This window comes from Mycobacterium sp. NGS66 (assembly GCF_059812225.1).
The window spans coordinates 1-57165 of the sequence record NZ_JCALCG010000016.1 but is presented as its reverse complement, the minus strand read 5'-3'; the positions used below and the strand labels follow the sequence as shown (position 1 = coordinate 57165).

Genomic DNA, 57165 nt, shown 5'->3' with positions numbered 1-57165 from the left:
GCGCGACATCGGGTGCGAGGCCAATTAGTCACATCGGTCACTTCAGCACCGGCGCGGGTGGGACCGATCGATTGTCGAAAGCGATAGCACATGCGGTAAAGGTCCACCCGCGTATGCGCAATGCGGGCCGTCCCCACCGGAGCGTCGTGGATTAGGCTGGTCGAACGTGCCTGAACTTGCCCAGCATGCCGAACTGCTGACCAAAGCCGCGGTCGCGCTGAATCAGCACTCGGTTGTGCTGCGCGAACTGGGATCGCTGTTCGACGCCGCAGGCCATGAGCTGTATCTGGTCGGTGGTTCGGTGCGCGACGCCTTGTTGGGCAGATTGAACTCGCCGGACCTGGACTTCACCACCGACGCCCGTCCCGAGCAGGTGCAGCGGGCGGTGCGCGGGTGGGCCGACGCGGTGTGGGACACCGGGATCGAATACGGCACCGTCGGCGTCGGCAAGGGCGACTACCGACTGGAGATCACCACCTTCCGCGCCGATCGGTACGACCAGGTGTCGCGCAACCCGGAAGTCTGCTTCGGCGACCGTCTCGAGGACGACCTGGTGCGCCGGGATTTCACGGTGAATGCAATGGCCGTCCGGGTCACGGGCAGCGGGCCGGGCGATTTCCTGGATCCGCTGGACGGTTTGGCGGCGTTGCGCGCCCGGGAATTGGACACCCCGGCCGCGCCGTCACGGTCCTTCGGCGACGACCCACTGCGGATGCTGCGCGCCGCGCGCTTCGTGTCCCAACTCGGTTTCACGGTGGCGCCGCGGGTGCGGACCGCGATCGAGGAGATGGCCCCCCAACTGGCCCGCATCAGCGCCGAGCGAGTGGCCGCCGAGCTGGACAAGACGCTGCTGGGCGACGACCCGGTGGCCGGCATCGACCTGTTGGTGCAGACCGGGATGGGGGAGGTGGTCTTGCCCGAGGTCGGCGGCATGCGGATGGCGATCGACGAACACCACCAGCACAAGGATGTCTACCAGCATTCGCTGACGGTGTTGCGCCAGGCGATCGCGCTGGAGGACGCGGGCCCGGACCGGGTGCTGCGCTGGGCCGCACTGCTGCACGACATCGGCAAGCCGGCCACCCGGCGGCTCGAGCCGGACGGCGGGGTCAGCTTTCACCACCACGAGGTGGTCGGCGCCAAGATGGTCCGCAAGCGGATGCGGGCGCTGAAGTACTCCAAGCAGATGGTCGACGACGTCTCCCAACTGGTGTATCTGCACTTGCGGTTCCACGGCTATGGCGACGGCAAATGGACCGATTCGGCGGTGCGCCGCTACGTCACCGACGCGGGGCCCCTGCTGTCGCGGCTGCACAAGCTGGTGCGCGCCGACTGCACCACCCGAAATAAACGCCGCGCGGCTCGTCTGCAGGCCAACTATGACCGGTTGGAGGCCCGGATCGCCGAACTGGCCGCCCAGGAGGACCTCAACCGCGTCCGCCCCGACCTGGACGGTAATCAGATCATGGAGCTGCTCGGCATTCCGGCGGGCCCGCAGGTGGGCGAAGCGTGGCGCTATCTCAAAGAGCTGCGGCTGGAGCGCGGTCCGCTTTCCCACGAGGAGGCAACGGCCGAACTGCTCGCGTGGTGGAAAGCCAAGGGGAACCGTTAGCCCGCACGAACCATCCAACAATGCATGGAGTACTGCATGGGCGCCGACGACGGCACGGCGTCAATCTGGAATCGCCCGTTCGATCTCGACCTTGACGGCGACGGCCGCCTGGACGCAATCGGCCTCGACGTCGACGGTGACGGCCAGCGCGATGACGCGCTGGCGGATTTCGACGGAGACGGCGTGGCTGATCACGCCGTCGTGGACCTCGACAACGACGGAACCCCGGAAAGCTACTTCACCGACGACGGGTCGGGGACATGGTCGGTGGCAGTCGACCGGGGCGGCCAACTCCGCTGGTTCGGACTCGACGGCGCCGAACATACCGGCGGGCCGTGGGTCGACTTCGACGGCCAGGGCCGCCCCGACGACCGGCTGATCGACGCGGACGGCGACGGGGTGGCCGACCGGGTGTTGTGCGCCGGCGAAGACGGCGTGACGGGATATGTCGACACCGATGGCGATGGCCACTGGAACGTGCGGCTGACCGACAGCAACGGCGACGGCCTCGCCGACGGCGCCAGCGCCCTGTAGCCGGGACCACTGTTTCGAGCCGAACAGAGGAGGTAGCGGCAGGCAGCCAGATCTCGACGAATTGTCGCAACAACGGCGTTCTGCAGTGGTTTGCCGTTCGTGGGTTTATCGTTCCGGCTAAAGACTTGCTGACCACTGCTTTGGAGGCGGCCGTGGAGGGCGGGACGCCGTTCGGACGTTACCGATTGTTGGAGCTGTTGGGGCGGGGCGGCATGGGCGAAGTGTGGCGCGCGTTCGACACCGTCACCGAACGAGTAGTGGCCTTGAAGGTCTTGCCCACCGAGTTCGCCGACGACGCCGTATTCCAGGAACGCTTTCGCCGCGAAGCAAAATCCGCTGCGGGGCTCGACGAGCCGCACGTGGTGCCGATCTACGACTTCGGTGAGATCGACGGACGGCTTTTCGTGACGATGCGCTTGATCAAGGGCCGCGACCTGCAGAGCATCATCAGCGAGGGGCCAATGGAGCCTGCGCGCGCGGTGCGAATCATCGACCAAGTCGCCTCGGCGCTGCACGCTGCCCACCAAGTCAACTTGGTGCACCGGGACGTCAAGCCGTCCAACATCTTGGTCTGCGACGACGACTTCACGTACCTGATCGACTTCGGGATCGCCCGCGCCGCCGGGCAGAGCAGCCTGACGGGCACCGCCCATGTCGTCGGCACCTGGGCTTACCTGGCGCCCGAACGAATAACCGCCGACCAGACCGACGCGCGGGCCGACATCTACGCCCTGGCCTGCGTCCTGTACGAATGCCTGACCGGCAGCCAACCGTTCCCGGGAAACAGCCTGGAACAACAACTGGGTGGGCATCTCAGCGCGCCGCCCCCGCGCCCGTCCGAACGGCGGCGCGATGTGTCCGCGCAACTCGATGCCGTCATCGCCAAGGGCATGGCCAAGAGTCCCGACGACCGCTACCGCACCACCCGCGAGCTGGCCCGGGCCGCTGCCGCGGCCGTCACAGGACCGGTGGTGGTACCCAATCCCCCGGCGCCAACCGCGGCAGGACCGTTCGCGCACACTCAGTCCACTTGGCAACCGCAGCACCGCTATGGCAATCCTTCCGGCGGTCCGGCCCAGTACCAGCCGATGCAGTACAGCCAACCGTCGCCGGCTGCACCGACGCACGCTCCCGCACCGGCCGACCCGAACCAGTACCGGCCGATGTTCTATGGCACACCACCGCCGGCCCCCAAGCCGTCCCGCAAAGGCCCGCTCATTGCGCTGGCCAGCATCGGGACCGCGTTGGTGGTCGTGGGAGCCGTGGTAGCGCTGGTGCTGGCCAATTCCGGCGACGACACTCCTCCACGCCCCGGTCCGGCACCGGCTGCCACGCCCAACACCGGTCCTTTCACCGGGACTTTTTCCGTGGAACTGGGCCGCGCGGCGTTGTCGAGCGGAACCGCTGCGCAGGACGCCGACGCGGGAGCATTCACGGAATCGTGGCGACTGCGCTCGGCCTGCAACGACGCCAGCTGCGTCGCTACGGCTTCCAGCGGTGGCCGGTATCCCACGAAGGACTTGGTCTTCGACAAGGTCGGCGCCGGCTGGGTTGCCGTCAGCACGTCGCGAAGAAAGTGCGGTAACCGCGACAACGACGAGGCATGGAACACCATTTCGGTCCAGCCGCAGAGCGAAGGAGCGATGACCGGTGAGTTCACCCAAGCCACGGTCAACGGGTGTTACCTCAAACGGAGCGTGACCTTCAACAGAACGGGAGACACCGACGTCACCGCCCTGCCCGACCCCAGCAGCCTGCCGCGACGGGTGGTGTCGCCGGCGGGCGCACTGCGCGGTCGGTACGAAAGCGCGACCATCTATGCCAATGGCGACAAGTGGGTCGACCAGTTGGCAGTGCGGACCGACTGCCTTCGCACCGGCGATAGGTGCGTGAGCCCCTTCCTGGACACCAAGAACGACACCGACCAGGTGTTCGTCTTTGCGAACGGCACCTGGACGCGAAATACGGAGTTCGACTCGACGTGCTCATTGGGCGGGACCGCGCACGTGACGAGCACCGCCTCGCTGCAGATTCCGCAACCGGTCCAGGATCCGATCCCCTTGCTTGCCGGGCACGGTTACGCCGATCTGGCGCCCGGGTCGAAATGCCGCAGTCAGGCTTACGACGAGAGCTTTACTCGCACCGGCGACTAGCTCGTGGCGGGTCGCCACCGTTTGGCTCGTGGCGATCGCAAGCGCGGCGTAGCCGGGCGCTGGGGGACCCCGGCGAGTTTCCGTTTGACAGGCGCGGCATCCTGGTGTCCACTGAACAGCCTGTTGGGCGGCGTGCGCCTGCGCGGGCGGTGAAGTGACAGCCTGCGACTGCCGGTCTACGTTTACGCAGAACCCGGCCCCGGGAGCTCAGGAAATCAAGGAGAGACACATGGCAGACGGCGCCACGACCAAGGCGTTCACCGAATTGCTGCGGACCACGCAGCAGCACATCGAGTCCGCGCTGCAGACCGCAACGGCTATCGCAAACGAGTACCTGCACGGCCACGAGGACGTCGTGAACGTCTCGTCATGGAGCGGCCAAGCCAGTACCGCCTCGCTCGCGACGGCGGCCCAGATCCACCACGATCTCACGCAGACCATCACCGGTGGTCAACGCCTGACCGCTGGCCTGGGAAAGACGGCAGTGCTCTTCGAGGCGCACGAAGACGACGCCGCCCACGGCATGCAGAGCCTGTTCGGCGCGGCGGCGACCTAGAAACGAACCTTCTGCCGAATCAATTCGAGAACGGGAGCACGACATGAGTGAGATCACCTACAACTACGCGGCCATCGGAGCTTTCTCCTCCGATACCGCTCAGCGCGCAGCGCAGCTGATGGAAATCCATCAGGACATCCTGCAGCGGACCCAGGCGCTGGCCGACTACTTCCTGGGCAAGGGCGCGACGGCCTACTTCGACGCGCAACGGCAGATGTTGGACGGGCTGGAAAGCCTGGCCCAGCACATAACCCAGCATCATCGGGTGGTCGACGGGACGATGGAAAGCGCCCGGATCACCGACGCCAACGTGCAAAGCTTCTTCATCTAAAACACAAGCTGAGCGGGGGCGCACGCGATGCGTGCGCCCCCGTGGTTGGGTCCGGACAACGTGTTAACCACCACCGTCGACGGCCTGTGGGCTCTTCAGGTGCTCACGGGCATCGAAGTTTTGGCTCCCGAGCTGGGCTTGCGGCCACATCTTCCCAGCGTCGAACCCAAACAGCTGGCGCTGCAACACCCGGTGACGAGCGAGCTGCAAGCCGTCGGCGTCGTCGACGCGTCGGGAACTGTCGACAGCATCGTGTTGGAATGGCTCACGGTGCTGTCCCGGCGCGATATCGCGCTGCTCATGCAGTTCGGCACGCCGGGCACCGACGAGCCGGCGCGGGTGCTGCTCGCCCGATTCGCGCAGTGGTGGGTGGCGATGGAACGGTCTGCGGACCTCGTCCGGATCAGTGGGGCGGGGACGGCCAGCTCCGAAGGCGCGGCCAGTGGGGCGCTGATCGCACAGATCGAGCGACTGTGCGGCACGAAGGCACCCGCGGCCCTGCGACCGGTCACGCTGGACGCGGATGCCATGCGGGCCTCCGCGACCAGCGGGGAGGCGCTGCGGCGATTTCTGGGCACCCGGCGACTCGACGCCGATCAGATGCAGACGCTGGTGGTTGCCGCCGACCCCGAGCGATCGGCACAGACGTCGATTGTCGCGATCCAGTCCGGCGTGGAAACGGGCCGGCCCACCCGGTCCTACGTCGAACCGAGTGTGGTGACCATAATCGATATCCCGCTGGGCAGATTGGTCGCCGAGAACACGTACTCGGGGGGCCGGAAATGGATGATCATCGCCCCGGGCACCAGGAGCAATGTCGCTGCTGCGCTCAACCGGTTGGTCCGGCGCCTGCCCGCCGATCAACAGTGGTATTCGTACCGCAAAGTCGTGTAGTCGAGAGGTATCGCACATCGTGACCAGTTCGTGGACAACATCGTCCGAATCTGCCGAAAAGGGCGGACAGATCGCGAGAGAGCCGTCGTCCGCGCGTTACCAACGGCTGGATTCGGTATCCGGAACATTGCGCATCTCCGATATGGTCGCGCCGCGCAAAATTCCGCCGGGCGGGGGATGGCGTAAAGCGGTATACCGCCTGTCGTTCAAAACCCTCAACTTCGGCGAATCGCCCGCCGAAAGGCATTATCGAGAATTGCAGGACAGGATACGGCGCCACATCCGAAAGCAGTACGTGATCGGGGTGGTCTCCGGCAAGGGCGGCGTCGGGAAGACCACCATGACCGCGTGCATCGGTGCGGCGTTCCGCGAATGCCGGCCCGAGAACGTGGTGGCCGTGGACGCGGCGCCCGGTTTCGGCACGCTGGCCGGTCGCATCGACGAATCCCCGCCGGGCGACTATGCAGCCGTGCTGAACGACACCGACGTCCAGGGTTATGCGGACATCCGAGAGCACCTGGGCCAGAACAACATCGGGCTCGACGTCTTGGCCGGCAACCGTGCCTCGGACCAGCCGCGACCGTTGGTGCCGTCGATGTTCACCGGGGTACTGTCGCGGCTGCGGCGCACACATACGGTCATCGTGGTGGACACCTCCGACGATCTCGAGCACCCGGTGATGAAGGCCGTGCTGGACGCCTGCGACACCCTGGTCTTCGTGTCCGGCCTGACCGCCGATACCTCACTACCGGTCACCCGCGCGATCGATCTGCTGCGGTCATTGGGCTACCACGAATTGGTGTCCCGCAGCATGGTCATTTTGAACGATAGCCGAAATAAATACGACCCGGATGCGCGGACCTACCTCACTGAGCGCTTCGGTCAGTCGGGCGCGACGGTCGAATTCATGCCGTACGATCCCTATCTCGCAAAAGGTGGGATAATCGATACCCAGCACGAGCTGAAGAAAAAGACTCGGCTACGGCTCTTCGAAATCACAGCGGCGTTGGCCGACAAATACATTCCCGATGCGGACCGGCCGCGCTAATGACCCAATCGCTGGGTAAAGTCTCGTTTCCACCGCGCTGCGCCGTTGCCGTCGTGTGTGGTGAACACCTGCTTTCGCAGGTGTATCCGGCGTCCGTGCCGATCGAGGTTTTCCTGGACGACGTCGTCGAGCTGCTCAACGACGAACTCAAGCGGCGCGGTTTCGGCGGACTGGAGCCCGGCGTCGGATACGAGCTCCACCGGGCCAACGGTGTGCGGCTGGACGTCACCAAGACCCTCGACGAGCTCGGCGTTGAGGATGGCGCCACCCTTGCCCTGGTTCCCGCGGAGGCAGGTGAATCTTTCGAGCCGCAGTACGAATCGTTATCCACCGGCCTGGCCCGGATCGGCAAGAAGCTGTTCGAACCGGTTACCGTCCAAACCGCCTCGCATACAGCGCTGTTCATCCTGACGATGGTGGCGGCGACGGTGCTGGGGCTGGCCGTGCGTCAGCGTTTCGCCGGCGACTCCCTGATGCCGAGCGTGGTGACCGGCGGCCTCGGCCTGTTGGCCGCGTTTGGCGCCGCCGCGGTCTGGCGGTGGTGGCCAGGCCGCACCGACATGATCGACGGGCTCGGTTGGCTGGCCGCGCCGCTGCTGGCGGCAGGGCTCGGCGGCGGGCCGCCGGGAAAGCTGGGATCGGCACACGTGTTCATCGCGACACTGGCAGGCGCCGTGTTGACCTGCGGAATCGCCGCCGGGACGCGGCGTCATACCAAGGTGGCGGCTGCGGTCGTGACGCTGTGCGGGCTTTCCGGCGCCGTCGCGGCGGCGCGGATGTGGCGGCCAATTCCGGCGCAGTGGCTCGGGATGTGCGCCTTGGTGGCGTTGTTGTTGCTGCTGACCATGGCACCGACCATCGCGCTGTGGGTCGCGCGGATCCGGCCACCGTATTTCGGGTCGATCACCGGACGCGATCTGTTCCGTCGCAGCGCCGGACTGCCGCCGGATGTGGTGACGCCCGTGCACGACGACACCGAGAACTCCGACGAGGACGTGAATCCGGATACGACGCCGGGCGGCGCGCTGATTGCGGCGGCGGCGGTACGCGCCAACAGCGTGCTGACCGGTATCTGCGTGGGCGCCGGGCTTGCGCTGCCCGTGGCGGTATGGGCCACCTTGATGCCGGGCCACGACCGCGGTGTGCCGGCCGCGGCGCTAGCTGTGTTGTTCGTGGTGATCTTCATCAGCCGGGGCAGGGCATTCGCGGACAAGTGGCAGGCCGTCGCGCTGGTCTGCGGGGCCGCGGCGGCAGTGTGCGTCGGCGTGCTCAAATACGTTGTACACCAATCAGATTCAGCTTACTCGGTGGTGTGGGGCGCATTGGTCCTGGCTGGGTTCGGCGCGGCCGGCCTGCTGGCGGCGCTGCTGGTGCCGATCACCAGGTTCACTCCGTTGGTGCGCATGACCGCCGAATGGCTGGAGATCGCGGCGATCATTGCGGCGCTGCCCCTGGCCGCCTGGATCGGCGGGTTGTTCACCTGGGTCCGGATGCGATGACTCCAGCGGGTCGAGAGGGCAGGGGACCCTGGCAGCGGCTCATGTCGCTTGCGCTTACCGGCCTACTGGTGGCGCCGGTGACGAGCCTTCCTGCGGCGCAAGCGATTCCGCCGCCCAGCGTCGACCCCAGCCGGGTACCAGCGCACGGCAACCCGGGCCCGGATCAGCCGATGCGGCAGAGCTTCGCTTGCGCGCGAACGATAACGGTCGCAGACCCCAACGTGGCGGTCACCGCACCGGGTTTCACCATGCTGAACATCAGCAAGGCTTGGCAGTACTCGACCGGCAACGGAGTACCGGTCGCCGTCATCGACACCGGCATCAATCCCAGTCGCCGGCTGCCGGTGGTTCCCGGCGGGGACTACATCATGGGCGGCGACGGACTGACCGACTGCGATGCGCACGGCACCATCGTCGCATCGGTGATCGGCGCTGCGCCGCAAGGCATTCCGATGCCAGCACGGATGCCCAGCGCGCCGGCATTCCCGGCACCCGCCGGACCACCGGCGGTCGACGCCGCAGCACCGCCTCCCGGTGGTCCACCGCCGCCGCCGGCACCGCGCCCACCGCCGGCTCCGGTGACCGTCACCCAGACCGTCTCCGCGCCGCCGCCTCCGCCGCCGGCACCGGAGGATGTGCCGTCGAACGGCCAGGGGGATCCCGGAACTGAACACTCCGACGATCCCGAGGTGCCGCCCCCACCGTCGGGCGCGCCGGACGGTGTCGTGGGCGTCGCACCGCACGCGGTGATCATCTCGATCCGCCAGTCGTCGCGAGCCTTCGAACCGGTCAACCCCGGCCCGGGCGACATGGAGGGGCGCAAGAAGGCGGGCACCATCGCGACCCTTGCCAGCGCGATCGTGCACGCCGCCGACATCGGCGCCAAGGTGATCAATGTCAGCGTCACCGCCTGCCTATCGGCGGCCGATCCGCTGGATCAGGGCGCTATTGGCGCCGCCGTCTGGTACGCGGCCACCGTGAAGGACGCCGTGATCGTCGCCGCGGCGGGCAACGACAGCGAAGACGGTTGTACCCAGAACCCCTCGTTCGACCCGCTCGACGCCTCCGATCCGCGTGATTGGCATCAAGTCAAGACCGTGTCGTCACCATCGTGGTTCGCCGACTACGTGTTGTCGGTGGGTGCTGTGGACAACACCGGCGCACCGATCAGCAAAAGCCTTGCCGGACCCTGGGTGGCCGCCGCGGCACCGGGCGTCGGGATCATGGGGTTGTCACCGGAGACGGGCGGCCCGGTCAATGCCTACCCGCCGATTCGTCCGGGCGAGAAGAACATGCCGATCTGGGGCACTAGCTTCTCGGCGGCCTACGTCAGTGGTGTCGTCGCATTGGTGCGGGCGAAATTCCCGGGGCTGTCCGCTCATCAGATCGTCAACCGGATCTTGCAGACCGCGCACAATCCACCACGTGGAGTAGACAATCAAGTCGGCTACGGCGTGGTCGACCCGGTGGCTGCGCTGACGTTCGATGTGCCTGCTGGAGAACGGCTTCCACCGGCTGCGGCCAGCCGGGTGATCAGGCCGGCGCCGCCGGCCGCCGCGCCGGACCACCGCGCCCGCACGGCGGCCCTGATCTTCGCCGGGGTGGTGGCGGCCCTGATCGCCGTCGTCGCACTGATCTCACGGGCACGGCGCGAGCGATGACGGCTGCCACCAGGCTGACCATCATCGTCGGCGTGTTCTGCTCTGGCCTAAGCGGCTGGGCGCTGGGTGAATTTATCGGTGCTGCAATAGGTTTGGCCGTCGGGCTGGGCCTTGGCGTGATCAGGTGGCGGGGCCGTCAGGCTTGGTCCTGGCTGGGCTTGTGGGCGCGGCGCCGGCGGCCGATCGAATGGTCGGAGCCATTGACCGTCGTCAACGACCGCGCCGGGGGCGGAATTCGATACCAGGACGGCGTGGCGGTTGTCGCGGTGCAGCTGCTCGGGAAGGCGCATCTACCAACGCTGTTCACCGGATCGACCTCGACGCACACCGAAAATGCCCTGGACCTAACCGATCTGCGCCAGATGCTAAGCCAGAGTCTTGGCCTGACTGTCGATTCGCTGAGCGTGATCAGCGGTGGGGCGCGGCGGCGCAGCGTCGGCGACTATCCCCGGGTTTACGACACCCTGATCGGCACGCCGCCATATGCCGGCCAGCGGGAAACCTGGCTGGTCGCGCGAATCCCAGTGCTGGACAACGCCGATGCACTGCGCTGGCGTGCTTCGATCGGCACCGCGACGCTGGCGGCCGGTCAGCGAATTGCCGCCGCCATGCGCCAGCGTGGCATTCGCGCAAAGGTGGCGACGGCCACCGACATCGTCGAGATGGAGCGACGGTTCGGCCGATTCGCGCTCGACGCCCCCGACGGGCGCTGGCGGTCGGTTCGCGGCGACCACGGATGGCTGACGACCTACTGGTACCAACCCGACGACATCACCGCCGAGAAGTTGGCGCAAGCCTGGTCTATGCGGGCCGACGGGATCATGCAGAACATCACCCTGTTCGGTGACGGCAGCCTCACCGCCACGGTGACGGTACGCACCGCGCAACCACCGACGGCTCCGCCGAGCACCATGCTGAACACGTTGCCCGGTGAGCAGTTGCTGGCGGTGGCGGCCAACCTGTGCGGCCCGCTGCCGCGGCTGCGCGGCGTGCGACGCGCCACGTTGGAGGGCTCGCTCGTCGTGCCCATCGGGCCGTCGGGGGTGCTGCTCGGCAAGGTCGGAGGCGGCAACCGGATGGCGCTGCCGTTGGACGATGCGGGGGAGTTCAGCCGGGTCCACATCGCCGCCGAAGATTCGCTGGCCAAACGGATCGTGATCCGGCTGGCCGGGACGGGCGAGCGGATCACGGTTCACACCCGAAACCTGCAGCGGTGGAACAGTGTTCGTATGCCTGACGTCGCCGTCGTGGACCAGCCGAAGCCGGTACCGGGCACGACCGTCAGTGTGGTGGATGGCACGCTGACACCTGCGCCGCGCCCGAACACCTTGATCTCCGTCGGGGAACCCGGCGGGCCCTACCGCGGAACCGCCGACGTGCTGATCACCCAGACGGGTGCGGCCACCGTGGAAGTGTCGGCGGCTGGGCAGGTGCACACGGTGGAGATCGAGTTGTTCCGTGCCGAGAACCGCTACGTATCCGCTGAGCCGACGGTGTTGCGGAGTCTCGAGTTGGCTGCGGCGGAGCCGCAATGACGAGCAGCACCGGTACGGCCGCCGCGCGCAAAAGGTTCGACCAGGCGATGGCCTTGCTGACCGCTGACGGGCATGCCGATATCGCCGCCGCCAGAGCGCGGTTCGCGGAGGCCACCGAGATCGACGCATCCATGGCCGACGCCTGGCTGGGCCGCATCGCCGCCGGCGACGAAACATTGTCGACGGTGCAGCAACTATACGAGTACGGCAGTCGGTTGCATCGGGAGACCAACCGGCTCGGCGTGCGCCTGTCGGCGCCGATCAAAGCCGGCCCCTACCTGTCGATTTCAGTGACCGAGGCATCGCATGCCGGGCTGGCGCTGGCCAGTGCCCTGATCGATGATGGCCAATACGCGAAAGCCGAAGCGTTGCTGGCGGATTCGGCGCTGTTGGACACCTGGGAGAATCACCAGTGGCACCAGTACATCAAGGCCTACTTGATGTTCGCGACTCAGCGGTGGCCGGACGTCATCTCGGTGGCGGCCGATATCTTGCCGCCACAGGCAATCATCATGTCGGCGGTTACCGCGGCTACCTGCGCGCTAGCGGCCCACGCCGCGGCCCATCTCGGCCAAGCGCGCGTCGCACTCGACTGGACCAACCGGGTCGAACTGCGCAACGGACACCTGGGCCAGGGCGGACGCCCTCACGAAAGCGTGGTCACCGCAATAGATCCCAGTGACTTCCCGCTGATCGCGGCGGACCTGGCTTACGTGCGGGGGATGGCGCATCGCCAGCTCGACGAGGAACACGAGGCGCAGATCTGGTTGTCCAAGGCGACGATCAACGGTGCGCTGATCGGCTCCGCCAAACGGGCGCTGGCCGACCCCTCGCTGCAACTGGCCATCACCGACGAAAATGCGATCAACACCCGCACCGACAAATGGGACGTGAACACCGAACGGTCCGAACAGCAGCGCCGCGACGAGGAACACGAGGAGCGGCGTGCCCACCTCCTGGCGGAGGGCCGCGCGTTGCTCGACAACCAGGTCGGGCTGGGCGAAGTCAAGCGCGCGGTCGCCGAGCTGGAGGACCAGATCGAGGTTCGGGCACTTCGGCTGGCGGCCGGGTTACCGGTGGCCAATCAAACGAACCACATGCTGCTGGTGGGACCGCCGGGCACCGGCAAGACCACCACCGCCGAGGCGCTGGGCAAGATCTATGCCGGCCTGGGCATCGTGCGTCATCCCGAGATCGTCGAAGTCAAGCGGGCCGACTTCTGCGGGGAGCACATCGGCGCCTCGGGCCCCAAGACCAACGAGCTGATCAACCGCTCGCTGGGCCGCATCCTGTTCATGGACGAGTTCTACTCGCTGGTGGAGCGCCACCAGGACGGCCGGCCCGACATGATCGGCATGGAAGCCGTCAACCAGCTGTTGGTCGCGCTCGAGGTGCATCGATTCGACTTCTGCTTCATCGGCGCGGGATACGAACAGCAAGTCGACGAATTCCTCACGGTGAACCCGGGTTTGGCGGGCCGGTTCAACCGCAAGTTGCGGTTCGAGTCGTACACACCCGACGAGCTGGTGGAGATCGCGGTCCGCTACGGGACACCCCGGGCCACCGTTCTTCAGCCGGCGGCTTGCGAGGCACTCAGCGCCGCATGCGCAACGTTGCGTCGCTACCACGCGGCCGACGGCACCCACGGCATCGACGTCATGCACAACGGACGCTTCGCCCGCAACGTGGTGGAACGTGCCGAGCGGTTGCGCGATTCACGTGTTGCCGCCCAGCATCGCAGCGACAAGGGGTCGGTGACTGTCGAGGACCTGCAAACGCTGCGCACTGAAGACGTGATCGCCGCAGTTCGCGAAGCCTGCGCGGAAAAGCACGTGCCAGTGGATTTTTAGCGCAGCTTTCTTCCCGCGAAGGTCCGCAAAATGCCGAGAAAACCGCCATTTCGCGTACATATGCGGACGCTCGCGGCAAAGTCGCGGGTTAGATCACTCTTCCCGCGACCCGACTTTTACCCGGCTTTTATCACTGCGGCGGGTTCGGCGGCTCGGCGGCGCTGCGACCTGCTGAATCGCTTGGCGGCTGGTGCAGGTTTGTGCACTAGGTGTGGCCGTAGGCGATCGCGACACCCAATGTGGCGATCGACAGTACCAAAATCACATTGGCCACGTGAGTACCGTGAGCCGGCCATAAGGCGATCTCATTTGCGCTATCACCGGCGATATCGCAACGAAACCCACCTCGTGGTAGATCAAGCGACCGAGGGCACCCACCGCAGGCGCGACCGTAAACGAACTAGCAGAACGGATCGTCGGCCGACCAACCCAGCTGGGCGGGGTAGTTGAGATGGTGAAATCTACTGATACACAAAAAGTTTCACGACAATGAAAGCAGCAATTTAGGACCGAGGCAGAAGAGATTCGTGCGCACCGAACACTGCAACACCGTCCGATCCACGCTGAACCGCAAACAGCGACGATCGGGCGTGAACATCTTGTAGCGCCCCGCAGAAGCCCTCCGCAGCGATAAAAGCCAGGTCAAACCCGACTATTCCGCGTACATCTGCGCACGCTGGCGGCCGAGTCGCGGGTTAGACGTTGCCGGTTGCCCCGCTGGGGCTGTCCGGGGCCCAGTCCTGGATAAAAGTAGTGCTTCTATTGTCGATCACAGTGCTGGCAGACGCCCGCACCACGATCGGCTGACCGGGGCGGATGCCGAGGCTGTCCTGGGCGACCTTGATCGTCAGGGTGGAACCGGTGATGTTAGCGGCGCCCGCGAGGGGTGTGGGCTGTGCGTGGTCGCCGCAGTTGGTGCCTGGCTTATAGATGGTGATGCCGCCGGTGCCGTAATCAATTCCCCAATCGTACGAGTCCAGCACGCTGTCCTTACAGGTCGGCACCTTGTTGGGGTCGAGCCGGATGCCGATCCATGTGTCGAGGAGATTCATCGGGGTCGATGGAGTGTATTCGGTGGTGATCACCAGGTTGGTGCCGTCGGAGTGGACCGACAGGCTAACGATGTCGCTGGGGCCGTAGACCTTGCCGTCGACTGGGTGCGGGACCGCGTCGCCCGCCGGGTCGGTCACGCTGAACCCAGGTGTGGGTTGCGCAGTGGATTTGGCGGCTGCGGCGCTGCCGGGGGATGCGCCGCTCGCCGTCGCGCCACTGGGTGCTGAGGGAGTCTTGCCAGCTTTGACGGCGACAGCGACTACCAGGATCACGGCGACGGCCAGGATTGCCGCTGCTGCACCGATCATTCCGCGGCGACGTGGACGCCGATCAGCCTGCAACCCTGGTACGACCGGCTCGCCGGACGGGTAGGGCAGCGCTCCCATCGCGCCGGCGTGCAGTGTGGCCTGCTGACTGATCCGGTGGCCCGCATCCCGGGGAACCCTCGGCCAAGGTGGCGGGGCCGCCGGTCGTAATCCGTCGCCGACGACTTGTCGGGCGGCTACCGCGAGTGCAGCGGCGGTTTGATAACGGCCGTTCGGGTCCTTCGCCATGCCGCGGGCGATCACCGCGTCGAATCCTGTTGGCACGCCGGGCTGTTGGGCGCTCGGCCGGGGCGGATCTTGGGTCAGGTGCGCACGCATCTGTTGTGGCAGGCTGCTACCGGGAAATGGCGGTTTGCCCGTCAAACACTCGTGCAACACACAAGCCAGTGCATACGTATCGGCGCGGGCGTCGGCACTTCCGGTTTCGTAACGCTCTGGAGCCATATACGCGAACGTCCCGATCGTCGTGCCCGTGCCCGTCAAGCCGGTCTCTTCGACAGCGCGCGCGATTCCGAAATCGATGAGATACGCGAAGTCCTTCTCCGCGACAAGGATGTTGGAGGGTTTGACGTCGCGGTGGACCAGGCCGGCTTGGTGGGCGGCATGTAGCGCTCCGGCGATCTGCTCGATTATCGCGACCGCGCGGACGGGATGCAGTGGACCCCGGGCAAGGAGGTGGTTGAGGTCTTCGCCCCGGATGAGTCGCATCGAAACATACAGGCGGCCCTCGATCTCCCCGAAGTCGTAGATCGGCACCACGTGCGGATCGTCCAGGCCCGCCGCTGCCTGGGCCTCGCGTTGGAACCGCGTCTGGAACAGTTTGTCGTCGGCCAAATGGGTCGGCAGGACCTTCATCGCGACCACCCGGTTAGTGACCGTGTCGTACGCCCGCCAGACCTCGCCCATCCCGCCCCTGCCGAGTAGCTCGACCAAGCGGTATCTTCCGAACGGCGTGCCCTCCACCATGCCCCCCACAGCAAACCGGCCCAAAAGCTGCCAGCACCATACCCTGTGCCAGTACCGCTAGCAGCAGCTTCGCGGTGCTCAAACGTCGGCCCCGCGAGGGTCCGCAAAATGCCATCAAACCGGGCCATTTCGCGTACATATGCGGACGCTCGCGGCCGAGGAGCTACCCCGTGGGGTCGAAGCGGAAAACGGCAAGTCGGCCGGCCAGCGCCTCGAATTCGTCGGCGGTTCCGTCGCGGACCAACCCCGAGCGCTTCGCGAACGCCACACCCACGGGCACCTCAGCCGGAAAGACGCGCAACACCGGCCGGGCTTCCTCGGCGGTCAGCTCCACGATCCTGACCTGCCGGGCCCGGCGTCCTCTGGCCAGGGTGCCGACGTCCGCGGCCCGCGCGTTGGCCGCCCAGTCGGCACCCGGATAGCCGGCCACCACGTACAGGCCGCCCTGGAATTCGAACGGCGTCATCGGCGTGCTGCGCGGCTGACCCGACTTGCGGCCGGGCACTGTCAGCACCATGGCCGGGCCGGTGGGGATGCCGAGCTTCTGCACGGCCATCATCACCTTGTTCATCGGCTTGAGGTATCGCGGCGGACGTGGTTCGGACATCGAAACTGCCTCCTTACTTGCTGAACAGGTCACGACGCTGCGACACGAACTCCGCGAACGTCAGGGCCGGGCGGCCCAGGATCTTTTCCACGTCGTGGGTGACGAGGGCGGGCTTGTCGATTGTCTCGGCGAGCATGGCGAGATACGCATCGGCGAACGCGGCGGTGAAACCGATATCGATAAAGCGTTGCCGCACCTCGTCGGCAGGCACTTCGAGATATTGCAGCGGCCGGTCCAGCACCGCGCCGATCACCGCCACCAACTCGGCGTTGGTGAGCGATTGCGGACCGGTCAGCGGGATGCGTTGGCCGACGAGCTCGTCGGTGAGCAGCGCCCGCGCCGCCACCGCCGCGATGTCGCTCTCCACGATCGGCGCGCTGGAAGCCGCGGCATACGGCCCGGCCACCACGTCGCCGGCGCGCAGCTGCGCCGACCACATGCCGACGAAATTGGTCGCGAACACGCTGGGCCGCAGACTGACCCAGTCCACGCCGGAGTCGACGGCGAGGCGTTCGATTTCCCGGTTGCGGTCGCCACGCACGCGCGACGGCTGGCGCGCGAAGTCGTCGTCGGCGTTGATCGCCGACAGCGCAACCAATTTGGAGACGCCGACGTCCCGGGCCCGGGTGATCACCGCCGACATCGCCTCGGTATCCGGGCCCAGCGCACGGGAATTGAGAAACACCGCCGACGCTCCGGGCAGCGCTTCGAGCGCTGAGCCGAATACCTCGACGCCGGTGGGAAAGTCGGCAGTTTTCGGGGTTCGGGTGATCGCTCGCACGCGGGCGCCCGCGGCGGCCAATTCGGCGACCAGGGGGCGGCCCACGTTGCCGGTTGCTCCAGTTACGACGACGGTCATCGATAGCTCCTTCAGGTGGTGAGCCGCGCTGTTCGCAGGCTCCTCACACAACGACGGCCCACGACGGCGGAAAGTTACAGTCGGAATCGGTAACTTTTTCGCGCGCCAGATCGTCGGTGATGTATGAACCAACCGCAGTCAGCGACCGAGCAGCTTACGGACGCCTGGCGGCGGCACCGTCCTTACCTGGTCAACCTTGGCTATCAGATCATCGGAGACGTCGGCGACGCCGAAGACATTGCGCAAGAAGCATTTCTGCGGCTGTCCCGGGCCGACGCGGACCAGATCGACGATGTCCGTGGCTGGCTGACCGTGGTCACCAGCAGGCTGTGCCTGGATTACCTGCGTTCGGCGCGGGCCCGCTACGAACGCCCCGGCGACGCCCCGCAGGGGCGCGAATTCCTGAACGACGACTCGCGACCCGCCGACCCGGCCGACCGGGTGACCCTCGACGACCAGGTCAGCACGGCCTTGTTGGAGGTCCTGCGCAGGCTCACGCCGGGTGAGCGGGTGGCGTTCGTATTGCACGACGTGTTCGGGCTCCCGTTCGACCAGATCGCGGAAACCGTCGGCCGTCCCGTCGGAACCTGCCGGCAGTTGGCCCGTCGGGCCCGCGGCAAATTCACTGCGGCGCAACCGAAAACGAGCGACGTGGCCTCCGCCGAGCACCAGGCGGTCACCGAGAAATTCATCACCGCGTGTGCCAACGGTGACATCGCCGCGCTCGCCGCCGTCCTGGATCCGACGGTCTGGGGAGTGGGAACGGTCCTCGCGCACCCAGCTCCGCCGCCACAGGTCAACCACGGCCCGGACGCGGTGGCGACGAACCTGCTGCGGTACCTGGGCCCGGGCGTGACGCTGGTCAGTGGCCCGGCCGGGCAGCCGGTGGTGCTGGCCTTCGCCAACCGGCGGCTGTTCGCCGCCGTCGTGCTGACCATTCGTGGTCAGCTGGTCACGAAAATCGAGGCGATCGCAGATCCCGCGGCCCGTGCCGGAGCGGTGTCCGGCTAAGCGTGCGGCGGCTCACGGCGGTCCCGCGTGGCGGCGGGCCGAGCGGCGAAATACCCCGTGACGGTCGCGGTGACCTCCATGAATCTGCGCCGCGTTGCCCGAGCCATTTCGTGTCGCACGTCGATGACGCCGCCCGGCCGTAGGTGCGGGTCGAAGGGCACCTCGATCACCGGCCGCCCGTGGTCGACGAACTCGCGAGCCAGCAATGCCCGGGTGCGCTTGTCGGCATGGCCGTCGGAATCGTTGAGCACCACGATGCTGTTGTGCAGCAGCCGGTCCAGCCCGTGATCGGCCAGCCATTCCATGGTCTTGGCCGCGGCGGAGGCGCCGTCCGCCCAGGGCGATGACACCACGATCAGCGCATCGAGATCGCGCAACACCTCTTGGGTGACCGCGGAGTCCATGGTGGAGCCGCAGTCGATGATCGAGATCGCGAAGTGGCGGTCCAGGCGTCGCGCGGCTTCCCGGTAGATCGCCGGATCGAGCACTCGGCGTGGACCAGCCGCCGGTTCGCCGCCGAGCACGTACAGGCCGACGGGGTTGTGGCCGACCCGGGCGATCACGTCGCTGAACGACTCCAGGTTGACATCGCCGGTCAGTTCCCAGAACGAGCTGTTGACGTGCGGATCGATTCGGCTGCTCAGCCGGCCGAAGGCGGTGTCGGCGTCGATCGCCACGATGCGGTCCTGTTGCCGTAGTTCGGCCAGGATGGATCCGACGCTGGCCGCCACCGACGTCTTCCCGACGCCGCCCTTGCCCAGCACGCCGACCTTGTGGTTGCCGTGCAGCGGAACCTGAATGGCAGCCCGGAATTGAGCCTCTTCCCGCTGTGCGGCGGACGGACCGGGTTTGACCAGGCCAAAGGTCGCCTTGCGGACCAGCCGTCGCCAACCGTGGTCCGGCGGTATGGGCGGGGTCAGGTAGAGGGGCCCGAAGGACGAGTCGGCCCGGTGCGGCATGGGCTGCGGCGGGCCCGGGGGTGGTCCCGGATGGCGCGGTGGAGCCGGCAGCCGGGCGGGCTGGGGTGGCGGGCCGGGCGGCGGTCCCGCGGGTCGGTGCGGTGGGCCGGGCGCGGGATGGCGTGGTAGCCCGGGAGCAGGAGCCGGCGGGTGCGGCGGCCCGGACGCAGGAGCCGGGGGACGGACGGGGGGTGCGGGCCTGGACGGAACGGGGCTAGGCCGGGCCGGCGGATGGCCCTCGGCACGGTCCGGGGGAGCCTCGGGAGCGCTGGGCCGCAGACGGTCACGAAAGTATTCGTCGTGCTCGGTCATGGGCTCCTCGGGTGCCAGGCGGTCCGACCACCAAGTGTCGTTCCGGAACCACGTCGTACCAGACCAGTATCTGCCAACTCCGCGAGAGCCCGACGGACGCGACGGCTCGGAGCCGCCGGTTGCCGCGTGGCCGTATTGCGCAAACTCGGCGAACTGGTCCGCAGCTCGGACGACGGTGCTGGTAGAGCCTCAAGTCGCATTGACGGCGGTCACAGCAAACCTACCCAAGCGGTCGATGTGGTCCGGGCAGCAAGCCGCGCCGGCGTTGTTGCGGCAGTAGGCGGGCGGTGACACAGACCACCACGACGAGGTCGCTCCTGCGCTTCGCCGCAGGTCACGCGCAACGGGCGGGCAGGTTAGTATTAGGGAAGTTGGCATGTCAGGCGGGTTTTGTCATATCGTTTTACGACTTGTCGAGAGCGGTTATCGGCCTCCGTTCAGCGCTGCACGGACGAATCCTCAAACCGGAGCATCTCCGCTTGACGGACAGCCTATCGACAAGACCGGAGTGGACTGGCCCGCAATCTTAGGGTGAGGCCTCTTCGGGAGCCGCCAATGGCTGTTAATAGAGTCGCGCAGCAAGTCTGGTGAAGGGGCAGGTGGGTATGGCGCCCAAGCGCTCGGGTTCTACCGGGCTATATAACCCCGCATTCGAACATGATTCGTGTGGGGTTGCGATGGTCGTGGACATGCACGGCCGGCGCAGCCGCGACATTGTGGACAAGGCGATCACCGCCCTGCTCAACCTGGAACATCGCGGTGCGCAGGGCGCCGAGCCGCGCAGTGGTGACGGCGCCGGCATCCTGATCCAGGTCCCGGACGCATTCCTGCGGGATGTCGTCGACTTCGAGCTGCCCGAACCGGGCAGCTACGCCACCGGGATCGCGTTCTTACCGCAGTCGTCCAAGGACGCCGCGGCCGCCTGCGCCGCCGTGGAGAAGATCGCCGAAGCTGAGGGCCTGCGGGTGCTGGGCTGGCGCAACGTTCCCACTGACGACTCGTCGCTGGGGGCATTGTCCCGTGACGCGATGCCGACTTTCCGGCAGGTGTTCATCGAGGGCGCCTCCGGCATGGCCCTAGAGCGGCGCTGCTACGTCGTCCGCAAGCGGGCCGAGCACGAACTGGGCACCAAGGGTCCGGGCCAGGATGGTCCGGGCCGCGAGACCGTGTATTTCCCGAGCCTGTCCGGCCAGACGCTGGTCTACAAGGGCATGCTGACCACCCCGCAGCTCAAGGCGTTCTACCTGGACCTGCAGGACGACCGGCTGACCAGCGCGCTGGGCATTGTGCACTCGCGCTTCTCCACCAACACCTTCCCGTCCTGGCCGCTGGCGCATCCGTTCCGGCGCATCGCCCACAACGGCGAGATCAACACCGTCACCGGCAACGAGAACTGGATGCGCGCCCGCGAGGCGTTGATCAAGACCGACATCTTCGGCTCTGAAGACGACGTGGAGAAACTGTTTCCGATCTGCACGCCGGGGGCCTCCGACACCCAGCGCTTCGACGAGGTGCTCGAGCTGCTGCACCTGGGCGGACGCAGCCTCGCGCACGCGGTGTTGATGATGATCCCCGAGGCGTGGGAGCGCCACGAGTCGATGGACCCGGCGCGCCGGGCGTTTTACCAGTACCACGCCTCGTTGATGGAGCCGTGGGACGGCCCGGCGTCGATGACGTTCACCGACGGCACCGTCGTGGGCGCGGTGCTCGACCGCAACGGCCTTCGGCCGTCACGGATCTGGGTCACCAAGGACGGCCTGGTGGTGATGGCCTCCGAGGCCGGCGTGCTGGACCTGGACCCGTCCACCGTGGTCAAGCGGATGCGGTTGCAGCCCGGCCGAATGTTCCTGGTGGACACCACCCAGGGCCGCATCGTGTCCGACGAGGAGATCAAGGCGCAGCTGGCCGCCGAGCACCCCTACCAGGAGTGGCTCGACAAAAACCTGATTCCGATGGAGAAGTTGCCTGCGGGCAAATACGTGCGGATGCCGCACGAGCGACTTGTCATGCGGCAGTTGACATTCGGCTACACCTACGAGGAGCTCAACCTGCTGGTGGCGCCGATGGTGCGCACCGGCGCCGAGCCGATCGGCTCGATGGGCACCGACACCCCGGTCGCGGTGCTCTCGCAGCGGCCCCGAATGCTCTACGACTACTTCCACCAATTGTTCGCTCAGGTGACCAACCCGCCACTGGACGCCATCCGGGAGGAGGTGGTGACCAGCCTGCAGGGCACCACCGGCGGGGAGCGCGATCTGCTCACTCCGACCGAGAACTCATGTCACCAGATCGTGTTGTCACAACCGATTCTGCGCAACTACGAGTTGGCCAAGCTGATCGGCCTCAACCCCGACGACGAAGTCAACGGGCGCCCGCATGGCATGCGGTCCAAGGTGATTCGGTGTCTCTACCCGGTCGCCGAAGGCGGGGCCGGGCTGGCCGCCGCGATGGACGAGGTGCGAGCGCAGGCATCCGCCGCTATCGCCGACGGCGCTCGGCTGATCATCTTGTCCGACCGCGACTCCGACGAGCGGATGGCCCCGATACCGTCACTGCTGGCCGTCGCGGGGGTGCACCACCATCTGGTGCGCGACCGCACCCGGACCCACGTGGGCTTGGTGGTGGAAACCGGTGACGCCCGCGAGGTGCACCACATGGCGATGCTGCTCGGCTGCGGGGCCGCGGCCGTCAACCCGTACTTGGCCTTCGAGTCCATCGAGGACATGCTCGATCGCGGGGTGATCGACAGCATCGACCGCAAGACGGCGCTCAACCACTACATCAAGGCCGCCGGCAAGGGCGTGCTCAAAGTGATGTCCAAGATGGGCATTTCGACGCTGGCGTCGTACACCGGCGCGCAGCTGTTCCAGGCGGTGGGCATCTCTCAGGAGCTGCTCGACGAGTACTTCACCGGCCTGGTCTGCCCGACGGGCGGCATTACCCTCGATGACATTGCCGCCGACGTCGCGGCCCGGCACCGGCTGGCCTACCTGGACCGTCCGGACGAACGTGCGCACCGCGAACTCGAGGTGGGCGGGGAATACCAGTGGCGCCGTGAGGGTGAATACCACTTGTTCAACCCGGAGACGGTGTTCAAACTGCAGCATTCCACCCGCACGGGTCAGTACAAGATCTTCAAGGAGTACACCCGTCTGGTCGACGACCAGAGCGAAAAGATGGCGTCGCTGCGCGGTTTGCTGAAATTCCGTCCGGGAGTGCGTCCCCCGGTTCCGCTGGAAGAGGTCGAGCCTGCCAGCGAAATCGTCAAGCGCTTCTCGACGGGCGCGATGAGCTACGGCTCCATCTCGGCAGAGGCGCACGAGACCCTGGCCATCGCCATGAACCGGCTGGGTGGGCGGTCGAACAGCGGCGAAGGTGGCGAGGACGTCAAGCGTTTCGAGCAGGATCCCAACGGCGACTGGCGGCGCAGCGCGGTCAAGCAGGTCGCCTCGGCCCGCTTCGGCGTCACCTCGCACTATCTGACCAACTGCACCGACATCCAGATCAAGATGGCCCAGGGCGCGAAACCCGGTGAGGGCGGCCAGCTTCCGGGACACAAGGTGTACCCGTGGGTCGCAAAGGTCCGGCACTCGACGCCCGGCGTGGGGCTGATCTCGCCGCCGCCGCACCACGACATCTATTCCATCGAGGATCTGGCGCAGCTGATTCACGACTTGAAGAACGCCAACCCGTCCGCGCGGGTGCACGTGAAGCTGGTGTCGGAGAACGGGGTTGGCACGGTCGCGGCCGGTGTTTCCAAGGCGCACGCCGACGTGGTGCTCATTTCGGGGCATGACGGCGGCACCGGCGCAACCCCGCTGACATCGATGAAGCACGCCGGTGCGCCATGGGAATTGGGGTTGGCCGAGACGCAACAGACCCTGCTGCTCAACGGGTTACGCGACCGCATCGTGGTCCAGGTGGACGGTCAGCTCAAGACGGGTCGCGACGTGATGATCGCGACGCTGCTGGGTGCCGAGGAATTCGGTTTCGCCACTGCGCCTTTGGTGGTGGCGGGCTGCATCATGATGCGGGTCTGCCACCTGGACACCTGTCCCGTCGGCGTGGCGACGCAGAACCCGGTGCTGCGGGAGCGGTTCACCGGCAAGCCGGAGTTCGTGGAGAACTTCTTCATGTTCATCGCCGAAGAGGTGCGGGAATACCTGGCCCAGTTGGGTTTCCGCACCATCAACGAGGCCGTCGGGCAAGCCGGGGCGCTGGACACCACGCTGGCGCGCGCGCATTGGAAGGCACACCGGCTGGATCTGACGCCGGTGCTGCACGAGCCGGAGTCGGCATTCATGAACCAGGACCTGTACTGCAGCTCGCGTCAGGACCATGGCCTGGACAAGGCACTCGACCAGCAACTGATCGTGATGAGCAGGGAGGCGCTGGATTCCGGGAAACCGGTCCGGTTCTCCACCACCATCGGCAACGTCAACCGCACGGTGGGCACCATGCTCGGGCATGAGGTGACGAAAGCCTATGGCGGCCAAGGCTTGCCGGACGGGACCATCGACATCACCTTCGACGGCTCGGCGGGCAACAGCTTCGGAGCCTTTGTGCCCAAGGGGATTACCCTGCGGATTTACGGCGACGCCAACGACTACGTCGGCAAGGGGCTGTCCGGTGGCCGGATTGTGGTGCGGCCGTCGGACAATGCACCGCAGGATTACGTCGCCGAAGACAACATCATCGGCGGCAACGTGATTCTGTTCGGTGCCACCAGCGGCGAGGTCTTCCTGCGCGGTGTGGTCGGTGAACGGTTCGCGGTCCGCAACTCCGGTGCACATGCCGTCGTGGAGGGTGTCGGCGATCACGGTTGCGAATACATGACCGGCGGCAAGGTCGTCATTCTCGGCCGTACCGGTCGCAATTTCGCCGCCGGCATGTCCGGGGGCGTGGCCTATGTATACGACCCCGACGGGCAGCTGCCGTCGCACCTCAACGCCGAGATGGTCGAACTCGAGACGCTCGACGACGACGACGTGGAGTACCTGCACGGCACCATCCAGGCGCACGTCGACGCCACCGATTCCGCTGTGGGCCAGCGGATCCTGGCCAACTGGCGCCGACAGCAGCGGCATTTCGTCAAGGTGATGCCGCGGGACTACAAGCGGGTGCTGCAGGCGATCGCGGAAGCCGAACGCGATGGCGTAGACGTCGACAAGGCGATCATGGCGGCCGCGCATGGCTGATCCGAGCGGCTTCCTGAAATACACACATCGGGAATTGCCGAAGCGCCGGCCTGTCCCGCTGCGACTGCGCGACTGGAACGAGGTCTACGAGGAATTCGACCTCGAGAAGTTGCGGCATCAGGCGACCCGATGCATGGACTGCGGTATTCCGTTCTGCCACAACGGGTGTCCGCTGGGCAACCTGATCCCGGAATGGAACGACCTGGTGCGCAGGAACCGGTTCCGCGACGCGATCGAACGGCTGCACGCCACCAACAATTTCCCCGACTTCACCGGTCGGCTGTGCCCGGCGCCGTGCGAGCCCGCGTGCGTGCTGGGAATCAACCAGGATCCGGTGACCATCAAGCAGATCGAGCTGGAGATCATCGACAAGGCCTTCGAGGAAGGCTGGGTCAAGCCGCTGCCGCCGAGCAAGCTGACCGGAAAGACGGTGGCCGTAGTCGGTTCGGGTCCGGCGGGGTTGGCCGCCGCGCAGCAACTCACTCGTGCCGGCCACAGCGTCACCGTCTTCGAGCGGGCCGACCGCATCGGCGGGCTGCTGCGCTACGGCATACCGGAATTCAAGATGGAAAAGCGCGTTCTAGACCGGCGGCTGGACCAGATGCGCGCGGAGGGTACGGAATTCCGGGCCGGGGTCAACGTCGGCGTCGACATCAGCGCCGAGCAGCTGCGCGCCGATTTCGACGCGGTCGTGCTGGCCGGCGGCGCCACCGACTGGCGCGAGCTGCCCATCCCCGGCCGCGACCTCGACGGCATCCATCAGGCGATGGAGTACCTGCCGTGGGGTAACCGCCAAGCGCTGGGCGAGCTGGACGAGGCCGACCGGGACGAGGACGGCCAGCCGCCGATCACGGCCAAAGGCAAGAAGGTCGTCATCATCGGCGGCGGCGACACCGGCGCCGACTGCCTGGGCACCGTGCACCGGCAGGGTGCGGTCGCCGTGCACCAGTTCGAGATCATGCCGCGCCCGCCGGACTCGCGTGCCTCGTCGACGCCGTGGCCGACCTACCCGCTGATGTATCGCATATCGGCGGCGCATGAGGAAGGCGGCGAGCGGCTGTTCTCGGTCAACACCGAGGAGTTCGTCGGAGAGGACGGTCACGTTTCGGCGCTCAAGGTGCACGAGGTGGCCATGCAGGACGGCAAGTTCGTCAAGGTCGAAGGCACCGACTTCGAGATCGAGGCGGATCTGGTTTTGCTGGCGATGGGATTCGTCGGTCCGGAGAAGGCCGGCCTGCTGACCGACCTCGGGGTGCAGCTGACCGAGCGCGGCAACGTGGCCCGGGACGCCGATTTCGAGACGTCGGTGCCGGGTGTTTTCGTTGCCGGGGACATGGGTCGCGGCCAGTCATTGATCGTTTGGGCGATAGCTGAGGGCAGGGCCGCCGCGGCGGCTGTGGACCGGCATCTGATGGGTGCGACGGCGCTGCCTGCCCCGATCAAGCCGACCGCAGCGCCGCTTCAGTAGTCCCAGCTGTCACACCAGAAACAGGTTGATATTGCTCGGCGCGTCGCCTCCTGTTTGCCAGAGCGCGGGTGTCTAATAGCCCGGTGTGGGCTGCGTCACACAAAGGCGCATGCGACCCGATCGCAGGAGTGATAACTGTGCATATCAAGCCATTACCTCAGTCACGGATGGGGCGAATTGCCTGGTCATGGTTTCGCCATCCGGTCAAGAGTCGCGAATTTCCGGCCAAACGCGAGCGGCTGGTAACAGCTGAGGATCTGGTGGTCTTCGGCGCGTGACGGCCTCCCCGTCTAGCTTCGCCGAAACTGTAATCCTGCAGGATAAGTGCGAGTAGAGGCCTGCAAAATTACAGGCTCGGCGCTGCGCACCCTCGCGAGCTAGCCCCACAGCCCTGACTCCCGGATCGCCTCGGCCAGTGGCTCTAAGACGGCGGGGTCGTGCGGCGGGACGATGTAGACGATCCCCAGCTGCAGGCCTTCGTCGGCCAGCCCGGCCGCATCCTCGATGACCTGCCGGTAGTTGCGGTTCTGGTCCAGGCGTAGGTGCGCCGACAAGGTGATCTCATTCGGGTCGCGCCCGATGTCTGCGCAGTGCGCTGCCAGCACGTCGCGCTTGCGCGCGAACAAATCCGGCGGACCGCCGACGAAGTTCCAGTGCTGGGCGTAGCGCGCGGTTATCCGCAAGGTGCGCTTTTCGCCGCTGCCGCCGATGCAAATCGGCGGGTGTGGACGCTGCGGTCCCTTCGGTTCGTTGCGGGCTCCCTTGAGCTGGTAGTACTTGCCGTCGAAGTCGGTGGTCTCCTGGCTGAGCAGGCTGGTGAGGACCTCGCATGCCTCCTCGAACCGGTCGAAACGCTCCTTCATGCTGCCGAGCTCGATGCCGTAGGCCCCGGACTCCTCCTCGTTCCAGCCGGCGCCGATACCCAGCTCGAGTCGCCCGTTGGAGATGATGTCGAGCGCAGCGGCCATATTGGCCAGCACCGCCGGATGCCGATAGTGGATGCCGGTGACCAAGGTCCCGAGCCTTAGCCGTTTGGTGGCCTGCGCCAGCGCGGTCAGCGTCGTCCAGCCTTCCAGACAGGGCCCGCTGCTGTTGCCGAAGATGGGGTAGAAGTGGTCGAAGGTCCATCCCGAGTCGTAGACGTCGATGTCGTCGGCGGCCTGCCAAACGGCCAGCATGTCAGCCCAGGTGGTTTCTTGCGGTGAGGTTTTGAACGCGAATCGCATGCCCTCGACGCTAGTCGCGCTTTCTGGACCGCACCGTTCCCGATGGTGGCGACCCGCCAGCGCCCGGCTCCGCCGCGCTCGCGATCGCCACAGTCCCGATGGTGGCGACCCGCTTCGCCCGGCTCCGCCGCGCTCGCGATCGCCACAGTCCCGATGGTGGCGACCCGCTTCGCCCGGCTCCGCCGCGCTCGCGATCGCCACAGTCCCGATGGTGGCGACCCGTCCCCCAGCTTCGCGGGGGTGCCCCCAGCGCCCGGCTCCGCCGCGCTCGCGATCGCCACAGTCCCGATGGTGGCGACCCGCTTCGCCCGGCTCCGCCGCGCTCGCGATCGCCACTAAGCTGGGCGGGACGATGACACTCGGTATCGACACCAAGATCACGCTGTTGGCCGCCGGGCTGATCTTTTTGTTGGCGCTGGCCCTCGGCGTATGGAAGTACCGGCAGGTCATGGTCAGTCCGGACCACCGGGCGCATGTCTATGTCGACATCGCGCACCGGGCCGCGTTGCTGTATGCGTTCGCGACGGGCTTGATCGCGGTCTTCGTGGAGCTCAGCGCCTGGCCGGCATGGGTGAACCTGATCGCGGCGCTGGTCCTGGTGTTCTTTTTCGTCGCCGCCGTCGCGGCCTACATTTGGCACGGCGCTCGGCGCCACACCGAGAATCAATTCGAAAACCCAGCCGTCGGAACGAAACTCGCGATGGCGTTTCTCATCGTCGGCGAAATCGGCGGATTCGCAGTCATCTTCGCCGGCTTCATCGTTGGGCAGCTATGGACCCGGTAACCGCGTTACGGCAGATCGCCTACTACAAGGACCGTGACCGCCAAGACCCGCGACGGGTGATGGCGTACCGGAATGCCGCCGACATCATCGAGCAACTCGACGACGCGGCGCGCGAACGGCACGGCCAGGCCAATAGCTGGCAGACGATTCCGGGCATCGGGCCCAAAACCGCGAAGGTCATCGCACAGGCCTGGGCCGGCCGCGAGCCCGACCAGTTGGTCGAATTGCGCGCTGCCGCAAAGGATCTCGGTGGAGGAGAGATACGGGCCGCACTGCGCGGCGATCTGCACCTGCACTCGAACTGGTCGGACGGCTCGGCGCCGATCGACGAGATGATGGCCACCGCCGCGGCACTCGGCCACGAGTACTGCGCGCTGACCGACCACTCGCCGCGCCTGACCATCGCCAACGGTCTGTCGCCGGAGCGGCTGCGCAAGCAGCTCGACGTGATCGACGGACTGCGCGAGCAGTTCGCGCCGCTGCGCATACTCACCGGCATCGAGGTCGACATTCTGGAGGACGGCAGCCTGGACCAAGAGCCCGAGTTGCTGGAACGCCTCGACATCGTGGTGGCCAGCGTCCACTCGAAGCTGTCGATGGAGTCGGCCGCGATGACCCGCCGGATGATCACCGCGGTGTCCAACCCCCATGCCGATGTGCTGGGCCATTGCACGGGCCGACTGGTCTCCGGCAACCGCGGCATCCGGCCCGAGTCAAAGTTCGACGCTGAGGCAGTGTTCACCGCCTGCCGAGACCATGGCACCGCCGTCGAGATCAACTCCCGTCCCGAGCGCCGCGACCCGCCGAGCCGGCTGCTGAATCTCGCGCGTGACATCGGCTGCGTGTTCAGCATCGACACCGATGCGCACGCGCCCGGCCAGCTGGATTTCCTCGGCTACGGCGCACAGCGGGCGATGGATGCCGATGTGCCTGTGGACCGCATCGTCAACACCTGGCCGGCCGAGCAGCTACTTCAATGGACAAGCAGCTAGTCACGCCAGTCGGCAACTTGATATCACTCGCGCTATCGAATTGAAGACCGCAACATGACCAGCTTCTCCGGTACCTGAGTGGCAGGTGTGACGCCGAATTCAGTCCGGAAGGTGGGGCATTTCCAGCCCGGGATCGCGGCCCACCAGCACCCCGCGAGTGAGCGCGGACTTCCCGAAGCGCCGACGAATCTGGTCGACGGCCGCATCCACCGCATGCGACTCCCCGTCGAATGGCAGCATCAACTGCTGCGCGCCGCTGCGGTCGATGCCGGATACCGCGAATCCGACCAGCGTCAATCCCTTGTCCGCCGTAATGGGTGCCGCCGACGCGACCAGCTGCCGCGCCGCGGCCAGGATGGTTTGGGTCGAGGAAGTCGCCCACGGCAAGGTGCGGGACCGCGTCGCCCGGCTGAAATCGTCGAAACGCAGCCGCAGCGTCACCGTCCGCCCGGTGCGTGCGGCGGCGCGCATGCGGCCGGTGATGTGGTCGATCAGGGTGATGACGACCGCGTCGAGCTCAGCGGGCGACATTCGGTTGCCGGCTCGCCCGAGCGCTCGCTGGGCTCCCACCGAACGCCGTCGCACACCGGGGGTCACCCGGCGGCGGTCGATGTTGCGGGACAGCGCGAATAGTTGTCGGCCCATGGCGCCACCCACCAGTGCAGCCAGCGTCGACTCGGACAACTCGGCAACCTGAGCGACGGTCGTGATGCCGTGCGCATGCAGCTTGTCAGCCGTCACCGCGCCGACCCCCCACAACCGGCGAACCGGCAGCGGGTGCAGGAAGGCCAGCTCCCGGTCGGGCGGCACCAGCAGCAAGCCGTCTGGCTTGGCCTCCTGGCTGGCGACTTTCGCCAAGAACTTGGTCCGGGCGATCCCCACGGTGATCGGCAGGCCGACCTGGTCGCGCACGTCGGCGCGCAATCGTGCCGCGATCTCGACCGGGGTGCCCGACACCCGGCGCAGGCCGCCGACGTCGAGGAACGCCTCGTCCACCGAGAGGGCTTCCACCAGCGGAGTGGTGTTGCGGAACACCTCGAATACGGCGTCGCTGGCCTGCGAGTAGGCGCTCATCCGCGGCGGCACCACGACGGCGTCCGGGCAGAGGCGTCGGGCCTGCGCCCCGCCCATTGCGGTACGCACGCCGTAGGCCTTGGCCTCGTAACTGGCCGCCAGCACCACCCCGCCGCCGACGATCACCGGACGGCCGCGCAAAGTCCGGTCGTCGCGCTGTTCGACGGACGCGTAGAACGAGTCCAGGTCCGCGTGCAGGATGGACGCGTCACACCGCACGAACATATGTTCGCATGGGCGGCCGACAGCGTCGGCTCAGCCTGCCTTGCCGTAGATGCTGCTGACCCAGACGTGGACCAATGTGTCCAGCACCCGCTCTTCCGGGATGGAAGGTTGTTCGGCGACGAAGGATGCGAACAACGTCCGCTCGTTCATCAGGTTGAGCGCGGTGGCCAGTTCCAGGGCGGGCAAGGTGGTCGGGGCGGCGCCGCGGTTGCGTTCCGCCTCGATGCCCGCGGCGGAAAAGGCGATCCATTTCTGCATGAACGCCGACCAGAGGCCGCGCAGCTCAGCGCTGGTGTCCCGGGCGGCCATGCTGGCTCGGGTCACCGCCTTGTGCGATCCGAACGTCTCGAAGAACACGTTGATGCCGGTGCGCCACATGTTGTCGCGATCCCCGGCGCTGTTCTCGGCAAGGGCTTGCAACGCGGAGTCAGCCTCGTTGACCACCCGGTCCAGCAGCGTCAGCAGCACCGCTTCCTTCGACGGGAAATAGAAGTAGAACGTCGGGCGTGAGATGCCGGCGCCTTTGGCGAGGTCATCGACGGAGATGTCGGTCAGCGTCCGGTCCTCGAGCAGCCTTTCGGCGGTGGCGAGAATAGCCAGTTCGCGGTCGTCGCCGGACGGGCGTGCGGTGCGCCGACCCCGAGAGGTCTGGCTGGCACCAGCGGCGGTCGACACGGTCACGACGGGCAGCTTACCCCGTGTCGAGAATTTCGACACCCCGTTGACGCATTCGACAGGCCGTTGATAACGTGCCGTTCATGACTGAGCACCTTGACGTCGTCATCGTGGGAGCCGGTATCTCCGGAGTGAGCGCGGCCTGGCACCTGCAGGACCGCTGCCCGACCAAGAGCTACGCCATCCTGGAAAAGCGGGCAGCGATGGGCGGCACCTGGGATCTGTTCCGCTACCCGGGCATCCGGTCCGACTCCGACATGTACACGCTCGGGTTCCGCTTCCGCCCATGGACCGAGCGCCAAGCCATTGCCGACGGCAAGCCGATCCTCGAGTACGTCAAAAGCACCGCGGAGATGTACGGCATCGACAAGCACATCCGGCTCAACCAGAAGGTCATCGGCGCCGACTGGTCCACCGCGGACAACCGCTGGACCCTGCACATCGAGAGCAACGGCACGAAAACCACGCTGTCTTGCTCGTTCCTGTTTCTCTGCAGCGGCTACTACAACTACGAGCAGGGCTATGCCCCGAAGTTCCCCGGCGAGGAGGATTTCACCGGCCCGATCATCCACCCGCAGCTGTGGCCGGAAGACCTCGACTACGCCGACAAGAACATCGTCGTGATCGGCAGCGGCGCCACCGCCGTCACTCTCGTTCCGGCACTGGCGAATTCGGGCGCCAAGCGCGTCACCATGCTGCAGCGCTCGCCGACGTACATCGTGTCGCAACCTGAACGAGACAAGATCGCCGAACGGCTCAACCGCTGGCTGCCTGAGAACGTCGCTTACTTCGCGACCCGCTGGAAGAACGTCGTGCGGCAGGTCGCGCTATATCAGGCGTGCCGCAAGTGGCCGCAGCGGATGCGAAACATACTGCTGGGATTCGCGCAGCGTCAACTGCCGGAGGGCTACGACGTCGAGAAGCACTTTGGCCCGAACTACAACCCGTGGGACCAGCGGCTGTGCCTGGTGCCCAACGGCGACCTATTCCGCGCCATCCGGCACGACCAGGTCGACGTGGTCACCGACACCATCGAGCGGTTCACTCCCACCGGCATCCGGCTCAACTCCGGCCGTGAACTTGCGGCCGACATCATCATCACCGCAACCGGATTGAACTTGCAGCTCTTCGGCGGGGCAACGGTCACCGTCGACGGACAGCCGGTCGACCTCACCAAGACGATGGCGTACAAGGGCATGATGCTGTCGGGTCTGCCCAACATGGCCTACACGGTCGGCTACACCAATGCGTCGTGGACGCTCAAAGCCGACCTGGTGTCGGAGTTCGTCTGCCGCCTGCTGAATTACATGGACGCCAACGGCTTTGACACCGTCGAGGTCGAGCATCCCGGCTCCGACGTCGATGAGCGACCATTCATGGAGTTCACCCCGGGCTATGTGCTGCGCTCACTCGACGAGCTGCCCAAGCAGGGTTCGCGGACCCCGTGGCGGTTGAATCAGAACTATCTGCGCGACATCTGGCTGATCCGGCGCGGCAAGGTCGACGACGAGGGCTTGCGATTCGCCAAGAAGCGGGCCAGGCTCGCCGCCTGACCTTCCCGCTCGTCGTCCACCGAGCGTGCAATCAGGGCGATAAAACCGCCAAATCCTCGCCCTCAGAACACGTTCGACGGCGCTTAGCAGGTCAAAGCTGATCGCCTGCGACAACGACGATGCCGTCGTCGTCGCTGTAGGCGACATCGCCCGGCACGAATGTCACTCCGCCCAAGCTGATTTCGACATCACGCTGTCCGGCGCCGGTCTTGGTGCTCTTCCGCGGATTGGTGCCCAGCGCCTTGATGCCGATGTCGATCTTGCCGAGTGCGGCAGCGTCCCGCACCGCGCCGTGAACTATCAGGCCGGACCACCCGTTGGCGCGGGCCAATTCGGCGATGACGTCTCCGACGAGCGCGGTGTGCAGGGAGCCGGCTCCGTCGATCACCAGCACCCGGCCCGTACCAGGCTGGGAGAGCACGGATTTCAGCAACGCATTGTCCTGGAAGCAGCGCACGGTGCTGATCGGGCCGGCGAATTCGGTGCGTCCGCCGAACTGCCGGAACTGCACGTCGCAGCTGCGCACCTCGGGCCCGATATCGTCGACAAGGTCGGCGGTAGGCCGGAAGGACACCTTCACTGGGGTCAGTGGCGCCGCAGCTGCCGGATCAGCAGGATGGCGAGCAGGCTCAATGCCAAGGCCACCACCACCGGAAGCGGAGAACTGCCAGAGGACGGCACAGCGGGTGCGCTGCTGACCGGCTTGGCGTCTTCTACAGTTGACTTCGCCTGTGCCGCAGCATCTTTCGCAGCGGCGGTCAGGTCTCCGTTGGTCTCGATGCGTTGCTGCGGGTTGAGCGGAGGCTCGGGTGGCATCGGTGGCTCGGCCGGTTTCGGCGTCGGGTCTGCTGCTTTGGCGGGCGCTTTCTTGGCCGGCATCTTTTTCGCCGGCGCTTTCTTGGCGGGCGCTTTCTTGGCGGGCGCCTTCTTCGCGGGGGCTTTCTTGGCGGGTTTCGCGGGCGGCTTGCTGGCTGGGGGCGTCGATTCGCCTTCAGGTTCCGAGTTGGGTTGATCCTGCGGGTCTGCCATGCGGCCGCTCCTTTACAGCTTTCTCACATCTTCGTACTGCGCACCGGATTCATCGGGTCCCATCATGCCAGGAGCAGGTGTTCGCCCGTCCCGGGGCCGCTCAGCGCCTGCGCCGCACCTCCCATAGCGCCGCGGCGCCGACGGCTGCCACCGTTATGGCGACAAACGGCCAGATCGGCACGTCGGCCCCGGTGCCGGCCGGGGCAGCCGTCGGCCCCGGCGCACCGGAGCCGGCCACCGCCAGCCGAAATCCCCACGACCCGGACACCGGGTGCCCGTCGGCGGAGGTCACCCGATAGTTCACCGTGTAGCTGCCGGCCGGTCCGAGCGGCCGCACGTTGACGCTGACGACCGGCCCCTGCACGGTGGCTTCACCGGACGACCACACGTTGGAGTCAGGTCCGACGACCGTCATCGCGGCGAAGGTGGTTTGCAACGGTTGGTTGAACGTCGCGCTCACCCGCTCCGGGCCGACCGTGAGCACCGCGCCGTCGGCGGGCTCACTGGACACCCGCGCGGCGTGGGCGGACGCGACGTGCGCGGTCGTTATGGCCACCAAGGACATGGTCGCCAGGATCAGCGCGAGCCGCACGAGGGCTCGGACGCGGCTCATGCCCGCCCCCGACATGTTCAGCCCAGCCCGAGCCGGGCCATCAGGTCGGCTTCGATGCCGTCGAGTTGCCTTGCGATTGCGGAGTGGGCGGCTCGGCGCCGCGCGGCCGGCATGTGCTCGGCGGCGGTGATGGCCGCCGACAGGTCGGTGAGCCGTTCGCTGATCGCAGCCGCGAACTGCTTGGTCTCGGCGTCGTTGGGCTTTTTCTCCTGCACCAGCCGCAACGATTGTTCCGACCCGGCGATGCGGGCCGACAGCCGTGCGCCGTGTCCGGAGAACTGGCCGATCTGAGCCAACGGAATCCCGAGTTGGTTCGCGCGACGCTGGTCGATCAGCGCCCGGGCGGCCATGGCGGCGCGATAGATCACCGGGGCGAGGATCGGCGCGAGCAGCCGAGACACCGTCAGCACCCGCCGGATCCGGGTCGGTGAGAGCAACTTGCCTTCGCGTGCGGTCTTGAGTTGGGCCTCTGCGACCTTCAGTGCTGCCTTGTCGCTCTCCTGCAACGCCCTGATCTGCGCCCGCAGAGCCTTTTCTTCGGCACGCCGTTCGGCCTTGATGCGACGTCTCTCGTTCTTGGCAGCCAGCTTCGCCTCGAGCTTGGCGCGGGCCTTGATCGCGCGGGCTTCGGCGCGCCGGGTCGCACGGCTCTTTCGCTTGCGGAACAGGCCCATTCCCGGACGCCTCCCGGTATCTCGTGGACTATCGCGGTGCGGGTACGCGATCGCTGTGCCAACCCTAAACGCAGCAGGCTGGGCAGGGCCCGTCAGGTCAGGATCGGCCCGTCAGGCTGTCAGGGAGCGTCCTCAGGCGTTCAAGCTCTCCTTGCGGCGCAGCTCTTCCACCCGCTCGGCGAGGTCTTGCTGGGCCTGCGGAGAGAGCTCGGCGGCCTTCATCGCGATGCGGCGCACGTTCTCGTCCCGCATCGTCGCCAACCACGACAATTCCTTGTCGAGCTTTTCGTAGTACTCGTCGTCGGTGAAGTACGCGGGCTTGATCCGGAAGAAATTGGCGAGGGCGTTCATCGTCGCCGTCGAGGGGTTGGTGCGGTTGCCGGAACGTAGCTGCGAGAGGTATGGAGCCGACATCGTGACGCCCTCAGCCTTGAGCGCCGCGATGACCTCTGCGGAGGTGTGCGGCCCGCGTCCGGGTGGATACACGGTTTCGAATAGGCGGTTCAGGCGGGCAGCGAACGTCGTGCTCATCGATATGACCTCCACCGGGCCGAAGAGGAAGTGGTTATCAATAGGTATTTGCTGATCATGGTAGCGACTGTGGCATCCCCAATCCAAGTGCAAACCCAACCGGATTTGGTTCTGCCGTCGGGAGCAGTGTGCGACACCGCCCCTGCAGAGCATTCACGCAACACGGCGCGGTGTCCATAATCCGAACCAAATTCACAGGTTATCCGAAGAATTCCGCTCGGCGACGCACGGATCTCGGCAGCTTTGTCGGCCCGCAGGAATCGTCGTAACCCGGGGCGTCGAGGCGATATGCGTGACGCTGGGCAACCAGCGGATGCCGACGTCGCGCGCAGCGATTCATTTGCTGTCCGACAATGGTCAGGCCGTTCGAGAGGCCCGCTGACGAGCGACGACCAATGGTCACATTTGAGGTACCTCTGAGAAGCATTGGAGGCATGTAAAGCAGACAACCGGCCGTTGGGGCGGACGGCGGAGCAACGAGCCAACCCAACTGGGGTGACGCTCCAACGCGCGCAGGTGCGATGCGTGCACCTCTGCCGAGTTTGCGCGGTGCCTGTGACGGCCGGCGAGTTATGCGGCCAGCAGCATGGCAAGAATCGCGGTATCGGGATGACTGATCGGGTCGACACCGACGCGGCTGACCATCGAGGTGATGGTGCCGTCGGCTTCGGCCTCCACCCAAGCCGCCCGGTGCTCCAAGCCCAGATAAGGCAATCCGGGCAGCAGGACACAGCCGGAAGCCGCCCCTGTGCATTCCGGCAGCGACGGCGTGGTTTCCGACGGCGGATGCAGCATCAGCAGCGCCGGAGGCTGATGATCAGCGAAATATCCCGGCGGAATGGCGGATTCGCCGAATACGGTACCTTCGGCCAGGACCAGGCCGACGGTGTCCGGTTGCGGCTCGTCCGGCAACTCCTCGCGGGCACCGAACACGGTTGTGGTGGAGAGCAACCCGGGCAGCGATGCGACGCGGACCGCGACCATCAATAGCTGAGCCCACTCTTTGGTCGAATCGGGCCAACGTCCGGAGATCACGAACCCCTTCAGGGCACCACGAGAATGAAAGGGAGCAACCCCTATAGGCCGGCTTGATCCAGCATCCATCTCGCCCTCCGCAACGCCTCCATCCGGAGTAACCACGCCGGTAGCTCGAATAACCTAGCCCAAAATATGTCGAATAATTAAGCATGCGCGGGGTTTTGGCACTTCGCAAGCCGACACGGCTACCGGGTGCCGGTGGTCACAAACGCCGAAATAACCGACGCCGAAATGGCGAGAGCGCCGCGCGGACTGCGCGACGCCCTCGGCCAAACCGGACGACTCAGCCGAATATCAATCCCTGAGTTTTCGAGGTTGCCGCGGCGTAGCGCGACTGCACATCGGCCCAGTTGACGACATTCCAGAACGCTTTGGCGAAGTCGACCTTGACGTTCTTGTACTGCAGGTAGAAGGCATGCTCCCACATGTCCAGCAGCAGCAGCGGAATGATCCCGAGCGGGAAATTGGTCTGGTGGTCGTAGACCTGGAATATCAGCAGTTTTTTGCTCAGGGTGTCCCAGCCGAGCGCCGCCCAGCCCGACCCCTGCACGGTGGTAGCGGCCGCGTGGAACTGCGCACGAAACTTGTCGAATGATCCGAACGCGTCGTCGATGGCCGCGGCGAGTTCGCCAGTCGGTTTGTCACCACCGTCGGGAGACAGGTTCTTCCACCAGATGGTGTGATTCACGTGGCCGGCAAGGTTGAAAGCCAGATTCTTTTCGTTCAGCAGAATCGCCGAATGGTCCTCTTTGGCGCGCGCCTCTTCGAGTTTCTCGACGGCGTCGTTCGCGCCCTTGACGTAGGTGGCGTGGTGCTTATCGTGGTGAAGCTCGTTGATCTGACCGGAGATGTGCGGTTCCAACGCTCCGTAATCCCAATCCAGGTCCGGCAACGTGTATACGGCCACGGCATTCCTTCCTTTGATCGTTGGTGCTCGGCTGAAGCGACTTAGGCCAAGGTTCCGCCCTGGGGGCGGCCTAACGTAACCAACCCTGCTCCATCACCGGCCGCGCCGCAAGGACGACCGGTAGGAGGCGGTTTCGAAAACGCCGCGAACCGCATCAACTCGCTAGAGAACGATGATGAGCAGAATGGCCAGCAAGGCCAGGGCGATCAGGCCGGCGCGCAACGCGGCGACGCCGTAGGTGTGGCTCCACGCGGGTGACCCCGAATACGGGTTCGACGAAGCCGTCGTTCCCCGACCAAACGGATGCATGGCCATCAGACGCCTTTCACCTGGACATCCACCCCGCCTCACGCCAGTGAGGTGAGTCACAACTGACTTTAGTGACCGCGATCATAACGCGTTGTAATGGCCTGGCGAAAATTGTTCCGAAACAGCGCTCTCAGCTGCGGTTTTGCCGCTCATACCGGCCGAGCCCGACGGCACTCGATGCCGAACGTCTCGGCGCTCGCCAGTGGGACGGTACATTCGCTCGGACACCTGTTTGGTTGTCGATGGGCACACGTCAAACAGCCCCGGTTATCCACATAGCGCGCCGGACTACCCGGCAGGGGCTGTGTTAATGGAGCCGAGTACCCCCATGCTCGTTGTGTATAAACCTGTGGAAACTGTGGATAGCCATAGGTTGCTGAGCGGTCCGGTCACCGACGCTACGCTGGTCGGGTGATCCAGGTGTGCTCCCAGTGCGGCACTCGATGGAACGTCCGCGAGAAACGTCGCGAGTGGTGCCCCCGCTGCCGCGGGGCGCTGATGGCGCCGCTGCAGAGCGCTCCGGGAGCCGATCCCCGATGGAGCCCCAGCGCCGGCCAGCCCGCCGCGGCCCCGACCGTCACCCGGCCCGCCACCGCCGGACTCGGGCCTTCGACTTGGCAGCGCACGCCGCCGCGATTGCTACCGGGCTTTCGCTGGATCGCGGTGCGGCCCGGTGCCCCGCCGCCGCCGCGTCGCCGTCGTCGACCCCTGGGGCCGACACCGCACTATGCCGTGATACCTCGCTGGGGGCTGGCGGACCGTGTCGAGCAGGCACCGGCACCGGCGCAAGCACCCGTCGCGCAGGGGCCGTCACCGGCGACCGTGCGCACCACGCTGTTCCTCGGCGTGTTGGTGCTGGGCATCGTCGCGCTGGTGTACGTGGTGCGGTATGTGGTGCTGATCGTCAATCGGAGCATGCTGCTGAACTCGTTGGTGGCGTTGGCCGTGGACTGGCTCGGCATTCTGGCCAGCGTGGTAGCGATCGTGACGGCAATTGTGTGTGCCCTGATGTTGACCAACTGGCTGATCGCGCGGCGCGCTGCCGCCTTCAACCACCACGGCCTGCCGGACCAACGCTCGGTCCGGGCGCTGCGGGCCGGATGCCTGATCCCGCTGGTCAACCTGTTCTGGGCGCCGGTGTACGTGATCGAGCTGGCGCTGGTCGAGAACCATTATCAGCGGCTGCAACGACCCATCGTCCAGTGGTGGGTGGTGTGGCTTGTCGGCAATGTCGTCTCCTTCTGCGCGATCTTCACCAGCCTGGCCAGGGACGCGCAAGGTATCGCCAACAACACGGCGTGGATGGTGTTCGCTTACCTGTTTGCGGCCGTCGGCGTGGCCGCTGTCGCGCGGGTTTTCGAAGGCTTTGAACGAAAGCCGATCGAACGACCGGTGCATCGCTGGGTGGTGGTGGGCCCCGACGGCCCCGCCCGGGCGACGGGCGGATCTGCCGCTCCGGTTGAGTCGGACGGGCAAGAACCGGCAGCATAGGCGTATGACGTGGGCCGACGAGGTGCTCACCGGGCACCCCTTTGTGGTCGCCCACCGCGGAGCTTCGGCGGCCTTGCCCGAACACACGCTGGCGGCCTACGACCTCGCCCTCAAAGAGGGCGCTGACGGTGTCGAATGCGACGTGCGGCTGACCCGCGACGGGCATCTGGTTTGCGTGCATGACCGCCGGCTCGACCGAACGTCGACCGGTGACGGGATCGTCAGCACCAAGACACTGGCCGAGATGCGCGAGCTCGGATACGGCGAATGGCACGGCAGCTGGCGCCCGGACGGCGCCCACGGCGATACCAGCTTGCTGACGCTCGACGCCCTGGTCGCGCTGGTGCTGGACTGGCGCCGGCCGGTGAAGATCTTTATCGAGACCAAGCACCCGGTCCGATACGGCTCGTTGGTGGAAACCAAGCTGCTGGCCCTACTGCATCGCTTCGGCATCGCCGCGCCCGCCTCCGCGGACCGATCCCGGGCGGTGGTGATGTCGTTCTCGGCGGCCGCCGTCTGGCGGATCCGGCGCGCGGCACCACTGCTGCCGACGGTGCTGCTCGGCAAGACAGCCCGCTACCTGGCCAGCAGTGCGGCGACGGCCGTCGGCGCCACGGCCGTCGGTCCCTGGTTGCCGGCCCTGCGGGAATACCCGCAGCTGGTCGATCGGGCGCTGGCTCAGGGCCGGTCGGTGTACTGCTGGAACGTCGACGAGTACGACGACATCGACTTTTGCCGGGACATCGGCGTGGCGTGGATCGCCACTAACTATCCCGGTCGTACCAAAGCCTGGTTGGAGGACGGGCGTGCGACCCCGTAGAAGCGGATTAAGCCGACAGTCGGCCTCCGGCGGCGCGCGGCGCGGCTATCGCGTTAGGGGCTGCGCCGACCTCCCGCGCGACGAAGTTCTCTAAATCGAACAGGTTGGCTCCGGCGCGATCGGCGACCCGCAGCAGGGTACTCATCAACGCCACCTCTTCGACCTGCTCCTGCAGGAACCACTGCATGAACTGCTCGCCGAGGTAGTCGCCCTCGTCGCGGGCCACCGCCGCCAGCCGGCTCATCTGCTCGGTGACCGCACGCTCCTGGTCGAGCGCCAGACACAGGGCGTCGCGAGCCCGGTCGAATTGGTTGCGCACGGCGTCGGCGCCCGGGATCTCCACCCGGACACCGCGGTCGATCAGATGCTGCACCAGCATCATCGCGTGATTGCGTTCCTCGATTGCTTGGCTGTAGAAATGCTTGGCCAATTGCGGCAGATCGGAACTGTCGAAATAAACGGCGATCGCCACATATTGCTGGGCCGCGGTGAATTCATTGTGAATTTGTTCCTGAAGTAATGCGAAGAATTTCGTCTTTGGGCCGTCGTAATCGCTCATGAAGGAGAGGCTACTGCAGGTGAAAGCGGGTCGCAACGAAGGTATTGCTTACTCAGGAAAGCTTTGCCTAAGCCGCGTTAGTTCCATTAATTCGGACAGTCTTGCCTAAGTAAAGTAAGGCTACATTGAGACGCATAAATTGCCCACCGCCAAAAATGCATTACGGTTGCTCGTCGGACCGGCTGCGGGGCACCGGCGCATCGCTGCCAAGGGCGGCGAACAGCTTGCGTGCCGCGTCGTGGTTCCACACCACCACCGCGCCGACGCCGTTTTCGGTGAACTCACCGATCGGCACGGTCAGCGCGGTGGTGGTTCCGTGCAGCGCCCAGCCGAGGCGGGCCACATCCCACACGTGGTCGCCGCGGTCGAGCGTGAGCGCACCCGCGATTGCGCGCGGCACCGAATACCAGCGCCAGGGATTCAGCCACACTGCGGGGCTGGCGGCGCGATGCAAGAGCGCGGACATGAATTGCCGCTGGTTGACCATCCGGTCCAGATCCGCCCGTGCGGTGGCTCGGCTCCTGACATAACCCAACGCGTTGCGGCCGTTCAGCGTCTGGCAGCCGGCCGGCAGATTGATCCCGGCCAACGGATCGTTCATCGGTTCGTTCGGGCACACGGTCACCCCGCCCAGCGCGTCCACCAGCGCGGGGAACCCGCCGAATCCGATTTCGGCATAGTGATCGATGCGCAGCCCGGTGGCCTGTTCCAGCGTCTGTGTCAGCAGGGCCGCGCCGCCCATGGCGAATGCAGAGTTGATCTTGTCTTTGCCGCGACCGGGGATGGGCACATAGGAATCGCGGGGTATCGACACCATCGTCGGCGGGGTGTCGGAGCCCAGCCCCGGAATGTGCACCAACAGGATGGTGTCGGTACGACTGTTGCCGACGTCGCCGCCGGTGGCCAGCTCGTTCTGCTGCTCGGCGGTGAGGCCCTGCCGGCTGTCCGAACCCACGATCAGCCAGTTCGTGCCGCGGCCGCCGGCCGGCCGATCGGCGTAATCGGCCAACACCGACTCGCGGTGCAGCGACGTCTCCAGCCACCCGGCCGTACCGATGATGCCCAGGAATGCCAGCACCGCAACGATCAGCAGCGCCCGCGCCAGCGTGCGCCCCCAGCGGCGATTGCGGCGCTTGGCAGGGGCGGCAGGCGGTCGGGCGTAAACCGGGGGCGGCGGCGGGGTCTGCTCAGCCGGTCGCCGGGAGCCGCTGTTTCGGCGGATGACCGGCGACGGCTCCGAGCCGGGCTGCCCGCGCGCGCCGTCAGACCGCCAGAATTGCGGTGATCGGTCACCGGTCACCGGGATAACCTACGTGCTCAGCCGCGATGGGTGCACGCAGTCGAACTCGCGGGCTATCGACGGGCCCGTAGCCCGTTCAGGAACGGGCATCCCATCAGCACCCGAATGGCCTGGCTCAGTCCGGTCATGTCGTCAACCGGCTTGTGGAACGGCAGTCGGATGTCGTGGTCGCCGTCGCTGCTCTCGACGCGAAACCGCACGCCATAGCGGTCAAGACCCAGGGGCCGGACCTGCCCCCGGCGCAGCGGTGCCGGCACTTTCGACACCAGTCTGGCGACAACGTCCTCGTGGGCCGTGGTCAGGTGCCAGAGCAACGTCGATTCGACCTCGCAGAACGGGTCGGGGCGGGCGGCGAGCAAGTCGGCGGTACTGACGGCCTCGGCGCCGGTGGCGTCGGTGACCACCACCGACTCGATTTCCAGGCGCAGCAGCGCGTAACGGATGTCATCCGGGCAGGCCGGCGCGCTTCGCGGTGTCTGCATCTGCAACAACGCCGGATGGGGATTCTCGCTGGCGATCAGGTCCAGTAGCTCGGGCACCGCGTCCAGAGCAACTTGTTGCAGACCTCCCCGGACCCACACCAGCGAACGGACCGGCTCGCGCATCGGCAGCGGAGCGTAATCGGTCAGCTCGAGCATCGCCTGCGTTCCGGATGGCGCGACGCGACCAATCGGCATCGCCACGGCGAAGGACCCGTCATTGAGCAGGTGGCACAGGGGTGTGGGCTTGGGCTCTGCGGCTTCGACGGCCAGCAGCGCGCCCCCGCCACGTGCGCAGGCGCTGCGAATGCGTTCTGCCGTCGTCGGCGTGGGGGCGGGGAGCGGCGACACCATGACCTCCTCAATATTAGGTAAGGCTAAGTTAACTTAGCGCGCCGGCGAACCGCAAGGCTTTGCCGTCGTGGCGCCGTTAGTGTTGTCGTGTGCCCCGCATCGCTTACCTCGGTCCGAAGGGGACCTTCACGGAGGCGGCCCTGCTGCAGATGACCGCCGCGGGCATGGTTCCCGCGGCCGGGCCGGATACGATGCGGCCGTTGCCGATTGAGAGCACACCGGCCGCACTGGACGCTGTTCGGGACGGCCGCGCCGATTACGCCTGCGTGCCGATCGAGAACTCCATCGACGGGTCGGTGATGCCTACCTTGGACAGCTTGGCCATTGGGTCGCCCCTGCAGGTGTTCGCCGAGACGACGCTGGACGTGGCGTTCAGCATCGTCGTCGCTCCCGGGCGCGGCGCGGCGGAGGTGCGCACGCTGGCGGCGTTTCCGGTGGCGGCGGCTCAGGTGCGGCAATGGCTGGCAGCTCACCTGCCGGGTGCTGAGCTCCGGCCGGCCACTTCCAACGCCGATGCGGCGCGGCAGGTGGCTGAGGGCCAGGTCGACGCGGCGGTCACCTCGCCGCTGGCGGCCACCCATTATCAGCTGGACGCGCTGGCGGACAATGTGGTCGACGAATCCAACGCCTGCACCCGGTTCGTCTTGGTGGGCCTGCCGGGGCCGCCGCCGGCGCGCACCGGAGTCGATCGAACGTCGGTCGTGTTGCGCATCGACAACGTGCCGGGTGCGTTATTGGCGGCGCTGGCCGAATTCGCGATCCGCGGTATCGACCTGACCCGCATCGAATCCCGGCCCACCAGAACCGAACTCGGCACGTATCTGTTTTTCGTGGATTGCGTCGGGCATATCGACGACGGCTTGGTTGCCGAGGCGCTCATGGCGCTGCACCGTCGCTGCGCCGACGTCCGGTACCTGGGGTCCTGGCCGACGGGACGAGCCGCCGGCGCCCAGCCGCCGTCGGCCGAGGAGGCGTCGAACTGGCTGGCGCAGTTGCGGGCGGGCAAATCCGACCAGGGCGCCGACGAGGGGACCGGGCGATGAGCGGGCGCCTGGTGCTGCTGCGGCACGGCCAGTCCTATGGCAATGTCGCCCGCAAGTTGGACACCCGCCCCCCGGGCACACCATTGACACCGTTGGGCCGCGAGCAGGCACTGGCGTTCGCGCAGGGGTTTGGGCGGCCGGCAATGCTCGCGCATTCGGTGGCGCTCAGGGCGTCGGAGACGGCCGCAGTGATCGGAGGGCACCTCGGCGTGACGGCCGAGGAGTTTGACGACATTCACGAGGTGCAGGTGGGAAACCTGGAAAACCGCAACGACGACGACGCGGTCGCTGAGTTCAACGCCATTTACGAGCGTTGGCATCACGGTGAGCTGGATGTGCCGCTACCCGGCGGCGAGACCGGCAACGAGGTGCTGGACCGCTATCTGCCGGTTCTCACCGAGCTGCGGCTGCGCTATCTCGACGACCAAGACTGGACCGACGACATCGTGGTGGTCAGCCACGGCGCGGTGATCCGGCTGGCCGCGGCGGTGCTGGCGGGAGTGGACGCCAACTTTGCGCTGGACAACCATCTGGGTAATGCGGAGTCGGTGGTGCTCTCGCCGATCACGGATGGGCGGTGGAGTTGTGTGCGATGGGGATCGCTGACGCCGCCGTTCTACCCCAAGCCGGAGTCCAGCGCGGTCGCCGATGCCGTCGCGTCCAGCAGTGACCCGATGGGCTGACTCAGCCCGCCAGGGCGACGGACTCGGCGCCGCACCCGCAGCCGACGGCATCGCAGTCGACGACGAACGCATGTGGCAACAGCTCGGGGCTCACGCACCCCGGCTCGGTGCATTCCGAGCGGCCCAGTAACCGTCCCACCGAATGGCGAATGATGGTGCCGTGGCAATGGTCCAAGCCCGCCCGGCAATCGCGGCAGCCCATGCTCATAGGAGCGTTCATAGCACCGGAGGCCGACAAACCCGCGCTGCCGCGCCGGGTGGACTCGGCTCTGTGGACGCCGATTAGGCCCAGCCCAACTCGTGCAGGCGGTCGTCGTCGATGCCGAAATGGTGGGCGACTTCATGTATCACGGTGATCGCCACCTGTTCGACGACCTCGCTCTCGGAGTCGCACACCTCCAGCAACGCCTCGCGGTAGATGGTGATCGCATCTGGCAGGGCTCCGGCGTAGTCGGAGTTGCGCTCGGTCAACGCCACCCCCTCGTAGAGCCCCAGTAGGTCGTCTTCTTCCGGGTGGCGGTCGGCGACCAGCACCACGACGTTGTCCATCGCGTCGGTCAACTCGGGCGGAATCAGGTCGAGTGCATCGGAGACCAGCTCGTCGAAGCGCTGCGGCTCCATCCGCACGGCCACTCCGCTACCCCGGTGGAGGCTCGACCGGCGCGGCCGGTGGCGGGCCTTCCGGTGCCGGCGGGGCTGCCGGCGCTGGCTGGGCTGGCGCCGCCGGCGGCGCCCCACCCTCGGGCGCGGGTGGTGCAGCCGGTGGCTGCGATGGCTGAGACGGCGGCGCTTGGGGGGCCTGCGTTGGAGTGACCGCCGGCTGTCCCGGCAAGTGTTGATTCCCAGGCGGCGTCGTCTGCGCCGGAGCGCTGGGCTGCTGGGGCGTCGGCGCCTGAGCGGGTATCGGCGGCAGCGTGAGCCGCTCCTCGGGAATGTCTGGCGGTGGCACCGGCGCCTGACCGTTGATCAGCAGCGGCCCCTTGGCGCTGTTGAGCAAGGTCGCCCAGCCGCCGTTACCCAGGGTTGCGCCGATGCTGCAGGCCACCGCGCGGCTACCCGCCGACCAACTGTCCATCGACACCGTGGGATAGATCAGCGTCAGCGTGGTGGTGCGCAACTTGATCGGCGCGAGGTAGGCGTCGGTCATCTTGGTGCAGGTGTCTTTGATGTATCCGTCTTGGTCGGCGTCCGCGGGTACGGCATTGGGGAATTTGTCGGCCAGGTTGACAATGCCGGTGACCTCCTTCGCGTGTGGCGCGGCGCAGTCGACCGGAACGTCGGTCGGCTGGTTGGTCGCCGAGTCGATGCCCAAGCAGGTGCCGGCGGGCCACACCTTGGACTGGTCGATGTCGGCGACCTTGCCCCTGTAGGCCATCTGCTGGTTGTTGGGCCCGGGTAACTGCAGGCCGCACAGAATGTGCCGGTCGCCGGACTGACGCCACGCCCGGTCGCCGGGCCACAGCACGCTCACCGTGAACTTGCTGTTGGGGTCGAACTTGGGTCCCAGGTAGTTGCGCACCGCCGGCTCGCACTGCTCTTGGATGATCTGCTGAATGCGAGCGGATGACGGCGGAGCAGCGGTGGGCCCGTACTCCGAGCCCGGGAAGGTCCGCATGTCGACGGACTGGGCGACCTCAAACCGGTGCTCGTCGGTGCAATTGACAATCGCCGCTGACTCCGGCGAGCCTTCCGGCCACATCAGGCAGCTGCCGCTGGTGGCGCGACCGAAGGCGGGGTTGGTCTTGCCGCCGGTGCTTGGCACGGGGTTGTTGTCCATGTAGCCGGCCAGCCGTCCGGAGCCGGTAGCGGACGGAAGCGCGGTGACCAGCCCGGCGATCATCAGACCGCCAAGCGCGGTGAGCAGCAGCGCGCGCCTGGTGGCCGCCGGCGCCAACGCGCGCGGCCAGTGCAACCCCGCCAGCGGCTGCTCGTCCTCGGCTGGCGCGCTGGCTTCGGCGGGCGCACTGGGTTCGGTGGGCGCGCTGGTTTCGGCGGGCGCGCTCGTTTCGGGAACGGCGTCCCCGGGGTCTTCGGGCTTCTCCGACATCGGCTCCATTCTGACAGGACAGGTCAAACCGTGTTACCGATGTTGCAGATGTGATGCATGGCGGCGTGGTCCGGCGGGTGCTTTGCGATCGTCGACAGTACTGTTTGCGGCGTGATCGACCTGAAGTTGCTCCGGGAAGACCCCGACGCGGTGCGTCGCTCTCAGCTCAGCCGTGGAGAGGACCCGGCGTTGGTGGACGCGCTGCTGACGGCCGACTCCACCCGTCGCGCGGCGATATCGGAAGCCGATGCACTACGCGCGGAACAGAAAGCCGCCAGTAAGAGCGTCGGGGCGGCGTCGGCCGAGGAACGCCCGGCGCTGCTGCAACGCGCCAAAGAACTGGCCGGGCAGGTCAAGGCCGCAGAAGCCGCGCAAGCCGAAGCCGAGGCGGCGTTCACCGCGGCACACATGGCGATCTCGAACGTCATCTTGGATGGGGTGCCCGCGGGCGGGGAGGACGACTTCACGGTCCTCGACATCGTCGGCGAACCAGCGGAATTGCCGGATCCGAAGGATCACCTGGAGCTCGGCGAGTCGCTCGGCCTCATCGACATGCAACGTGGCGCGAAGGTGTCCGGCTCGCGGTTCTACTTTCTAACCGGCCGAGGAGCGCTGCTGCAGTTGGGCCTGCTGCAGCTGGCGCTGCAACTGGCCGTCGAGAACGGCTTCGTCCCGATGATTCCGCCGGTGCTGGTGCGCCCGGAAGTCATGTCCGGCACGGGATTCCTGGGCGCGCACGCCGAGGAGGTCTACCGGGTGGAAGCCGACGACCTCTACCTGGTGGGCACGTCCGAGGTGCCGCTGGCCGGTTACCACTCCGGCGAAATCCTCGACCTCTCGGCCGGCCCGCTGCGATATGCGGGCTGGTCGTCTTGTTTTCGCCGTGAGGCCGGCAGCTACGGCAAAGACACCCGCGGCATCATCCGGGTGCATCAGTTCGACAAGGTGGAGGGGTTCGTGTACTGCGAGCCCGCCGACGCCGAGGCTGAACATGAGCGGTTGCTGGGCTGGCAGCGTGAGATGCTGTCGCGCATCGAGGTGCCGTATCGGGTAATCGATGTCGCCGCAGGCGATCTGGGCTCGTCGGCCGCGCGCAAGTACGACTGCGAGGCCTGGATCCCCACGCAGGGGACCTACCGCGAGCTGACGTCGACGTCGAACTGCACCACTTTTCAGGCGCGCCGCCTGGCCACTCGTTACCGGGACGCCAACGGCAAGCCGCAAATCGCGGCCACGCTGAACGGCACGCTGGCCACCACCCGTTGGCTGGTGTCGATCCTGGAGAACCACCAACAGCCCGACGGGAGCGTTCGGGTGCCCGCGGCGCTGGTGCCGTTCGTCGGCACCGAAGTGCTGGAGCCTGCCTAGAGGCGCGTTTCACACCAGTCGCATCAGTCCCTAGGCCGCCCGGCCACCGGCTCGGCATCGTGATAGCACCCGCGCTATCGAATTGCCGACCGCAACATGGCCGACTTTCCGCTAGTGGAGTCGTCATTCGTCTACCGACCTCCCGAGAAACGCCATCAACCGAGTGGTCGGCGAGGAATCCGTCGGCGCGCGTTGCGCCGGCCCGAAGCCGCCCGGGCGCCGCAGCACGGCTTCTGGCACCGACTCCACAAGCCCTTGGCACAGGGCAAGCAGATCGTCTGGCAGCTCGATCGACTGACCTTGCGAGCGGTGAATGTCCCAGCTGTGCAAGGCCAAATCCGACACCGGGTACACGAGCGCCCGCCGCAGCGGCACCGCGCCTTCCGGAGAGGTCCGCGTCGCGTCCAGATCGGCTGCGGGCAGAGCATCCCGGAGTCGAGCCGTCAGCTCACGCAGACGTTCCACCGGGTCATCGCAAATCCAGTCGGCAGGCTGGGACGGCCCGTCCCAGAGCTTTCCGTCTTCGACGAGCGTGACGATCTTCGTTGCACTGCCGGTTACATGGCCGACCAGGTCACGCAGGCTCCACTCGGCCAGGTTCGACGGGTTGTCCCAGTTTCCCGGCGGAATCTGGCTGGTCGCGTCGATCAGCAGATCAATCGCCTCAAGGGCCAGTGAGCCAATCTCTGTAGTCGTGCCGTTGCTCATGACCGCATCGTAAGGACGGGGTGTGACAAACGAGCGCGATCATCGCGCCGCATCGGCCCAGTCAGCATTCGCTGCTTGGCCACCAACTGGCCTAGGCGTCGACCGTTGGTGCCGGTACGGCGTCGGCCTTTTCGTGCCGGCGCTGCCGTTCCATGGTGGCGAAGTAGAAGGCGAACGGGAACGCAAAGCTGGTGAAGAAGCTGGCCGCAAAGAACAGCCACGGTCGCCGGATGCCGCGCCTAAGTCCGTCGACGATGGTAAACGCAGGCATCAGAATGACATTCGCGATGATGTAGTCCTGATTGCCCGAACCACACGCCGGATTGGCGAACTGCTCCCGCAGGAAGGTGGGATAGCTCGCGGGTCCCGAGATCAAGTTGCCCTGCCCGTGCGCGTCGAGCACGAAGTGGATGTTGAACCAGTAGCCCAGCGCGATCGAGGCGATGCCGGCGGCGTAGTACACGCATTCCAACGGCGACAACCACGGTCCGCCTTCCGGTTTGGCGTAGATCCGCCGATTCGAGGCGATGATCCCGCCGATGCAGGCAAGCCCGAGCAGAAAGTGGATGACGATGGAGGCCATGGGCGCAGTCTGGCCCGACACCCAAAGTTTTGTCAATATTGACAGAACGGTCTGGAGGTACCTTACTGCCATGGTCCGCCCGGCTCAGACGGTGCGCAGCGAGCGCACGAGGGAGGCGCTGCGCCAGGCCGCGGTGGTGCGATTCCTGGCGCAGGGTGTGGAGGAGACCTCTGCCGAGCAGATCGCGGCGGACGCCGGAGTCTCACTGCGCACCTTTTATCGCCACTTCCGGTCCAAGCACGATCTGCTGTTTGCCGATTTCACCGGACTGAACTGGTTTCGCGCCGCGCTGGATGCCAGGCCCGCCGACGAGCCGGTCATCGAGTCGGTGAAATCGGCCATCTTCGCTTTCCCGTATGACGTTGAGGCCGTTACGAAAATCGCCGCGCTGCGGGGTGGCGAGATCGACCAGGACCGGATCGCCCGCCACATCCGTGACGTACAAGCCGATCTTGCCGATGCCATTCAGGCCCAGCTGAACCGACGCAGTCGCACGGCCGACCGGACACCCGACGCCGATCTGCGCATGGTGGTGATCGCCCGCTGCATCGCCGCCGCGATCTTCGGAGCGATGGAAGCCTGGATGATCGGGGACGACCGCTCGCTCGGTGAGCTGGCCCGGATGAGTCACGTCGCATTGGACTCGCTGCGGGCGGGTATCCCGGATACCTGGGTCACCTGGACCGCGGCAGTTTCGTCATAATTGACAAAACTTTCGGCGCGTGCCAGCCTCCTTGCGGGAGGTGGACCATGCCTGAATATGACGCGATAGTCATCGGCGCGGGGCACAACGGGCTGACCGCGGCGGTGCTCCTGCAGCAGGCCGGCCTGCGGACGCTGTGTTTGGAGTCCAAGCTGTATGCCGGCGGAATGGCCTCCACGGTGGAGCTGTTCGACGGGTACCGATTCGAAATCGCCGGGTCGGTGCAGTTCCCGACGTCGTCGGTGGTTATCGAGGCGCTGGGGCTGGATACGCTGCCGACGGTCGACTTGGAGGTGATGTCGGTCGCGCTGCGCGGCGTCGGCGACGATCCGCTGGTCCAATACACCGACCCGATGAAGATGTTCAGCCACCTCAACGAGGTGCACGGCGCGGACGCCGTCACCGGTATGGCCGGACTGCTGGCCTGGAGCCAGGCGCCGACGCGGGCATTGGGACGGTTTGAATCTGGCACCCTGCCCAAGACCCTCGACGAGATGTATGCCTGCGCCACAAACGAATTCGAACGCTCCACCATCGACGACATGTTGTTCGGCTCGGTCACCGACGTATTGGACCGCTACTTCCCCGACCGCGAGAAGCACGCCGCCATCCGTGGCTCGATGACTGTGCTGGCCGTCAACACCATCTATCGCGGGCCGGCCACGCCCGGCAGTGCCGCCGCGCTGGCGTTCGGGCTGGGGATTCCGGACGGCGACTTCGTGCAGATGAAAAAGCTGCGCGGGGGCATCGGCGCCCTGACTTCGCATCTGTGCCGACGGCTCGAAGGCGACGGCGGGGAAGTTCGGTTGCGCACCAAGGTGTCTGAGATCCTCGTCGCCGACGGCAAGGTCACTGGTGTGCGCACCGAGGCGGGGGAGACCCTGACCGCACCGATCGTCGTCTCCGGCATCGCGCCCGATGTCACGCTCAACGACCTGATCGACCCGTCGGCGCTGCCGGCCGATGTGCGCGAACGCTATTCGCGCATCGATCATCGTGGCAGCTACCTGCAGATGCACTTCGCCCTTGACGATGCGCCGGAGTTCGCCGCGCCGTACGAGGCGCTCAACGACCCGGCCATGCAGGCCTCGATGGGCATATTCTGCACGCCGGAAGAAGTGCAGCAGCAGTGGGAGGATTGCCGCCGCGCCATCGTACCGGCCGATCCGACTGTCGTGCTACAGATTCCGTCGCTGCACGACCCGGATCTGGCTCCGGCGGGCAAGCATGCCGCGTCGGCGTTCGCGATGTGGTTCCCGATCGAAGGCAACACGGATTACGGGCAGGCGAAGGTCGAAATGGGTCAGCGAGTGATCGACAAAATCACCCGGCTGGCACCGAATTTCGAGCGCAGCATCACCCGGCACACCACCTTCACGCCCAGACACATGGGGGTGATGTTCGGTGCGCCAGGCGGCGATTACTGCCACGGGCTGCTGCATCCGGATCAAATCGGTCAGAACCGCCCGGGACCGAAAGGCTATATCGGACAACCCATTCCGATCGACGGGCTATACCTGGGCAGTGCGGGTTGCCACGGTGGGCCTGGGATCACCTTCATTCCCGGCTACAACGCGGCCCGTCAGGCGCTGGCCGACCGCGGAGCCTAGCCGCGCTGAGCCAGCAGCTCGTCCAGCAACGCGGTGAACTCGTCCGGGCGTTCCGGTGTGAAGGCCGGTCGCCACCGGCTGCCCGGCACGTCCAGCGTGATCAAGGTCGACCGGAATGGGCGGTGCACGTCCAACGGCAGCCAACGCCGGAAGTCCGACGTCCCCCAGATGCGAAACCGCTGCATGAAAAGCCCGAGCGACTCGGCTTTGTACCCGCGGATGGCGTCCAGCGCGATGACCTTTGATGTGCCGTCGGGAAAGTGATAGCGGCGCAACGTGATCGCCTCGTTATCCAGTTGCACCAGCCCGTCGTCGTAGATTCCTGTCATAACCGGGAACTCCGTAGTTCGTGACCCCGTGAGGTCAGGCAGCGACCGTCGTCCAGCCGCCACTGCCACCCGTGCAAGTTGCAGGTAAGCGTATTACCTTCCACCACACCGAACTTCGACAGGTCGGCTTTGAGGTGGGGGCAGCGACGCTGAATCTCCCAGCCGTCCAGCGTGATCGATGCGGAGTCGTCATGGGTCTCGGCGAACCAGCCATCGGCGTAGGCGATCCGTTCGTCGGTCAGGCACTTGAAGAACGTGTACAGGTATTCGTTGTAGCCGCCCACCCGCCAGGCCCGAAACCGGGTGGACAGGAAGATGGTGTTGACCCAGTCTGGTTCCTGATCGCGCAGCACGGTCCGTACCAGCTCCGGCGCTATCGCAAACCCATAGCGGACCTTCTCGTCGGGAATGCGTTCGCGCACCGTGCGTTTCGGAAAATCGAGCACTATTGTTTCGGGACCTATCACCAGTTCGACCGGGTAGCCGATGCCGTCGCAGATCTCGTCACTCTGCAACATGATCGGTTCGAACAACGCGCGCAGCGGCTCCAGCAGCGGTTCACCGCTAGCGGGCGCCCAGCTGGCCCGCTCGGCGGCGAGCACGGGCGCCATCCGCGCGGCGTAGTCGGCGATGTAGGCAGCCTTGCCGGTGGTGAAAATGGCCTCGACTTCCTCGGTGGGCAGCGGATGCCGCAGCGAATTCAACGTCACGCCAGTGAAATCCGCGGTCGAGCCAGGCATCATCAGCAGACCGCGATCGTGGCCATGTGCGCGCATCTGATCCAGGAACACCATCTGGTCGGGGAAGATGTTGGCCGGGTCACCGCTGTCGTCGTTCAGGTGGCGCAACTCCGGGTCCAAAAAACAGGGCGGTCCCGCCGACGGCACCACCCAGGTCGCCCCCACCTGGGCGATGTACTGGCGAGCCCGGTCCATCTGGCGCTGTCGTTTTTGCGTGGCGAAGGCCTCCTTGGCGCGCGCCGGCATGTCGTAGACCATCGGGTACCAGATCGCTCCCGAGTACTGCAGCAGATGCACGTCGATGTGACCGAACTGGGATGTCAGCGGCTCGAGGTCGACCGGCCGGGCGTCGTTCATGTTGAAAACCGTTGTGGTGCCGTCGGAAACCACCAGTGCCGAGTCACCGATCGGCCCGTCGGCCGGGGCGCGCAGCGCAATGACCATGACGTCGAGGTCCCCACGCGGCCCGCTGATCCGATGCTTGACCGAGTCGATGGTTTCGAAGAACCGGTGAAACCCTAACTTTTCCAATTCATTTCGCAGGTCGGGCACCGGGTAGTCGGGCAGCAGCACCACCGCGTCTTTGTTGACATGCGCGGTCAGCAGCTTGGCGTCGAAGTGATCCTTGTGCAGGTGCGAGACATACAGGTAGTCGCAGGCGCCCAGGCTGTCCCAATCCAGCGTGCTGTTGTCCGGAAACGGGAACCAGGACGCGAAGTAGGCCGGATTGACCCAGGGGTCGCACAGGATGCTGCCTGCCTGGGTCTGGATCAGAAAGCCGGCGTGGCCGACGCTGGTGACCTGCACAAATACCTTCCGGGATACCAATTGGACGATGCATTTTTGGCGCTCGGCGCCCTATCGAGCTTAGCCTGAGCATTTGTGCCGGCCGGCGCAGTGGACGGCAGTTGTTGCGCCGACCGTGCTTTCACAGTGATCGGTTTCTCTTGGAAACGAGACTAGGTGTCCGTGAGAAAGTGCGGCGCAGATTATGTCCCTGTCCGCCACATACAGTTGTCTGTTATGCCGATAGATGAAGTTCACGCGCGTACCGAATGGATCGGTGAGCTGTAGTCCGGCTGCCGTACGTTCCGAGGATTCACTAGGGCGACGGGCAGGGCAGTGGAATCATCACGCAGAGTGCGAAGATGGCACACCGGTTGGTCCGCAGCAATCATGGCTCAACCTGACGTTCGACCAGGTCGAAATAGGGAAATTTGGTCGCGCCGTTCGCATTCCGTTCCGATCGGTCTGGCGCCAAGTTGACCGCCTTGATACATAATCAGGACTTGTTTCGTTGCGGGGTCGCGGACGTCAACCTCCTCGGCGGGAGGTATCCCCTCCACGGTGCCGCCAAGAGGATTCCAGCGTTCAATATTGATCTCGACACCGAGTTGCGCTCCCAGGGCCTGCACTTCATCGTGGTTTGTCACCGTCCCGTCGGCGCCCCACTTGATCGTGCTGTCCAATCGGTTGTGGACGTCCTCGCAAAGCTGCGAAGCCGCCCGTGAGGCGGCTTCTTTCGCATCTGATGACCGCTTGTCCATGATGCCGGCACAAATCAGACTGACGCCCGCAATTGCGGCGATGACCGCCACGGCTCCTCTTCCGAACGTCGAGACCTGCTTGTAGGCCTCCGACGGTTCGACGTTGCCCCGGAATTTCCACCCCTCATCGAGGAAGAATGCCAAGTCTGGCTGGAGCGCGAAGAAGGCCAGTATGCCAGCGAAGACCAGCAGCAGAATTCCGAAGAAGACCAACATTTCGGGATCTCAATGTAGTGGGCACGCCGAGAATTGGAAAACAGTCGACCGATGCGGTCGAGGTGTCGATGCCGTGGTCGAGCACCACTAAATCGACGCGGTCGGCCTGAAGACGTTTGGACAACTCGATGAGGTGTTCCGGCGACCGGCCCAGCCGGTCCAGCTTGGTCGACCAGCTAATCGCTGAGCCGGTTGGCCGACAGCAAAGGTCAGGTCCGCGCGGCGCCACGTTCTGGCGAGCAGCCGGCGGACGCCGAGCTGGCTCGAAGCGGTAGCCGTCCCGTGCTTGGTCCACGGGTGAGAGGATGGCCACTCGATGCGTACAAAGACCTATCGAAGGGTGTTCCTATATCCGCTGTTGGGCACCGCATTACTCGTATTGGCGTCGAGTTGCGCCGTTGTAGAAGAAGGCCACCCGCGGGCACAGCGGAGCGACCTGTGCTCGCTGCTGAGCGTGGCTGAGGTCCACGCAACTTACCGCGCCCCCGCACCCGAGTTTGCTGCGACGAAGCACCTCGACGACTCCAGCTTCTATAAAGCGGGGATGGCGTCGTGTCACTTCGGCCCCAAAGACGACCTGGGCGGTGTGTCGCTGCGTGTTCCGATCGGCGGGCCGGTTCTCGACGTTGCCGAACTCATCGGCGGCAGCTATGCGCGCGACGGCAAGGACATCGTCATCGGTTCTGACAAGGCGTTCATTCTGCGTTCGGGCAGGGAGGCCGCCATCGCGGTTGCCCACGGCGCCACCCAGTTCGTCCTCAGGTGGACGCCGCTGATGAATGCTGTCACCGACGAGGTACCCGAGCAGCAACTGATCGCGTTGGCCAAAAGTGTTATCGGCAAGATTTCGGGGAATCTGAACCTCCCGGCACAGGACATCGCCCTGCAGTGCGGTCGGGCTCGAGATGCCGAAGCGGTTGTGGGAGCCACGATAGTGATGGCGCGCGGGAGTGCTAATCACGAGACCTTGAATTGTGATTACCTCGGGCCCGCGGGCATTGTCCGGGGCCGAGCCGTGAGGGAAGCCGACGGATTCATCGACCACCGGATCGCCGCGCTGGAAAAGAACCCGCGTGACGTGATCGATCCGCCGGTGGCCCAGGACGCCGCGCTGACGCAGATCGACCTCCATCACTTCAACGTGGAGGGGTATCTGCGCCGCTGCTGCACCCTGAAGTTCGACTACCGCACGGTCAACGAAACAACCGACCACAGTGGCGGTTTCGACGCCGGCCAGCGCCAGTTCGTCACTAGCTTTATCGAAGCGGCACGCAGCTGGTCGGTCCAGCCGTGAAGCCATTAGTTCAGGCGGCACTTTGCATCGTTGCCGCCGCGGCCACCGTGACCGGATGCGCCGAGCAAGTCAGCGGTCATGCCGTCACCGCCCGTCCCAGCGCAGCCCCGCCTCCGCCCGAGGCCCGCTATCTATCCATGCTCAACAGGAAGGATCGCGAGCTGGTCACCTACAACGCCGAAATCCGGTCGATCGATCCCTGCGGCTATATCGACACGGCAAGCGTGAGCAAAGTCGGCGTACTCAAAGAATTCACCGCAATGAAGTCCCAGACGGACTGCGAACTCAATGTCGTCGTCGACCGTGACTACGAGAGATCCTTAGAAATCAATGTCGGTATCATCCCCAAAGGCAATGCCTACGAATCGGATTCGCACCAGGTCACCGTCGCGGGCCGCAGCATCATCGAAAACACCGAAAAGTGGCCGGGCCGCCCCACAAATCCCGGAGCCAACACTTGCTACAACCTGATTCCGTTCAGCGACTACAGCGTGCTGAAGGTCGCGGTGCAGCGCCGCACCAACGACGCCGCTTGCAACGAAACGCACACCATCGTCGAAGGCATCATTCCCCGCCTGCGCGACTGGCCGCAACGCAAAGACTCCACCAAGCACGCTTATCACGCGATTTCGGTGCGTGATCCATGCGATTTGCTGGTCACACTCGGCGCCGGCCACCGCATCATGCTGGGCGCCGGCGACCGCATCAGGCTTGGCCTCGTACCGAGTCCATGGAAATGTGAGTTCAACCTCGACAACAACGACATCGCGAACTACTACCGGGTACAGCTGGAATGGCGTCCCGTGGTCTCCTTTTCAAATCCGGCCAACGGCTACGAGCGCGTCGAAATCGCCAGCCTCCCAGCGCTGCGGGACCAAACCACGGGAACATGCCAAATCGAGGTGGGCGTCCCCGACCCCCATGACGGGAGTAAATACGACCCGATATACGACCAAGCGACAGTGCTCAACACCGTCTCGGTCAACGCCCAAACCTGCGACAAGGCCGAAGCGGCCGCGGCCACGGCAGTGAACGCTTTTCTCGGCTGATCTGCATCCAACTCCACCGTTGGACTCGCCGCTCCCACCGCATGCGCTCGGTGACCGTCGGTCAACCACCATGACCGGCCGCATCCAGCACCCCTTTCGCCACAGCTGAAATACGCCCGCTGAAGACGACCCGGCTCATCTCAGCCGGGCAGTGCTGGGTCATTAGGTACTCGTTCGCAC

52 protein-coding genes and 1 pseudogene are annotated in these 57165 nt (G+C 66.0%); 26 read left to right on the top strand and 27 right to left on the bottom strand.

The window, feature by feature from the left end; all coding sequences use genetic code 11:
- Window positions 1-166: 166 nt before the first annotated feature.
- From AC5Y2L_RS24055 to eccA, 11 genes are all read left to right on the top strand, one after another.
- On the top strand, window positions 167-1612 hold the full coding sequence (locus AC5Y2L_RS24055; protein ID WP_499938187.1) for a CCA tRNA nucleotidyltransferase: 1446 nt from the start codon (window positions 167-169) through the stop codon (window positions 1610-1612).
- Window positions 1613-1636: 24 nt separating this feature from the next.
- Complete coding sequence (locus AC5Y2L_RS24050; RefSeq protein WP_499938185.1) at window positions 1637-2146, top strand: pullulanase; 510 nt, start codon at window positions 1637-1639, stop codon at window positions 2144-2146.
- A gap of 125 nt (window positions 2147-2271) precedes the next feature.
- Window positions 2272-4299, top strand: coding sequence for a serine/threonine-protein kinase (locus tag AC5Y2L_RS24045; RefSeq protein ID WP_499938184.1), 2028 nt, complete (start codon window positions 2272-2274; stop codon window positions 4297-4299).
- A 229-nt stretch (window positions 4300-4528) separates the two neighbouring features.
- Complete coding sequence (locus tag AC5Y2L_RS24040) at window positions 4529-4855, top strand: WXG100 family type VII secretion target (protein ID WP_499938182.1); 327 nt, start codon at window positions 4529-4531, stop codon at window positions 4853-4855.
- A gap of 43 nt (window positions 4856-4898) precedes the next feature.
- Complete coding sequence (locus AC5Y2L_RS24035) at window positions 4899-5186, top strand: WXG100 family type VII secretion target (RefSeq protein ID WP_499938180.1); 288 nt, start codon at window positions 4899-4901, stop codon at window positions 5184-5186.
- A 60-nt stretch (window positions 5187-5246) separates the two neighbouring features.
- Window positions 5247-6080 carry an ESX secretion-associated protein EspG gene (locus AC5Y2L_RS24030; RefSeq protein WP_499938354.1) on the top strand — a complete coding sequence of 278 codons (834 nt, stop codon included), beginning with the start codon at window positions 5247-5249 and terminating at the stop codon, window positions 6078-6080.
- Window positions 6081-6150: 70 nt separating this feature from the next.
- Window positions 6151-7128: a MinD/ParA family ATP-binding protein gene (locus AC5Y2L_RS24025; RefSeq protein WP_499938352.1), complete on the top strand. Its 978-nt coding sequence runs from the start codon at window positions 6151-6153 to the stop codon at window positions 7126-7128.
- Window positions 7128-8627 (top strand): type VII secretion integral membrane protein EccD, encoded by a 1500-nt coding sequence (gene eccD, locus AC5Y2L_RS24020; RefSeq protein WP_499938178.1) that lies wholly within the window; start codon window positions 7128-7130, stop codon window positions 8625-8627. Before AC5Y2L_RS24025 ends, eccD begins: the two co-directional genes overlap by 1 nt.
- Before the next feature lie 41 nt (window positions 8628-8668).
- Window positions 8669-10288 (top strand): type VII secretion-associated serine protease mycosin, encoded by a 1620-nt coding sequence (gene mycP / locus AC5Y2L_RS24015; protein WP_499938176.1) that lies wholly within the window; start codon window positions 8669-8671, stop codon window positions 10286-10288.
- Complete coding sequence (eccE, locus tag AC5Y2L_RS24010; protein ID WP_499938174.1) at window positions 10285-11823, top strand: type VII secretion protein EccE; 1539 nt, start codon at window positions 10285-10287, stop codon at window positions 11821-11823. Before mycP ends, eccE begins: the two co-directional genes overlap by 4 nt.
- On the top strand, window positions 11820-13673 hold the full coding sequence (gene eccA / locus AC5Y2L_RS24005) for a type VII secretion AAA-ATPase EccA (protein ID WP_499938171.1): 1854 nt from the start codon (window positions 11820-11822) through the stop codon (window positions 13671-13673). Before eccE ends, eccA begins: the two co-directional genes overlap by 4 nt.
- A 695-nt stretch (window positions 13674-14368) precedes the next feature.
- Here the strand turns inward: eccA and AC5Y2L_RS24000 are convergent.
- From AC5Y2L_RS24000 to AC5Y2L_RS23990, 3 genes are all read right to left on the bottom strand, one after another.
- Entirely contained in the window at window positions 14369-16018 is a 1650-nt protein-coding gene (locus AC5Y2L_RS24000; RefSeq protein WP_499938169.1) for a serine/threonine-protein kinase, read from the bottom strand.
- Window positions 16019-16181: 163 nt separating this feature from the next.
- Complete coding sequence (locus AC5Y2L_RS23995; RefSeq protein ID WP_499938167.1) at window positions 16182-16625, bottom strand: nitroreductase family deazaflavin-dependent oxidoreductase; 444 nt, start codon at window positions 16623-16625, stop codon at window positions 16182-16184.
- A gap of 13 nt (window positions 16626-16638) precedes the next feature.
- Window positions 16639-17484, bottom strand: a complete 846-nt coding sequence (locus tag AC5Y2L_RS23990) for an NAD(P)H-binding protein (RefSeq protein ID WP_499938165.1) — start codon at window positions 17482-17484, stop codon at window positions 16639-16641.
- Window positions 17485-17607: 123 nt separating this feature from the next.
- On the opposite strand from AC5Y2L_RS23990, the gene sigI reads away from it, so the two are divergent.
- A complete protein-coding gene (gene sigI / locus AC5Y2L_RS23985) occupies window positions 17608-18495 on the top strand; it encodes an RNA polymerase sigma factor SigI (protein ID WP_499938163.1) in 888 nt (295 codons plus the stop codon).
- Here sigI and AC5Y2L_RS23980 read toward each other — a convergent pair.
- Window positions 18492-19766: a MinD/ParA family ATP-binding protein gene (locus AC5Y2L_RS23980; protein WP_499938161.1), complete on the bottom strand. Its 1275-nt coding sequence runs from the start codon at window positions 19764-19766 to the stop codon at window positions 18492-18494. The genes sigI and AC5Y2L_RS23980 overlap by 4 nt on opposite strands.
- Window positions 19767-20371: 605 nt before the next feature.
- Between AC5Y2L_RS23980 and gltB the strand changes: the two genes are divergently transcribed.
- Window positions 20372-24964, top strand: coding sequence for a glutamate synthase large subunit (gene gltB, locus AC5Y2L_RS23975; protein ID WP_499938350.1), 4593 nt, complete (start codon window positions 20372-20374; stop codon window positions 24962-24964).
- Window positions 24957-26432 (top strand): glutamate synthase subunit beta, encoded by a 1476-nt coding sequence (locus tag AC5Y2L_RS23970; protein WP_499938159.1) that lies wholly within the window; start codon window positions 24957-24959, stop codon window positions 26430-26432. The genes gltB and AC5Y2L_RS23970 overlap by 8 nt, the downstream gene beginning before the upstream one ends.
- 377 nt (window positions 26433-26809) lie before the next feature.
- Here the strand turns inward: AC5Y2L_RS23970 and AC5Y2L_RS23965 are convergent, their stop codons facing one another.
- Complete coding sequence (locus AC5Y2L_RS23965) at window positions 26810-27658, bottom strand: LLM class F420-dependent oxidoreductase (RefSeq protein WP_499938157.1); 849 nt, start codon at window positions 27656-27658, stop codon at window positions 26810-26812.
- 352 nt (window positions 27659-28010) lie between these two features.
- Between AC5Y2L_RS23965 and AC5Y2L_RS23960 the strand changes: the two genes are divergently transcribed.
- Both AC5Y2L_RS23960 and AC5Y2L_RS23955 read left to right on the top strand, forming a co-directional pair.
- Window positions 28011-28442, top strand: coding sequence for a hypothetical protein (locus AC5Y2L_RS23960; protein WP_499938155.1), 432 nt, complete (start codon window positions 28011-28013; stop codon window positions 28440-28442).
- Window positions 28430-29434 carry a PHP domain-containing protein gene (locus tag AC5Y2L_RS23955; protein WP_499938154.1) on the top strand — a complete coding sequence of 335 codons (1005 nt, stop codon included), beginning with the start codon at window positions 28430-28432 and terminating at the stop codon, window positions 29432-29434. Before AC5Y2L_RS23960 ends, AC5Y2L_RS23955 begins: the two co-directional genes overlap by 13 nt.
- Before the next feature lie 99 nt (window positions 29435-29533).
- Here the strand turns inward: AC5Y2L_RS23955 and dinB are convergent, their stop codons facing one another.
- Together dinB and AC5Y2L_RS23945 are read right to left on the bottom strand one after the other, a co-directional pair.
- On the bottom strand, window positions 29534-30733 hold the full coding sequence (gene dinB / locus AC5Y2L_RS23950; RefSeq protein ID WP_499938152.1) for a DNA polymerase IV: 1200 nt from the start codon (window positions 30731-30733) through the stop codon (window positions 29534-29536).
- Window positions 30734-30763: 30 nt separating this feature from the next.
- Window positions 30764-31408 (bottom strand): TetR/AcrR family transcriptional regulator, encoded by a 645-nt coding sequence (locus tag AC5Y2L_RS23945; RefSeq protein ID WP_499938349.1) that lies wholly within the window; start codon window positions 31406-31408, stop codon window positions 30764-30766.
- Window positions 31409-31491: 83 nt separating this feature from the next.
- On the opposite strand from AC5Y2L_RS23945, the gene AC5Y2L_RS23940 reads away from it, so the two are divergent.
- Window positions 31492-32961: a flavin-containing monooxygenase gene (locus AC5Y2L_RS23940; protein ID WP_499938150.1), complete on the top strand. Its 1470-nt coding sequence runs from the start codon at window positions 31492-31494 to the stop codon at window positions 32959-32961.
- 91 nt (window positions 32962-33052) lie between these two features.
- Here AC5Y2L_RS23940 and rraA read toward each other — a convergent pair whose 3' ends face one another.
- The 8 genes from rraA to AC5Y2L_RS23900 form a co-directional block, all read right to left on the bottom strand.
- Complete coding sequence (gene rraA, locus AC5Y2L_RS23935) at window positions 33053-33541, bottom strand: ribonuclease E activity regulator RraA (RefSeq protein WP_499938149.1); 489 nt, start codon at window positions 33539-33541, stop codon at window positions 33053-33055.
- A 5-nt stretch (window positions 33542-33546) separates the two neighbouring features.
- Window positions 33547-33990: an Rv3852 family protein gene (locus AC5Y2L_RS23930; RefSeq protein ID WP_499938147.1), complete on the bottom strand. Its 444-nt coding sequence runs from the start codon at window positions 33988-33990 to the stop codon at window positions 33547-33549.
- 100 nt (window positions 33991-34090) lie between these two features.
- Window positions 34091-34603 (bottom strand): copper resistance CopC family protein, encoded by a 513-nt coding sequence (locus AC5Y2L_RS23925; RefSeq protein ID WP_499938145.1) that lies wholly within the window; start codon window positions 34601-34603, stop codon window positions 34091-34093.
- A gap of 17 nt (window positions 34604-34620) precedes the next feature.
- A complete protein-coding gene (locus tag AC5Y2L_RS23920) occupies window positions 34621-35277 on the bottom strand; it encodes a DUF6474 family protein (protein ID WP_499938143.1) in 657 nt (218 codons plus the stop codon).
- 132 nt (window positions 35278-35409) lie between these two features.
- Window positions 35410-35808 carry a transcriptional regulator gene (locus AC5Y2L_RS23915; RefSeq protein ID WP_499938141.1) on the bottom strand — a complete coding sequence of 133 codons (399 nt, stop codon included), beginning with the start codon at window positions 35806-35808 and terminating at the stop codon, window positions 35410-35412.
- Window positions 35809-36378: 570 nt separating this feature from the next.
- Complete coding sequence (locus AC5Y2L_RS23910) at window positions 36379-36912, bottom strand: peptidase (RefSeq protein ID WP_067232556.1); 534 nt, start codon at window positions 36910-36912, stop codon at window positions 36379-36381.
- Between the two features lie 217 nt (window positions 36913-37129).
- On the bottom strand, window positions 37130-37753 hold the full coding sequence (locus tag AC5Y2L_RS23905; protein WP_499938139.1) for a superoxide dismutase: 624 nt from the start codon (window positions 37751-37753) through the stop codon (window positions 37130-37132).
- A gap of 162 nt (window positions 37754-37915) precedes the next feature.
- Window positions 37916-38068 carry a hypothetical protein gene (locus tag AC5Y2L_RS23900; RefSeq protein WP_499938137.1) on the bottom strand — a complete coding sequence of 51 codons (153 nt, stop codon included), beginning with the start codon at window positions 38066-38068 and terminating at the stop codon, window positions 37916-37918.
- 405 nt (window positions 38069-38473) lie between these two features.
- On the opposite strand from AC5Y2L_RS23900, the gene AC5Y2L_RS23895 reads away from it, so the two are divergent.
- Both AC5Y2L_RS23895 and AC5Y2L_RS23890 read left to right on the top strand, forming a co-directional pair.
- A complete protein-coding gene (locus AC5Y2L_RS23895; protein WP_499938136.1) occupies window positions 38474-39553 on the top strand; it encodes a DUF4328 domain-containing protein in 1080 nt (359 codons plus the stop codon).
- 4 nt (window positions 39554-39557) lie between these two features.
- A complete protein-coding gene (locus AC5Y2L_RS23890; RefSeq protein ID WP_499938134.1) occupies window positions 39558-40373 on the top strand; it encodes a glycerophosphodiester phosphodiesterase in 816 nt (271 codons plus the stop codon).
- Window positions 40374-40380: 7 nt separating this feature from the next.
- On the opposite strand, the gene AC5Y2L_RS23885 is transcribed toward AC5Y2L_RS23890, so the two are convergent.
- The 3 genes from AC5Y2L_RS23885 to AC5Y2L_RS23875 all read right to left on the bottom strand — a co-directional run bounded on the left by AC5Y2L_RS23885 (window position 40381) and on the right by AC5Y2L_RS23875 (window position 43065).
- Window positions 40381-40932, bottom strand: coding sequence for a ferritin (locus AC5Y2L_RS23885; RefSeq protein ID WP_499938132.1), 552 nt, complete (start codon window positions 40930-40932; stop codon window positions 40381-40383).
- Between the two features lie 160 nt (window positions 40933-41092).
- Window positions 41093-42232 (bottom strand): LCP family protein, encoded by a 1140-nt coding sequence (locus AC5Y2L_RS23880; RefSeq protein ID WP_499938130.1) that lies wholly within the window; start codon window positions 42230-42232, stop codon window positions 41093-41095.
- A 53-nt stretch (window positions 42233-42285) separates the two neighbouring features.
- On the bottom strand, window positions 42286-43065 hold the full coding sequence (locus AC5Y2L_RS23875) for a DUF2470 domain-containing protein (protein ID WP_499938128.1): 780 nt from the start codon (window positions 43063-43065) through the stop codon (window positions 42286-42288).
- 89 nt (window positions 43066-43154) lie between these two features.
- On the opposite strand from AC5Y2L_RS23875, the gene pheA reads away from it, so the two are divergent.
- Both pheA and AC5Y2L_RS23865 read left to right on the top strand, forming a co-directional pair.
- Window positions 43155-44108 carry a prephenate dehydratase gene (gene pheA, locus AC5Y2L_RS23870; RefSeq protein ID WP_499938126.1) on the top strand — a complete coding sequence of 318 codons (954 nt, stop codon included), beginning with the start codon at window positions 43155-43157 and terminating at the stop codon, window positions 44106-44108.
- Window positions 44105-44791, top strand: a complete 687-nt coding sequence (locus AC5Y2L_RS23865; protein WP_499938125.1) for a histidine phosphatase family protein — start codon at window positions 44105-44107, stop codon at window positions 44789-44791. Before pheA ends, AC5Y2L_RS23865 begins: the two co-directional genes overlap by 4 nt.
- A gap of 1 nt (window position 44792) precedes the next feature.
- Here the strand turns inward: AC5Y2L_RS23865 and AC5Y2L_RS23860 are convergent, their stop codons facing one another.
- From AC5Y2L_RS23860 to AC5Y2L_RS23850, 3 genes and pseudogenes are all read right to left on the bottom strand, one after another.
- Entirely contained in the window at window positions 44793-44999 is a 207-nt protein-coding gene (locus tag AC5Y2L_RS23860; protein WP_499938347.1) for a hypothetical protein, read from the bottom strand.
- Window positions 45000-45424, bottom strand: a pseudogene (locus AC5Y2L_RS23855) (metallopeptidase family protein); the annotation flags it as partial.
- Window positions 45425-45428: 4 nt separating this feature from the next.
- Complete coding sequence (locus AC5Y2L_RS23850; RefSeq protein WP_499938123.1) at window positions 45429-46847, bottom strand: septum formation family protein; 1419 nt, start codon at window positions 46845-46847, stop codon at window positions 45429-45431.
- A gap of 102 nt (window positions 46848-46949) precedes the next feature.
- Here AC5Y2L_RS23850 and serS point away from each other — a divergent pair, with 102 nt between their 5' ends.
- Window positions 46950-48206, top strand: coding sequence for a serine--tRNA ligase (gene serS / locus AC5Y2L_RS23845; protein WP_499938121.1), 1257 nt, complete (start codon window positions 46950-46952; stop codon window positions 48204-48206).
- Between the two features lie 123 nt (window positions 48207-48329).
- On the opposite strand, the gene AC5Y2L_RS23840 is transcribed toward serS, so the two are convergent.
- Both AC5Y2L_RS23840 and AC5Y2L_RS23835 read right to left on the bottom strand, forming a co-directional pair.
- Window positions 48330-48914 carry a TIGR03086 family metal-binding protein gene (locus AC5Y2L_RS23840; protein WP_499938119.1) on the bottom strand — a complete coding sequence of 195 codons (585 nt, stop codon included), beginning with the start codon at window positions 48912-48914 and terminating at the stop codon, window positions 48330-48332.
- Between the two features lie 91 nt (window positions 48915-49005).
- Window positions 49006-49497, bottom strand: a complete 492-nt coding sequence (locus tag AC5Y2L_RS23835) for a DUF2834 domain-containing protein (protein ID WP_499938117.1) — start codon at window positions 49495-49497, stop codon at window positions 49006-49008.
- Window positions 49498-49567: 70 nt separating this feature from the next.
- Here AC5Y2L_RS23835 and AC5Y2L_RS23830 point away from each other — a divergent pair, with 70 nt between their 5' ends.
- Together AC5Y2L_RS23830 and AC5Y2L_RS23825 are read left to right on the top strand one after the other, a co-directional pair.
- On the top strand, window positions 49568-50200 hold the full coding sequence (locus AC5Y2L_RS23830; protein ID WP_499938115.1) for a TetR/AcrR family transcriptional regulator: 633 nt from the start codon (window positions 49568-49570) through the stop codon (window positions 50198-50200).
- 47 nt (window positions 50201-50247) lie between these two features.
- Complete coding sequence (locus tag AC5Y2L_RS23825) at window positions 50248-51810, top strand: phytoene desaturase family protein (RefSeq protein WP_499938113.1); 1563 nt, start codon at window positions 50248-50250, stop codon at window positions 51808-51810.
- Here the strand turns inward: AC5Y2L_RS23825 and AC5Y2L_RS23820 are convergent.
- The 4 genes from AC5Y2L_RS23820 to AC5Y2L_RS23805 all read right to left on the bottom strand — a co-directional run bounded on the left by AC5Y2L_RS23820 (window position 51807) and on the right by AC5Y2L_RS23805 (window position 54871).
- The gene (locus AC5Y2L_RS23820) at window positions 51807-52139 is read right to left on the bottom strand and encodes a hypothetical protein (RefSeq protein WP_499938111.1); all 333 of its coding nucleotides are present in this window, start codon (window positions 52137-52139) and stop codon (window positions 51807-51809) included. The genes AC5Y2L_RS23825 and AC5Y2L_RS23820 overlap by 4 nt on opposite strands.
- On the bottom strand, window positions 52136-53686 hold the full coding sequence (locus AC5Y2L_RS23815) for a Rieske 2Fe-2S domain-containing protein (RefSeq protein ID WP_499938109.1): 1551 nt from the start codon (window positions 53684-53686) through the stop codon (window positions 52136-52138). Before AC5Y2L_RS23815 ends, AC5Y2L_RS23820 begins: the two co-directional genes overlap by 4 nt.
- 374 nt (window positions 53687-54060) lie before the next feature.
- Window positions 54061-54642: a DUF6199 family natural product biosynthesis protein gene (locus AC5Y2L_RS23810; protein ID WP_499938108.1), complete on the bottom strand. Its 582-nt coding sequence runs from the start codon at window positions 54640-54642 to the stop codon at window positions 54061-54063.
- On the bottom strand, window positions 54551-54871 hold the full coding sequence (locus AC5Y2L_RS23805; RefSeq protein WP_499938345.1) for a recombinase family protein: 321 nt from the start codon (window positions 54869-54871) through the stop codon (window positions 54551-54553). Before AC5Y2L_RS23805 ends, AC5Y2L_RS23810 begins: the two co-directional genes overlap by 92 nt.
- 87 nt (window positions 54872-54958) lie before the next feature.
- On the opposite strand from AC5Y2L_RS23805, the gene AC5Y2L_RS23800 reads away from it, so the two are divergent.
- Together AC5Y2L_RS23800 and AC5Y2L_RS23795 are read left to right on the top strand one after the other, a co-directional pair.
- Window positions 54959-55936: a hypothetical protein gene (locus AC5Y2L_RS23800; protein ID WP_499938107.1), complete on the top strand. Its 978-nt coding sequence runs from the start codon at window positions 54959-54961 to the stop codon at window positions 55934-55936.
- Window positions 55933-56985 (top strand): hypothetical protein, encoded by a 1053-nt coding sequence (locus AC5Y2L_RS23795; protein ID WP_499938105.1) that lies wholly within the window; start codon window positions 55933-55935, stop codon window positions 56983-56985. Before AC5Y2L_RS23800 ends, AC5Y2L_RS23795 begins: the two co-directional genes overlap by 4 nt.
- The last annotated feature ends 180 nt before the right edge of the window (window positions 56986-57165 follow it).

What these genes read in the sequence shown, in the direction of transcription:
- AC5Y2L_RS24050 (WP_499938185.1), top strand. Translation starts at nt 1,637, where the DNA reads ATGGAGTACTGCATGGGCGCCGACGACGGCACGGCGTCAATCTGGAAT.
- AC5Y2L_RS24040 (WP_499938182.1), top strand. Translation starts at nt 4,529, where the DNA reads ATGGCAGACGGCGCCACGACCAAGGCGTTCACCGAATTGCTGCGGACC.
- AC5Y2L_RS24035 (WP_499938180.1), top strand. Translation starts at nt 4,899, where the DNA reads ATGAGTGAGATCACCTACAACTACGCGGCCATCGGAGCTTTCTCCTCC.
- eccD (WP_499938178.1), top strand. Translation starts at nt 7,128, where the DNA reads ATGACCCAATCGCTGGGTAAAGTCTCGTTTCCACCGCGCTGCGCCGTT.
- mycP (WP_499938176.1), top strand. Translation starts at nt 8,669, where the DNA reads ATGTCGCTTGCGCTTACCGGCCTACTGGTGGCGCCGGTGACGAGCCTT.
- eccE (WP_499938174.1), top strand. Translation starts at nt 10,285, where the DNA reads ATGACGGCTGCCACCAGGCTGACCATCATCGTCGGCGTGTTCTGCTCT.
- eccA (WP_499938171.1), top strand. Translation starts at nt 11,820, where the DNA reads ATGACGAGCAGCACCGGTACGGCCGCCGCGCGCAAAAGGTTCGACCAG.
- AC5Y2L_RS24000 (WP_499938169.1), bottom strand. Translation starts at nt 16,018, where the DNA reads ATGGTGGAGGGCACGCCGTTCGGAAGATACCGCTTGGTCGAGCTACTC.
- AC5Y2L_RS23995 (WP_499938167.1), bottom strand. Translation starts at nt 16,625, where the DNA reads ATGTCCGAACCACGTCCGCCGCGATACCTCAAGCCGATGAACAAGGTG.
- AC5Y2L_RS23990 (WP_499938165.1), bottom strand. Translation starts at nt 17,484, where the DNA reads ATGACCGTCGTCGTAACTGGAGCAACCGGCAACGTGGGCCGCCCCCTG.
- sigI (WP_499938163.1), top strand. Translation starts at nt 17,608, where the DNA reads ATGAACCAACCGCAGTCAGCGACCGAGCAGCTTACGGACGCCTGGCGG.
- AC5Y2L_RS23980 (WP_499938161.1), bottom strand. Translation starts at nt 19,766, where the DNA reads ATGACCGAGCACGACGAATACTTTCGTGACCGTCTGCGGCCCAGCGCT.
- gltB (WP_499938350.1), top strand. Translation starts at nt 20,372, where the DNA reads ATGGCGCCCAAGCGCTCGGGTTCTACCGGGCTATATAACCCCGCATTC.
- AC5Y2L_RS23970 (WP_499938159.1), top strand. Translation starts at nt 24,957, where the DNA reads ATGGCTGATCCGAGCGGCTTCCTGAAATACACACATCGGGAATTGCCG.
- AC5Y2L_RS23965 (WP_499938157.1), bottom strand. Translation starts at nt 27,658, where the DNA reads ATGCGATTCGCGTTCAAAACCTCACCGCAAGAAACCACCTGGGCTGAC.
- AC5Y2L_RS23960 (WP_499938155.1), top strand. Translation starts at nt 28,011, where the DNA reads ATGACACTCGGTATCGACACCAAGATCACGCTGTTGGCCGCCGGGCTG.
- AC5Y2L_RS23955 (WP_499938154.1), top strand. Translation starts at nt 28,430, where the DNA reads ATGGACCCGGTAACCGCGTTACGGCAGATCGCCTACTACAAGGACCGT.
- dinB (WP_499938152.1), bottom strand. Translation starts at nt 30,733, where the DNA reads ATGTTCGTGCGGTGTGACGCGTCCATCCTGCACGCGGACCTGGACTCG.
- AC5Y2L_RS23940 (WP_499938150.1), top strand. Translation starts at nt 31,492, where the DNA reads ATGACTGAGCACCTTGACGTCGTCATCGTGGGAGCCGGTATCTCCGGA.
- AC5Y2L_RS23930 (WP_499938147.1), bottom strand. Translation starts at nt 33,990, where the DNA reads ATGGCAGACCCGCAGGATCAACCCAACTCGGAACCTGAAGGCGAATCG.
- AC5Y2L_RS23925 (WP_499938145.1), bottom strand. Translation starts at nt 34,603, where the DNA reads ATGAGCCGCGTCCGAGCCCTCGTGCGGCTCGCGCTGATCCTGGCGACC.
- AC5Y2L_RS23920 (WP_499938143.1), bottom strand. Translation starts at nt 35,277, where the DNA reads ATGGGCCTGTTCCGCAAGCGAAAGAGCCGTGCGACCCGGCGCGCCGAA.
- AC5Y2L_RS23915 (WP_499938141.1), bottom strand. Translation starts at nt 35,808, where the DNA reads ATGAGCACGACGTTCGCTGCCCGCCTGAACCGCCTATTCGAAACCGTG.
- AC5Y2L_RS23910 (WP_067232556.1), bottom strand. Translation starts at nt 36,912, where the DNA reads ATGGATGCTGGATCAAGCCGGCCTATAGGGGTTGCTCCCTTTCATTCT.
- AC5Y2L_RS23900 (WP_499938137.1), bottom strand. Translation starts at nt 38,068, where the DNA reads ATGGCCATGCATCCGTTTGGTCGGGGAACGACGGCTTCGTCGAACCCG.
- AC5Y2L_RS23890 (WP_499938134.1), top strand. Translation starts at nt 39,558, where the DNA reads ATGACGTGGGCCGACGAGGTGCTCACCGGGCACCCCTTTGTGGTCGCC.
- AC5Y2L_RS23885 (WP_499938132.1), bottom strand. Translation starts at nt 40,932, where the DNA reads ATGAGCGATTACGACGGCCCAAAGACGAAATTCTTCGCATTACTTCAG.
- AC5Y2L_RS23875 (WP_499938128.1), bottom strand. Translation starts at nt 43,065, where the DNA reads ATGGTGTCGCCGCTCCCCGCCCCCACGCCGACGACGGCAGAACGCATT.
- AC5Y2L_RS23865 (WP_499938125.1), top strand. Translation starts at nt 44,105, where the DNA reads ATGAGCGGGCGCCTGGTGCTGCTGCGGCACGGCCAGTCCTATGGCAAT.
- AC5Y2L_RS23860 (WP_499938347.1), bottom strand. Translation starts at nt 44,999, where the DNA reads ATGAGCATGGGCTGCCGCGATTGCCGGGCGGGCTTGGACCATTGCCAC.
- AC5Y2L_RS23850 (WP_499938123.1), bottom strand. Translation starts at nt 46,847, where the DNA reads ATGGAGCCGATGTCGGAGAAGCCCGAAGACCCCGGGGACGCCGTTCCC.
- AC5Y2L_RS23840 (WP_499938119.1), bottom strand. Translation starts at nt 48,914, where the DNA reads ATGAGCAACGGCACGACTACAGAGATTGGCTCACTGGCCCTTGAGGCG.
- AC5Y2L_RS23835 (WP_499938117.1), bottom strand. Translation starts at nt 49,497, where the DNA reads ATGGCCTCCATCGTCATCCACTTTCTGCTCGGGCTTGCCTGCATCGGC.
- AC5Y2L_RS23830 (WP_499938115.1), top strand. Translation starts at nt 49,568, where the DNA reads ATGGTCCGCCCGGCTCAGACGGTGCGCAGCGAGCGCACGAGGGAGGCG.
- AC5Y2L_RS23825 (WP_499938113.1), top strand. Translation starts at nt 50,248, where the DNA reads ATGCCTGAATATGACGCGATAGTCATCGGCGCGGGGCACAACGGGCTG.
- AC5Y2L_RS23820 (WP_499938111.1), bottom strand. Translation starts at nt 52,139, where the DNA reads ATGACAGGAATCTACGACGACGGGCTGGTGCAACTGGATAACGAGGCG.
- AC5Y2L_RS23810 (WP_499938108.1), bottom strand. Translation starts at nt 54,642, where the DNA reads ATGTTGGTCTTCTTCGGAATTCTGCTGCTGGTCTTCGCTGGCATACTG.
- AC5Y2L_RS23800 (WP_499938107.1), top strand. Translation starts at nt 54,959, where the DNA reads ATGCGTACAAAGACCTATCGAAGGGTGTTCCTATATCCGCTGTTGGGC.